At 69.2% G+C, this 57,671-nt stretch carries 48 protein-coding genes and 5 pseudogenes; 21 read left to right on the forward strand and 32 right to left on the reverse strand.

The window, feature by feature from the left end:
- Positions 1-1,324 (reverse strand): MFS transporter (locus tag JHN63_RS21615; protein ID WP_200682763.1); only part of this gene is annotated, 1,324 nt, incomplete at its 3' end.
- Positions 1,325-1,440: 116 nt separating this feature from the next.
- Between JHN63_RS21615 and JHN63_RS21620 the strand changes: the two genes are divergently transcribed.
- Entirely contained in the window at positions 1,441-2,127 is a 687-nt protein-coding gene (locus JHN63_RS21620) for a DUF2848 domain-containing protein (RefSeq protein ID WP_200682764.1), read from the forward strand.
- Here JHN63_RS21620 and JHN63_RS21625 read toward each other — a convergent pair.
- The 9 genes and pseudogenes from JHN63_RS21625 to JHN63_RS21665 all read right to left on the reverse strand — a co-directional run.
- A pseudogene (locus JHN63_RS21625) lies at positions 2,127-2,510 on the reverse strand (carbohydrate binding domain-containing protein); the annotation flags it as partial. The gene JHN63_RS21620 and the pseudogene JHN63_RS21625 overlap by 1 nt on opposite strands.
- Positions 2,511-3,265: 755 nt before the next feature.
- Positions 3,266-4,153: an ROK family protein gene (locus tag JHN63_RS21630; protein WP_200682765.1), complete on the reverse strand. Its 888-nt coding sequence runs from the start codon at positions 4,151-4,153 to the stop codon at positions 3,266-3,268.
- Entirely contained in the window at positions 4,150-5,844 is a 1,695-nt protein-coding gene (locus tag JHN63_RS21635) for a class I mannose-6-phosphate isomerase (protein ID WP_200682766.1), read from the reverse strand. Before JHN63_RS21635 ends, JHN63_RS21630 begins: the two co-directional genes overlap by 4 nt.
- 29 nt (positions 5,845-5,873) lie before the next feature.
- Positions 5,874-6,788 carry a carbohydrate ABC transporter permease gene (locus JHN63_RS21640; RefSeq protein ID WP_200682767.1) on the reverse strand — a complete coding sequence of 305 codons (915 nt, stop codon included), beginning with the start codon at positions 6,786-6,788 and terminating at the stop codon, positions 5,874-5,876.
- On the reverse strand, positions 6,785-7,717 hold the full coding sequence (locus tag JHN63_RS21645) for a carbohydrate ABC transporter permease (protein WP_200682768.1): 933 nt from the start codon (positions 7,715-7,717) through the stop codon (positions 6,785-6,787). The genes JHN63_RS21640 and JHN63_RS21645 overlap by 4 nt, the downstream gene beginning before the upstream one ends.
- The gene (locus JHN63_RS21650) at positions 7,714-9,099 is read right to left on the reverse strand and encodes an ABC transporter substrate-binding protein (protein ID WP_200682769.1); all 1,386 of its coding nucleotides are present in this window, start codon (positions 9,097-9,099) and stop codon (positions 7,714-7,716) included. The genes JHN63_RS21645 and JHN63_RS21650 overlap by 4 nt, the downstream gene beginning before the upstream one ends.
- 32 nt (positions 9,100-9,131) lie before the next feature.
- On the reverse strand, positions 9,132-10,229 hold the full coding sequence (locus JHN63_RS21655; RefSeq protein ID WP_200682770.1) for an enolase C-terminal domain-like protein: 1,098 nt from the start codon (positions 10,227-10,229) through the stop codon (positions 9,132-9,134).
- A gap of 52 nt (positions 10,230-10,281) precedes the next feature.
- Complete coding sequence (locus tag JHN63_RS21660; protein WP_200682805.1) at positions 10,282-13,491, reverse strand: discoidin domain-containing protein; 3,210 nt, start codon at positions 13,489-13,491, stop codon at positions 10,282-10,284.
- 205 nt (positions 13,492-13,696) lie between these two features.
- The gene (locus JHN63_RS21665) at positions 13,697-14,458 is read right to left on the reverse strand and encodes a FadR/GntR family transcriptional regulator (RefSeq protein ID WP_200682771.1); all 762 of its coding nucleotides are present in this window, start codon (positions 14,456-14,458) and stop codon (positions 13,697-13,699) included.
- A gap of 248 nt (positions 14,459-14,706) precedes the next feature.
- Here JHN63_RS21665 and JHN63_RS21670 point away from each other — a divergent pair, with 248 nt between their 5' ends.
- The gene (locus tag JHN63_RS21670; protein ID WP_200682772.1) at positions 14,707-15,678 is read left to right on the forward strand and encodes an aldo/keto reductase; all 972 of its coding nucleotides are present in this window, start codon (positions 14,707-14,709) and stop codon (positions 15,676-15,678) included.
- A gap of 81 nt (positions 15,679-15,759) precedes the next feature.
- Here JHN63_RS21670 and JHN63_RS21675 read toward each other — a convergent pair whose 3' ends face one another.
- Positions 15,760-16,437: a TetR/AcrR family transcriptional regulator gene (locus JHN63_RS21675; RefSeq protein ID WP_200682773.1), complete on the reverse strand. Its 678-nt coding sequence runs from the start codon at positions 16,435-16,437 to the stop codon at positions 15,760-15,762.
- A gap of 134 nt (positions 16,438-16,571) precedes the next feature.
- Here JHN63_RS21675 and JHN63_RS21680 point away from each other — a divergent pair, with 134 nt between their 5' ends.
- Complete coding sequence (locus JHN63_RS21680) at positions 16,572-17,408, forward strand: oxidoreductase (protein ID WP_200682774.1); 837 nt, start codon at positions 16,572-16,574, stop codon at positions 17,406-17,408.
- Here the strand turns inward: JHN63_RS21680 and JHN63_RS21685 are convergent.
- Both JHN63_RS21685 and JHN63_RS21690 read right to left on the reverse strand, forming a co-directional pair.
- Positions 17,380-19,227: a histidine kinase dimerization/phospho-acceptor domain-containing protein gene (locus JHN63_RS21685; protein WP_307781945.1), complete on the reverse strand. Its 1,848-nt coding sequence runs from the start codon at positions 19,225-19,227 to the stop codon at positions 17,380-17,382. The genes JHN63_RS21680 and JHN63_RS21685 overlap by 29 nt on opposite strands.
- Positions 19,221-19,931: a response regulator transcription factor gene (locus JHN63_RS21690; RefSeq protein WP_200682775.1), complete on the reverse strand. Its 711-nt coding sequence runs from the start codon at positions 19,929-19,931 to the stop codon at positions 19,221-19,223. Before JHN63_RS21690 ends, JHN63_RS21685 begins: the two co-directional genes overlap by 7 nt.
- A gap of 216 nt (positions 19,932-20,147) precedes the next feature.
- Between JHN63_RS21690 and JHN63_RS21695 the strand changes: the two genes are divergently transcribed.
- Complete coding sequence (locus JHN63_RS21695) at positions 20,148-22,370, forward strand: MMPL family transporter (RefSeq protein ID WP_200682776.1); 2,223 nt, start codon at positions 20,148-20,150, stop codon at positions 22,368-22,370.
- Positions 22,371-22,717: 347 nt separating this feature from the next.
- Positions 22,718-23,005, forward strand: a complete 288-nt coding sequence (locus JHN63_RS54320; RefSeq protein ID WP_307781946.1) for a family 1 glycosylhydrolase — start codon at positions 22,718-22,720, stop codon at positions 23,003-23,005.
- Positions 23,006-23,059: 54 nt separating this feature from the next.
- On the opposite strand, the gene JHN63_RS21705 is transcribed toward JHN63_RS54320, so the two are convergent.
- A complete protein-coding gene (locus JHN63_RS21705) occupies positions 23,060-25,975 on the reverse strand; it encodes an ABC transporter substrate-binding protein (protein ID WP_200682777.1) in 2,916 nt (971 codons plus the stop codon).
- Positions 25,976-26,351: 376 nt separating this feature from the next.
- On the opposite strand from JHN63_RS21705, the gene JHN63_RS21710 reads away from it, so the two are divergent.
- The gene (locus JHN63_RS21710; RefSeq protein ID WP_374222935.1) at positions 26,352-26,543 is read left to right on the forward strand and encodes a hypothetical protein; all 192 of its coding nucleotides are present in this window, start codon (positions 26,352-26,354) and stop codon (positions 26,541-26,543) included.
- A 134-nt stretch (positions 26,544-26,677) separates the two neighbouring features.
- Here the strand turns inward: JHN63_RS21710 and JHN63_RS21715 are convergent, their stop codons facing one another.
- The gene (locus JHN63_RS21715) at positions 26,678-27,505 is read right to left on the reverse strand and encodes an FkbM family methyltransferase (protein ID WP_200682779.1); all 828 of its coding nucleotides are present in this window, start codon (positions 27,503-27,505) and stop codon (positions 26,678-26,680) included.
- Between the two features lie 330 nt (positions 27,506-27,835).
- Between JHN63_RS21715 and JHN63_RS21720 the strand changes: the two are divergent.
- Positions 27,836-27,979, forward strand: a pseudogene (locus tag JHN63_RS21720) (SAM-dependent methyltransferase); the annotation flags it as partial.
- A gap of 82 nt (positions 27,980-28,061) precedes the next feature.
- Here the strand turns inward: JHN63_RS21720 and JHN63_RS21725 are convergent.
- Positions 28,062-28,310 carry a hypothetical protein gene (locus JHN63_RS21725; protein WP_200682780.1) on the reverse strand — a complete coding sequence of 83 codons (249 nt, stop codon included), beginning with the start codon at positions 28,308-28,310 and terminating at the stop codon, positions 28,062-28,064.
- Here JHN63_RS21725 and JHN63_RS52875 point away from each other — a divergent pair.
- Positions 28,291-28,389 (forward strand): annotated as a pseudogene (locus JHN63_RS52875) (anti-sigma factor); the annotation flags it as partial. The gene JHN63_RS21725 and the pseudogene JHN63_RS52875 sit on opposite strands and share 20 nt — an antisense overlap.
- 41 nt (positions 28,390-28,430) lie before the next feature.
- Here the strand turns inward: JHN63_RS52875 and JHN63_RS21730 are convergent.
- Positions 28,431-28,829 carry an ATP-binding protein gene (locus JHN63_RS21730; protein WP_307781947.1) on the reverse strand — a complete coding sequence of 133 codons (399 nt, stop codon included), beginning with the start codon at positions 28,827-28,829 and terminating at the stop codon, positions 28,431-28,433.
- Positions 28,830-29,047: 218 nt separating this feature from the next.
- Here JHN63_RS21730 and JHN63_RS21735 point away from each other — a divergent pair, with 218 nt between their 5' ends.
- The 5 genes and pseudogenes from JHN63_RS21735 to JHN63_RS21755 all read left to right on the forward strand — a co-directional run.
- Positions 29,048-30,664 carry a sulfite oxidase gene (locus tag JHN63_RS21735; RefSeq protein WP_200682782.1) on the forward strand — a complete coding sequence of 539 codons (1,617 nt, stop codon included), beginning with the start codon at positions 29,048-29,050 and terminating at the stop codon, positions 30,662-30,664.
- A gap of 71 nt (positions 30,665-30,735) precedes the next feature.
- A complete protein-coding gene (locus JHN63_RS21740) occupies positions 30,736-31,386 on the forward strand; it encodes a fasciclin domain-containing protein (protein WP_200682783.1) in 651 nt (216 codons plus the stop codon).
- Between the two features lie 93 nt (positions 31,387-31,479).
- Positions 31,480-31,812, forward strand: a complete 333-nt coding sequence (locus JHN63_RS21745; RefSeq protein WP_200682784.1) for a hypothetical protein — start codon at positions 31,480-31,482, stop codon at positions 31,810-31,812.
- A 93-nt stretch (positions 31,813-31,905) separates the two neighbouring features.
- Positions 31,906-32,421, forward strand: a complete 516-nt coding sequence (locus tag JHN63_RS21750) for an SRPBCC family protein (RefSeq protein WP_200682785.1) — start codon at positions 31,906-31,908, stop codon at positions 32,419-32,421.
- Positions 32,422-32,914: 493 nt separating this feature from the next.
- Positions 32,915-33,337: pseudogene (locus JHN63_RS21755) on the forward strand (RNA polymerase subunit sigma-70); the annotation flags it as partial.
- Between the two features lie 191 nt (positions 33,338-33,528).
- Here the strand turns inward: JHN63_RS21755 and JHN63_RS21760 are convergent.
- Together JHN63_RS21760 and JHN63_RS21765 are read right to left on the reverse strand one after the other, a co-directional pair.
- Positions 33,529-33,687 carry a hypothetical protein gene (locus tag JHN63_RS21760; RefSeq protein WP_200682811.1) on the reverse strand — a complete coding sequence of 53 codons (159 nt, stop codon included), beginning with the start codon at positions 33,685-33,687 and terminating at the stop codon, positions 33,529-33,531.
- A 325-nt stretch (positions 33,688-34,012) separates the two neighbouring features.
- A complete protein-coding gene (locus JHN63_RS21765) occupies positions 34,013-34,921 on the reverse strand; it encodes an alpha/beta fold hydrolase (RefSeq protein WP_200682786.1) in 909 nt (302 codons plus the stop codon).
- A 287-nt stretch (positions 34,922-35,208) separates the two neighbouring features.
- Here JHN63_RS21765 and JHN63_RS21770 point away from each other — a divergent pair, with 287 nt between their 5' ends.
- Positions 35,209-35,670, forward strand: a complete 462-nt coding sequence (locus JHN63_RS21770; protein WP_019075758.1) for a CBS domain-containing protein — start codon at positions 35,209-35,211, stop codon at positions 35,668-35,670.
- Positions 35,671-35,679: 9 nt separating this feature from the next.
- Here the strand turns inward: JHN63_RS21770 and JHN63_RS21775 are convergent, their stop codons facing one another.
- Positions 35,680-35,862, reverse strand: a complete 183-nt coding sequence (locus tag JHN63_RS21775; protein WP_234477499.1) for a hypothetical protein — start codon at positions 35,860-35,862, stop codon at positions 35,680-35,682.
- 258 nt (positions 35,863-36,120) lie between these two features.
- On the opposite strand from JHN63_RS21775, the gene JHN63_RS21780 reads away from it, so the two are divergent.
- Genes JHN63_RS21780 through JHN63_RS21795 form a run of 4 tightly spaced genes read left to right on the forward strand, consistent with a single transcriptional unit; the run spans position 36,121 to position 39,487 of the window.
- Positions 36,121-36,417 (forward strand): hypothetical protein, encoded by a 297-nt coding sequence (locus tag JHN63_RS21780; RefSeq protein ID WP_200682787.1) that lies wholly within the window; start codon positions 36,121-36,123, stop codon positions 36,415-36,417.
- Positions 36,414-37,712 (forward strand): SLC13 family permease, encoded by a 1,299-nt coding sequence (locus JHN63_RS21785; RefSeq protein ID WP_200682788.1) that lies wholly within the window; start codon positions 36,414-36,416, stop codon positions 37,710-37,712. Before JHN63_RS21780 ends, JHN63_RS21785 begins: the two co-directional genes overlap by 4 nt.
- Positions 37,713-37,760: 48 nt before the next feature.
- Positions 37,761-38,246: a cation:proton antiporter regulatory subunit gene (locus JHN63_RS21790; protein WP_200682789.1), complete on the forward strand. Its 486-nt coding sequence runs from the start codon at positions 37,761-37,763 to the stop codon at positions 38,244-38,246.
- 5 nt (positions 38,247-38,251) lie between these two features.
- Positions 38,252-39,487: a cation:proton antiporter gene (locus JHN63_RS21795; RefSeq protein ID WP_200682790.1), complete on the forward strand. Its 1,236-nt coding sequence runs from the start codon at positions 38,252-38,254 to the stop codon at positions 39,485-39,487.
- Between the two features lie 40 nt (positions 39,488-39,527).
- Here JHN63_RS21795 and JHN63_RS21800 read toward each other — a convergent pair.
- Together JHN63_RS21800 and JHN63_RS21805 are read right to left on the reverse strand one after the other, a co-directional pair.
- Positions 39,528-40,325 (reverse strand): annotated as a pseudogene (locus tag JHN63_RS21800) (hypothetical protein); the annotation flags it as partial.
- Between the two features lie 88 nt (positions 40,326-40,413).
- Positions 40,414-41,124: a FadR/GntR family transcriptional regulator gene (locus JHN63_RS21805; RefSeq protein WP_200682791.1), complete on the reverse strand. Its 711-nt coding sequence runs from the start codon at positions 41,122-41,124 to the stop codon at positions 40,414-40,416.
- A gap of 419 nt (positions 41,125-41,543) precedes the next feature.
- Between JHN63_RS21805 and JHN63_RS21810 the strand changes: the two genes are divergently transcribed.
- Positions 41,544-43,481, forward strand: coding sequence for an alpha-L-fucosidase (locus tag JHN63_RS21810; RefSeq protein WP_234477500.1), 1,938 nt, complete (start codon positions 41,544-41,546; stop codon positions 43,479-43,481).
- Between the two features lie 100 nt (positions 43,482-43,581).
- On the opposite strand, the gene JHN63_RS21815 is transcribed toward JHN63_RS21810, so the two are convergent.
- The 6 genes from JHN63_RS21815 to JHN63_RS21840 all read right to left on the reverse strand — a co-directional run bounded on the left by JHN63_RS21815 (position 43,582) and on the right by JHN63_RS21840 (position 51,987).
- A complete protein-coding gene (locus JHN63_RS21815; protein ID WP_200682792.1) occupies positions 43,582-46,266 on the reverse strand; it encodes an RICIN domain-containing protein in 2,685 nt (894 codons plus the stop codon).
- A gap of 63 nt (positions 46,267-46,329) precedes the next feature.
- Complete coding sequence (locus JHN63_RS21820; RefSeq protein ID WP_200682793.1) at positions 46,330-46,677, reverse strand: L-rhamnose mutarotase; 348 nt, start codon at positions 46,675-46,677, stop codon at positions 46,330-46,332.
- Positions 46,674-48,698, reverse strand: coding sequence for a hypothetical protein (locus tag JHN63_RS21825; protein ID WP_200682794.1), 2,025 nt, complete (start codon positions 48,696-48,698; stop codon positions 46,674-46,676). The genes JHN63_RS21820 and JHN63_RS21825 overlap by 4 nt, the downstream gene beginning before the upstream one ends.
- Positions 48,699-48,759: 61 nt before the next feature.
- Positions 48,760-49,596, reverse strand: coding sequence for a carbohydrate ABC transporter permease (locus JHN63_RS21830; protein WP_200682809.1), 837 nt, complete (start codon positions 49,594-49,596; stop codon positions 48,760-48,762).
- Between the two features lie 118 nt (positions 49,597-49,714).
- Entirely contained in the window at positions 49,715-50,629 is a 915-nt protein-coding gene (locus JHN63_RS21835; protein ID WP_200682795.1) for a carbohydrate ABC transporter permease, read from the reverse strand.
- Complete coding sequence (locus tag JHN63_RS21840) at positions 50,626-51,987, reverse strand: ABC transporter substrate-binding protein (RefSeq protein ID WP_200682796.1); 1,362 nt, start codon at positions 51,985-51,987, stop codon at positions 50,626-50,628. The genes JHN63_RS21835 and JHN63_RS21840 overlap by 4 nt, the downstream gene beginning before the upstream one ends.
- A 303-nt stretch (positions 51,988-52,290) precedes the next feature.
- Here JHN63_RS21840 and JHN63_RS21845 point away from each other — a divergent pair, with 303 nt between their 5' ends.
- Positions 52,291-53,025 (forward strand): FCD domain-containing protein, encoded by a 735-nt coding sequence (locus tag JHN63_RS21845; protein WP_200682797.1) that lies wholly within the window; start codon positions 52,291-52,293, stop codon positions 53,023-53,025.
- A 12-nt stretch (positions 53,026-53,037) separates the two neighbouring features.
- Here JHN63_RS21845 and JHN63_RS21850 read toward each other — a convergent pair whose 3' ends face one another.
- The 3 genes from JHN63_RS21850 to JHN63_RS21860 all read right to left on the reverse strand — a co-directional run bounded on the left by JHN63_RS21850 (position 53,038) and on the right by JHN63_RS21860 (position 55,728).
- Positions 53,038-54,471 (reverse strand): HAMP domain-containing sensor histidine kinase, encoded by a 1,434-nt coding sequence (locus JHN63_RS21850; RefSeq protein WP_200682798.1) that lies wholly within the window; start codon positions 54,469-54,471, stop codon positions 53,038-53,040.
- 26 nt (positions 54,472-54,497) lie between these two features.
- Positions 54,498-55,166, reverse strand: a complete 669-nt coding sequence (gene cseB / locus JHN63_RS21855) for a two-component system response regulator CseB (RefSeq protein WP_307781949.1) — start codon at positions 55,164-55,166, stop codon at positions 54,498-54,500.
- 97 nt (positions 55,167-55,263) lie between these two features.
- Positions 55,264-55,728 carry a hypothetical protein gene (locus JHN63_RS21860; RefSeq protein ID WP_200682800.1) on the reverse strand — a complete coding sequence of 155 codons (465 nt, stop codon included), beginning with the start codon at positions 55,726-55,728 and terminating at the stop codon, positions 55,264-55,266.
- 260 nt (positions 55,729-55,988) lie between these two features.
- Between JHN63_RS21860 and JHN63_RS21865 the strand changes: the two genes are divergently transcribed.
- Positions 55,989-56,627: a hypothetical protein gene (locus tag JHN63_RS21865; protein WP_200682801.1), complete on the forward strand. Its 639-nt coding sequence runs from the start codon at positions 55,989-55,991 to the stop codon at positions 56,625-56,627.
- A gap of 9 nt (positions 56,628-56,636) precedes the next feature.
- Here JHN63_RS21865 and JHN63_RS21870 read toward each other — a convergent pair.
- Positions 56,637-57,496 (reverse strand): IS5 family transposase gene (locus tag JHN63_RS21870; RefSeq protein ID WP_374222936.1). Its coding sequence is split into 2 segments (ribosomal slippage): positions 56,637-57,151 and positions 57,151-57,496, totalling 861 coding nucleotides; the frame shifts between segments, so codons are not numbered across the junction.
- Between the last annotated feature and the right edge of the window lie 175 nt (positions 57,497-57,671).

Raw genomic sequence — 57,671 nt, forward strand, 5'->3', positions numbered from 1 at the left:
GATCTCCCTGGTCGGCGTCCTCCTGGGCCGCGATCCCGAGGCCGCCGTCGAGGAGGACGCCGACCAGGGAGATCGCGGAGGCGAGGGCGATGTAGAGGGCCAGTGGTACCCAGCTGTCGTAGGCGCTCAGGAGGGTGGTGAACAGGAGCGGGGCGATGGCGCCGCCGATGATCCCGGCCAGGGTGTAGGCCAGCGAGGAGCCGGTGTAGCGCAGCCGGGGTGAGAACTGCTCGGCGATGAACGCGGCCTGCGGGCCGTAGAGACAGCAGTGGATGACGAGGGCCACCAGGACGCCTGCGGCGAGCGGCAGCCAGGAACCGCCGGCCGCCATCGGGAAGAACACGAACGGCCACACGGCGGCGGCCACCGCTGAAATGCCGTACAGCAGGCGCCTGTTGACGCGGTCGGAGAGTGCGCCGGCCAGGGGCATCAGGAAGATCTGGACCGAGGAGCCGATGAGGACGGCCGCGAGGGCGGAGCCGCGCGACATGTCGAGTTCCTGGGTGGCGTAGGTCAGCACGAAGACAGTGAACATCGCGTACAGCACGTCCGGGCCGACCCGGCACAGGATCGCGGCGGTCAGGGCGCGGGGCTGGGTGGTGAAGACCTCGCGGACGGGCGTTCGGGGCCTGGACTGCTCGGCCTCCATCGCCTTGAAGACCGGGGTCTCCTCCAGCTTGGCCCGGATCCACAGGCCGAAGCCGACCAGGACGCCGGACAGCAGGAACGCCACCCGCCAGCCCCATGACTCGAACTGCGCCTCGGTCAGCAGGGCGCCGAGGGCGGCGAGCACACCGTTGGCGAGCAGGTTGCCCGCGGGCGGGCCCACCTGTGCGGCGGAGGCGTAGAAGCCCCGGCGGCGCGGGTCGCCGAACTCGCTGGACAGCAGGACGGCGCCGCCCCACTCGCCGCCCACGCCGACGCCCTGGGCGAAGCGCAGCACGACGAGGGCGATGGGTGCGGCGACGCCGATCGTGCCGTAGGCGGGCAGCAGGCCGATCAGGAACGTGGCGACGCCGATGAGGACGAGGGTGGCGATCAGCACCTTCTTGCGGCCGATCACATCGCCGAGGCGGCCGAAGACGAAGCCGCCGAGGGGGCGGGAGAGGTAGCCGACCGCGTAGGTGGAGAACGCCAGGAGCGTGCCGGTGAGCGGGTCCTCGGAGGGGAAGAACAGATCGCCGAAGACCAGGGCGGCCGCCGCGGAGTAGACGGCGAAGTCGTACCACTCCAGGGCCGTGCCGGTGAGGCTCGCGACGAAGGCGCGGCGGACGCCGGAGTGCCTCGCCGCTGTCCCGGCGTCGCTCTTCGGGGTGTCGTGCATGGTGCCCATCCTTGCTCGGGGACATCGACCTTCCGGCATACTTCTTGTATACAGGTCGTATGCGCAAGCCCTGCGCCCGAAGTTAACGAGCCCGTTTCCTGACTGGGAGTGCCCTCATGGCCGTGCTGACCTTCGAACTGCCCGACGGAACGACACGTGAGGTCGATGTCGTCCAGGTCCTCAACGCCGGGTACGCCGGGCGCAGTCAGGACGATGTCGCCGCACATGTCGCGGAACTCGCCGAGCTGGGGGTGCCGGGCCCGTCCGTGACGCCCGCGCTCTACCCCGTGTCCCCGTATCTCGCCCAGCAGACCGAGCGGGTCGCGGCCCAGCACGGCCGCACGTCCGGCGAGGCCGAGTGGGCGCTGGTCGTCGCGGCGGACGGGGAGCTGCTGCTGACCGCGGCCTGCGACCACACCGACCGCGACCTGGAGGTGCACGGGGTGGCGTGGAGCAAGAACGCCGGCCCCGACGTCCTCGCCCGCCGCGCCTGGCGGCTGGCCGACGTCGAGTCCCGCATCGACGAACTCACCCTGCGCGCCTGGGTCGACCACGCCGGCACCGAGACCGAGATCCAGACCGGCACCCTCGCCGAACTCCTCACCCCGGCCTACTGGGTCGACGTCCTGCGCGCCCGCGGCGAACTGACCCCCGGCACCGTCCTGATCTCCGGCACCATCCCGATGGCCCCGGGCGTCGACCAGTTCGCCGACAGGTGGCGTGTGGAACTGGCCGATCCGGCGGGCGGGGACGTCATCAGCCTTGCCTACGACATCCGGCCGATGCCGGAGCCGATCGGCTAACCGGTCTGCTTCAGGGCGAGGTCGTCGGCGTAGTAGGTGCCCTGTGCGTACCAGCCGTGCACGTAAATGGTCGCGCTGGTCTGGGAGTTGCCGGTGGTGAAGGAGACGGTCAGGGGGCTGTAGTGGGTGGGGGAGGTCGCCCAGGTGGAGGTGCTGCCGCTCACGCCCAGGTAGACGTACGAACCGCGGACCCAGCCGCTGAGCGAGTACGTGGTGTTCGGTTCGACCTCTACGGTCTGGTCGCACTGCGCGGTGTCGCTCGAACTCACCTTGCCCTGAAGGGCTTTGGCGCCCGCGTGGACGGGGGAGGCGACGATGGAGCCCGGGTTGCCGGCGCAGTTCCACGGCGAGACGGTGCCCGACTCGAAGCCGGGGTTGGCCAGGGCGTCGGAGGTCCCAACTGGGTTCGGGGCGGCCTTCGTCGGGGCGGCTGACGTCGGGGCGGCGGACGCGCCCGCCGAGGGTGCGGCCGGGGTGGCTTCGGTGGGGCTGGGGATCATGAGGGAGCCGCCGAGACCGGCGACCGCCGCCGCGGCGATCGCGATCGTCACGGCCGCCCGGCGCTGTCCGGGCCCCAGGCGCGGGCGGTCTTCGGCGCGCGGTGGGCGGGAGTTGGCGTCGTGTGCGGGGAGCCTCTCCGTCTTGTGGCCCGGGGCGGGCGGGAGTTGCTCCGTCTCGCCGTCGGTCGGCGTGTGCGAGGTGTCGGTCGCGGAGGCGCGGTAGTGCTTGTCCTGGCGTATGTCGTCGAGGAGTTGGGCCAGCGCGTCCGTGTTGCGCGGGCGCAGCACGCGGATGGGTTCCAGCGCGGTGCGGTCGTCCGGTGAGTCGGACGCGGTCGGTATGGGCACGGCGCTCTCCTTACGTCCCGTGGCACAGACCGGAGCTGTCCCTCTGGGATGGATACGCAGCGCCCGCCGTGGCGGTTCAGTCGGCGCCGTGCGCGACCACTGTGAGGCCCGGGAGAGCCGTACGTCGTGCGGTAGCTGGTGTGGGCCGGTGCGAGGGTGAGGTTCTGGACTGCCGTATGGCGTGCGGGAGTCGGCGTGGGCCGGCCCGGAGGTGAGGTCCTCGACTGCCGTACGGCGTCCGGGAGTCGGCGCGCGCCGGGCTGGCGTTCTCGGCTGTGCCGTCTGCGGTCCTACGCCGCCGCCGCGTGTGCCGCGCCCACCAGCGCCGCGTCCCCGGCGGGACCGGCTGGCTTCAGCGCACGAATGCGCCGCGCGTCGGCACACGGGTCCTCCGGGGCCCAGCCCCCGGTCGCGAGACCGGTGGACAGCGCGGGGGCGACGAGGTCCCAGGAGCGGGCCATGGAGCCGCCGACGACCAGGGCGGTCGCGCCGAAGTCCACCATGCGCGGGCCGAGTACGACGCCCAGCGCGGTGAAGACCTCGTCCAGTACCCGCCGGGCTCGCCCCTCTCCCGCTCTGGCCCGTCCGGCGATGTCGTGCACGTCGGCGGCGGGGTCGCCGTAGCGGGCGAGGATCGCGCGGCGGGAGACGGTGTCCTCCAGTGGGCGGCCGTCGATCTCGGTGAGGTCCATCCGTCCCTCGGGCGGTATGCCGGGACCGTGGTCGCGGATACGGCCGTCGGCGAGGAACGCAGAACCGACACCTGTGCCGAGCGTGATGCCCACGGCACGGCGATGCCCCCGGACGGTGCCCGCGGACCACTCGCCGGTCAGGAAGGCGTGGGCGTCGTTGAGGAACACGAGGTCGCCGGGGCGCTGCCGCAGTCCGTGCAGCAGTGCTGCCCGGACGTCCGTCCCGTACAGGGCGTCGAACTTGCCCACGTCCTTGAACAGGGCGACCCCGCGCGCGTAGTCGAACGGCCCGGGCACCGCCACGCCCCACCGCGCACCGGGCGGCGCCGACAGCCCGTCGGCGCAGCACCGTACGACGTCGAGGATGTCCTCGGCGGTGCCGTCCGCGTCGAGCGGTTCGCGCGTGCGGCTGGTGACGCGACCGTCGCGCAGGTCGACGAGCGCGGCGGTGACATGGGTGCCGCCGATCTCCAGGACAGGGATCAACGGACCAGCGCCTTCACGACACGCACCGGGCCGCCACCGGTCGCCCGCAGGGTGTACGGCCCGACCGCGGCCGGCACGGTCAGGGTCTCCGCGTAGGCCAGTTCGTGCCGGTCTCCGGCCGCCGTGCGCACGGTGACGCCGTCCCCCTCGACCACGTTCAGGATGTGGAAGCGGCCCTGCGTGTCGTCGTCCGCCTCGGCTTCGGCGTCCAGCACGAAGCGCCTGACCTCGTAGAACATCTCGGCCAGCTCGCCGATGACCTCCTCCCGCCAGCCGGTGCCCTCGCGCAGGGTGCGCGGTTCCTGCACCAGGTCACGGGCGACGGCCGCACCGCGCCGTCCGGTCTCCAGGTTGGCGAAGCCGTGTTCGTAGGGGAGGGGACGCGGGTTGCCGTCGGCACCGGGGCGCAGCCAGTCGTAGAACCTCAGGCTGTACAGGTAGGGGGTGGCGCTGATCTCCAGGACGAGGTTGCCCGCGCCGCTCGCGTGGGGGGTGCCCGCCGGGATCATGAACAACTGGCCCTGCTCGGCGGGGAAGGACAGGACGTGGTCCTCGGGGTCCATGGGGACTCCGTCGGAGATCGCCCGCTCGACCTCCTTGCGGAAGACGTCGACGTCGGCGTCCTCGCGCAGGCCGAGATACACCTTGGTGTCGGTGCTGCCGAGGGTCAGGTAGTACGTCTCGTGCTGGGTGTAGTCCCAGCCGAAACGCTCGCGCATGTACGACTCCTTGGGGTGGCAGTGCACGGAGAGGCTGCCGCCGCCGACGGTGTCCAGGTAGTCGAAGCGGATGGGGAACGACGTGCCGAAGCGGGCGTGTGCCTCTGCCCCGAGCACGCTCAACGGCTCCAGCACGCACAGGAGTTGGAACGGCACCTCGGCCCGGGCCTCCGGTCCGGTGCCGATGAGGATGCCCGCCTCGGGCGCGATCAGTTCGTAACCGAGCGCGGTGTTGTGGGAGTCGGGGTCGAAGCCGAGCTCGCGCTGGGCCCAATGGCCGCCCCAGGGAGTGGAGTTGAAGTACGGGAGGGTGCGGACGGGCTTGTGGGCCAGGGTGGCGTAGGTGGCGCGCAGGCCCACTCCGTCGAGCCACGCCGGGTGGTCGGGGTGTTGCAGGTCGAGCCAGGCGTCGAGTTGGGGGGCGAGCGCGTCGCGATGCCGGTCGAGCATCGGCCAGTCGACGTAGAAGAGGCGTCTGAAGTCGGGCTCCACGTCCGGGAGTCCGAGGTTGGCGCCCATCTCGCCCGCGCCGACGGCGGCCTCCGCGTAGCGCTTGGGGACGTCGGCGTACCAGAGCAGGTCGTGGTCGACGAGGGCGGCGCCGGGGCCGTGGACGAGGAGAAGTCCTTCGGGGGGTGGTGTGGATGCGGGGAGAGTCTCGAAGAGGTCGTCGAGGGGGTTCTCGGCGAGCTTGCGGAAGTAGGGGTCGTCGGCGTCCGCCGGTCGTTCGGTACGGCTTCTGATGTGGGCCGGTGGTGCGTAGTGGCTGCGGATGTCGAGCAGGGTGACGGGCGTGCCGCGCTCGGTCAGTTCGTGTGCGAGGCGATCGGCGAGGAGGGACCAGTCGACGGACGGGGGGCCGTCGATCGCCAACACCGCCGGACCGTCGGGGAGTTGGGCGGCCACTGCCTGCCATCCCGTGCGGAGGACGGCCTCGGGGGCGGGGGCGTAGCGCGGATCGAGCCGGTACACACGATCTCCTTCGGAGGGCAGAGCGCCGGTCATTCCTTGCTCGATCCGGCGAGCATCCCGGACACCAGCGTGCGCTGCGAGAAGAGGAACAGGACCAGCACGGGCAGGATGGCGATGACGATGGCCAGGGCGAGTTCGGGGATGGTGATGTTCAGGCCCGCACCGGCGACGGGGTTGAACGACGGGGTGGAGGTGAGCAGTTGGTTCAGGCCCACCTGGACGGGGAACTGCTCGCTGTTCGGCAACACGAGGTAGGGCAGGAAGAAGTTGTTCCAGTTGCCGACGAAGCTGAAGAACGCGACCAGTCCGACCACCGGCTTGGCGAGCGGGAGCGCGATGCGGGAGAAGAGCTGCCACTCCGTGCAGCCGTCGATGCGCGCGGCGGACAGCAGGTCCCTGGGGAGGCTGCTCCCGAAGTAGATGTAGACCAGGTACACGCCGAACGGATAGAAGGAGAAGGGGAGGATCAACGACCAGACGGTGCCGATGAGATGGAAGCGGTTGAGCTCCAGGAAGATCGGCAGCACCAGGGTGGCCTGCGGCATGATCATGGTGACCAGGGTGATCACCAGGAGCGTCTTGCGGCCCCGGAACTTCGTCAGCGCCAGCGCGTAGCCCGCCGGAACACTGACGAGCAGCGTCAGGACCAGCGAACCGCCCGAGTAGATGGCCGAGTTGAGCAGCCACCTCGACATGGCGCCGTCCTGGAAGGCGAACAAGTGCCGCCAGGCCGCGCCTATGTGATGGAACGAACCGAAGGACAGCGGGTTGTCCCGCACCACTTCGCCCGCGGTCTTCGACGGGGCCAGCAGCAGCCAGATCACCGGCAGTACGAAGAAGACGAGGAGGAAGGCCAGGAGGAGGCCGACCACCAGGAAGGGAAGGCTCCTTGACGGGTGGGCGCGTCGCCGCACGGCCGTCAGGAAGGGAGTCGTCTGTGTCATTTCTCGTCCAACGTGAACAGGTTCGAGCGGGCGACCAGGAGACCGGCGGCGAGGAGGCCCACGGCCAGGAGGACGACGGAGATGGCGGCGGCGCCGTTGAAGTCGCCCTGCTGGAAGGCGTAGACGTAGGCCAGTTGGTTCGGTGACCAGGTGGGGCTCACTCTGCCGAGGCTTGCGGTCTGGAGGAGTTGGGGCTCCACGAACAGCTGGGTGCCCGTCGCGAAGGCCATGATCGTCATGTAGACGATCCACTGCCGGATCATCGGGATCTGAATGTGCCAGGCGGTGCGCCACGGGCCCGCGCCGTCCATGCGGGCCGCTTCCAGCACTTCGTCGGGGATGTTGTTCAACGCCCCGTACATCACGACCATCCAGCCGCCGGCGCCGGTCCAGAAGGCGATCAGCATGAGGACCAGCGGCAGGTTGCCGGGTGCCAGGACGGCGGCGAACGTCTTGAACCCCAGGGCCGTCAACAGCCGTGACACCGGGCTGACATCGGGGTCCAGCATGAACAGCCAGACCAGCACGCTCGCCACTCCGGCGAGGGCGCCGGGGATGTAGTAGAGGAAGCGGAAGAGCGCCGAGGTGCCCGGCCGTACGCGGCTGCGCAGGATCACGGCGGTCAGCACGACCACGACGACCAGGGTCACCAGCCACATGACCAGATAGACCAGCATGTGGGTGAAGGCCGGGGCGAAGCGGTAGTCCTGGACGACCTTCACGAACTGGTTGACCCCGGTGAACTGGCCCCGGTCGTTGGTGAGCGACAGATAGAACGCGTACCCGGTGGGGAAGACGCCGAACGCGAGCAGCAGCACCGCGTACCCGGCGACGAAGAAGTAGCCCGCGCGACCGCGGCCCGTGCGCCGCGGCGTGGTGCCGCGGCGCACGGGGGAGACGGTGACGCGCTCGGTCTCCAGCAAGGTCACTGATCGACCACCTTGTAGCCCTGGGTCTTTGCCTCGCCGGCGATCTCCTGCTGCCAGGCGGGCAGCGTCTCGGTCAGGCTCTTCCCGGCGGTCAGCGCCGGCAGGACGACGCTGGACCAGGCGGTGGAGTCCGAGAACCTGGTGTTCGACCAGCCGGTCCACACCTCGTTCGCGGCCTGCTCGAACGGCCCGCTCACGTCATTGGCGAAGTAGTCCTTGTTGGCCGGGTTCGCCAGCCAGGCCTTCGCCGCCTGCGTGTACGCCGGGTAGGTGGGCGCGGTGGCCTGGTTCGCGTCGGAGGTGGTCAGCCAAGTGACCAGATCCGAGGACGCCTTGAGGTTGGCGCTGTGCGAGGACACCATCCACACACCGCCGCCTACGTTGCCCGTGGCGGCCGTGCTCTCGCCCTGCCAGGTCAGTGGGGGCGCGGCGGCGATCTGCTTGGCCGGGGTCTTGAAACCGGCCTTGAACAGATACTGGCCGTACCACGAAGGGCCGTACGCCATAAGGACCTTGGAGCCGCTGTCCTTCGCGAAGCCCTGGCTGAAGAAGCCCTGGGTGGCGATGGCCTTCGCGCTGATCAGGTTGTCCAGCAGCGTCGCCATCCGCGTGCACTTCGGGTCTGCCAGGTCGGTGCGCAGGGTGTCCGGCTTCACCAGGTCGAACGCGGGGCACTGGCCCGACCAGAAGTACGACTCATGGGAGTTGGTGTCGCCGGCCGAGCCGACCAGATAGCCCGGGTGCTCCTTGGCGACCTTCTTGCCGAGGGCCTCGTACTCCTGCCATGTCGCGGGGACTTGGTAACCCCACTTGTCCATGAGGGACTTGTTGTACCAGAGGAGGACCTGCGCGATGTCATTGCGCATGCAGTAGGTGTGGCCGTTGAACTGACAGGGCGTCAGGGAGCCCTTGGCGAAGCCGTCGAGGGTGGCTTGCGGTACGAGCTTCTCGTCCAGGGGCGCGGCGAAGGGCTGCGCGCCGGGCTTGGTGGCCTCCGACGCCCAGGTCACGTCGGTCGGGGTGCCGAACACCACGTCCGGCCAGCCGCTGCCGGTCCGGTCGAAGAGCTGCACCTTCGACTGGAGATAGGTCGAACCGTCGGCGCCGCCGTCGTACGTGACGATCTTCATCTTCACGTCGGGGTGCGACTTCTGGTAGGCCTGCACCGACGGCAGCCGGGTCGAGTCGGCCCACACCGTTATCTGCGAACCCGCCTTCTGCGCGGCCGGCTTGAACGCCGACGTGCCGGAGGAGGACGGGGTGGTGGTGTCGGCGCTGGCGCAACCGGCCAGGGCGGCCGCGGTGGCCAGGGACAGCGTGACTGCCGCCGCGCGGAGCAGCGAGTGCCGCCGGCCGGTTCTAGGAGATCGGGAAGACTCCATCGTCTTGCCTTGCCTTTCTGTTCTTGCGCCGCTCAGCGCGGTTGCTCGACGAACGGCAGGAGGTGGCCGCCGTAGCCGAAACCGAGGGGGAGGGCGATGCCGGGCCCCGTGGGGGCGTGCACCAGGCCCTGGTCGTCCACGTGGCGCTCTCGGACGACGTTCACCGAGGTCACCAGGGACTCGTAGTAGGTGGTGTTGGAGATGGCCATGCACAGGTGGTGGTTGGGGATGTCCGAACCGTGCACCTCGGCCCGCAGCCGGTAGGCGTCGGCGAGATGCGCGGTGCGCATGGCGCCGGTGATGCCGCCCCGGAGGGTGGTGCCGGCCCGGACACCGAAGGTGGCGGCACCGGACCGGATGAAGTCCGCCGCGTTCATGTGCGCGCCGTCGGAGGTCTCCGCCACCAGCAGCGGTACGTCGACGGTCTCGGCGAGCCGTTGGTAGGCCGAGATGCTGAACTCGCGGATCGGCTCCTCGTACCAGAGGTAGTCGGCCTCGGAGAGCGCCCGCCCCAGCCGGATCGCGTCCGGCAGGTCGAAGCCGGCCGAACCGTCGTACATGAGCGGGACCTCGGGACCGACGTGCTCGCGCAGGGCCAGGCACAGTTCCGCGTCACGGCGGGCGTCGCCCCAGGCGTGCAGTTTGATGCCGCGATACCCCAGGGCCAGGCACTGGTCCGCCACGTCGAGGAACTCCGCGATGCTGGAGAACGTCGAGGTCGAGGCGTAGGCGGGGATGGTGTCACGGAAACCGCCGAGCAGGCGCCAGACCGGTTCGCCGTGGTAGCGGCCGGCCAGGTCCCACAGGGCGATGTCGATCAACCCCAGGGTGGGGAGCGGGAGTTCGTGGATACGGTCCAGCTCCCACACCCGGTGCCACAGCCACTCCCGCTGGAACGGGTCGGCGCCGACCAGTTCCTCGCGGAAGACCCGGTCCACCAGGTCCCGCAGGACGACGTGGGCGCCGGGGCGGGCGAACAGTGCGACGCCCTCGGCCCCCTCGTCCGTCCCGATGTGCAGGACCGCGCCGTCGCCCACCGGAGCGCTGCCGCTCAGCCCGTCACGCCAGTGGAAGGGCGGACTGGCTGCCGGAACATCGATCCGGTGTACTTCGACATGGGTGATCTTCATCCTGGCTTTCGTCTTCTGTAGGGAAACGTTTTGGCTGGGAAGCGGGCGGGGCTCAGAAGCCGCCGTACGCCTGGAGCGCGTAGATGCTTCCGCCGTTGCCGCTGGAACCGTTGACGGTCAGGCGCAGATAGCGCGCGGTGACCGGGGTGTCGGCGAAGGCATAGTTGGTCCGCGCCGTGGTGTTCGTGGCGGTGTGGTCCTCGAACGTCGACCAGTTCTGGCCGTCGGTGGAGTACTCCAGGCGGTACTTGTAGCCGCTCGGCAACTCGAAGGTGGTGACCACGGTGGAGACGGCGGTGTCCTTGCCGAGGTCGACCTGGAGCCAGGACGGGTCGGGCAGTCCCAGGCCCTGCGCCCAGCGGGTCGACAGATCGCCGTCGACCGCCTTCGCCGGGGCGTAGCCGTCCGACGCGGAGGACGCGGTCGCCGTCTTGTTCAGGGCCAGGTCGTTGTCGGCCGGCGTGGTGACGACGGCCGCCTTGCTCGGGTCGGACGTGTTCAGCGCCTCGTCGCGTGCCACCACGGTGAAGGAGTACTGCGTATTGGCGGTCAGACCGGAGACCCGCAGCGTGGTGGCGTCCGTGACACCGATCCGCTTGCCGTCCTGGTAGACGACGTAACTGGTCACGCCGGTGTTGTCAGTGGCCGCGGGCCAGTTGACGTCCACCAGGCTGGGCAGCAGCGACTTGACCGTGGGCTGTCCCGGAGCCGTCGGGGCCGTGTGGTCCGTGACGGTCCTCGGGGTGCCGTAGACCTGGAAGTCGTAGATGCTGCCGCCGTTCCAGTTGGAGCCGGTGACGGTCAGTCGGACGAAGCGGCCCGCGACCGGGGTGTCCGTGTGGACGTAGTCGGTCGCCGTCGTGGTGTTCGCGGCGGTGCGGTCCGCGAGGGTCTTCCAGTGGACCTCGTCGGGGGAGACCTCGATGCGGTACTTGTATCCGCTCGCCTTCTCGAAGGTCGTGATCGCGCCGTTCACGTCGTACGACGCACCCAGATCGACCTGGATCCAGGACGGGTCGGGCAGGCCGAGGCCCTGCGCCCAGCGGGTGGAGAGGTCGCCGTCGACCGCCTTTTCCGGGGTGTTGGCCTCGGAGTACGACGAGGCGGTGATCGGCTTCTTCAGCGCGAGGTCGGAGCCGGACGGCATGGTGACCTTGAGCGGCTGGCTGGGCTGGGACTCGTTGCCGGCGGCGTCACGGGCGGTGATCGTGAAGGTGTACGACTTTCCGGCGGTCAGGCCCGGGAGGCGCACCGAGTTGGTGCCCGTGGCGCTGACCAGCTTGCCGTCGCGGTGGACGGAGTAACCGGTGACGGCGGTGTCGTCGGTGGACGCGGCCCAGGTGAGGTCCGCGATCGTCGGGAAGTCGGTGACCGCGCTCGGAGTGCCGGGCCTGCTGGGCGACTTGTGGTCGGTGACGGCCGGGCCCGGGTCGAGGTGGCGGTAACTCGCTTGCAGACCCGCGTTGTTGACGATGGAGGCCGGCAGTTGGGCGCAGGAACCCACGGTGGTGTTGCCGCTGATGGTGCTGCCCGTGCTGTTGGCCTGGGTGGAGAAGGCGGGCTGGGTGGTGTAGTTGCCGGTGGCGTCGATGTCCATGCCGTGGTTGAGGAACAGCCACTGGTAGGCGACGTCGCACAGGGCGTTGCCGGTGTTCGTCCAGTACCGGCTGCCCTCGTCGTGGTAGATCGCGCCGTAGGCGGGTGGCGGGGTGCCGTGGATGTAGTTGCCGGACACCACACCGCCGGGGTTGGAGCTCAGCGTGTAGATGGCGCCGCCGTCGGCCTGCGACTTCATGATGTCGTAGATCTCGTTGTCCGTGACCTTGGTGTCGCGGCTGGTCGTGGGGGTGTCCCAGATCGGAACGCCCAGATTCCCGGGGTAGTTGGTGTCGCCGCCCTGGTCGGTGAGGCCCCAGCCCCAGCCGACGGAGATGCCGGTGTAGGGCAGGTCGTAGACCTTGTTGTGGGTGATCGTGGTGTGGTCGGTGTAGCCGGCCAGGATGCCGATGGAGCCGTTGTACTGGTCGGCGACCTTGGTGACCACGTTGTTGGCGACCTGGGTGTCCTTGGTGATGTCCCGGGGGTCGTCGGGGTGGGCGTCGATCACGTCGACCCCGCCGATCTGGATGCCGGTGGCGGCGATCTGGCGGAAGACGTTGCCCGTGATGTCGGTGCCCTGCGTGCCGGTGTTCAAGTTCAGCCCGACCGCGCCGAGATGGGTGAAGGTGTTGCCCTCGAAGCCGATCCCGTGGCCGTAGTTGACGTTGACGGCACCTGGCGTCTTCTGCCACTTCAGACGGGTCGCGTCGAAGGTGGGGTCGTTGCCGACCATCCGGAAACCGGCCTGGCCCTCGATGAGGCCCTCGGACGAACTGGGCGCGAGCCAGGTGGAGTAGGAGAAGGTGATGCCCTGGAAGGACACATGGTTGACCGGGGCGGTCCGGGTGCCGTTGAGGTCCACCAGGTCCTGCACCTGCGGCACGGTCACGGTCGAAGTGGACAGGTTCTGGCCGGACTTGGGCATGTAGTAGATCTCGCCCGCGCCCTTGTCCAGATACCACTCACCGGGTGTGTCCAGCAGCTCGCGGGCGTTCTCCAGCCAGGTCGGGTTCTGGATCTCCTGGCCCTGCTGGAGATGCGCGTTGTGCCAACAGGGCTGCTGCATCGTCATCTTGAAGTCGGCGATCGACTGCACGGGGCAGCGCATCAGCTTCCAGCCCCAGGAGCTGACGACCTCCAGGTCCGAGGGACGCTTGTAGGAGTTGAGCGAGGAGTCGGTGAAGGCGTAGCCGGTCGACGTCTGGCTGAAGCCGGCGAGGTTCTTGCCGCTGCGCGCCCGGGTCTCCAACTCGCCGTCCACATACAGCTGGCGGGTGTCGATGTCACCCACCTTGGCCTTGTAGACCTGTCCCGTGCTGTCGGCCGGAACCCAGCCGGTTATCTGCTTGCCCCCGCTGATCACCGGGTGCGCGCCGGGGGCGGCCTCGTAGAAGATCCGGTGTCCGTTGGTGCCGGAGTCCCGGGCGGTCAGGGCGAACGTACGGCTGAGCTGGTAGGTGCCGGACAGCAGCCGGACATGGATGTCGCCCTTGGCCTTCTGCTTGACGTCGCGTACGTGGTCCCGCGCGTGGTCGAGGGTCTTGAAGGGGTGTGCGGCGGTGCCCGAGCCCGCGTCCCGGCCGGTCGGGGAGACATAGACATTGAGGTCCGGCGGCGGGGAAGCGGCCTGGGCCGGCACGGCGTTCAGCAGGGCGGCTGCCATCGCGGTCACCGAGAGGGCGGCCGTGAAGGCGGAGCTGGATCTTCTGCGCAGCGGCACGAAGGCGCCCCTGCGCGCAGACGGATGAGACACACGTATCCAATCGCCTGAGGGAGGTTGATACCTGCAAGTCCCGGTCGTCCACCGGGACTTGAGGGCGTCGGGCGACCCGATCGCCGTGCCGTGGCACCTGCGGGGTCGGCCGGTGCTACGAGGCCGGGGTCTCCGGGGAGGGCGCTTGGGCCCCGGGACTGAACAGCCGGTCGCGAATCTTGTTCTCGAACTGGCTCTGGGTGGTGGCGATGTGCTCCACCATCAGCTGCTCGGCGAGATCGGCCGCCCCCGCGGCGACCGCCTCCGCTATGGCCACATGCTGATGTGCGGCGACTTCCAGCGATCCCGGCACATCACCGTGGAAGAGCAGTACGTCGGACTGGGCGGCCAGGCGCCGCACACCGGCGACGCTCGCCCTCAGGAACACGTTGTGCGAGGCGGCGCCCACCGCGTCGTGGAACGCGGCGTCCGCCTTGGCGAAGGTGTCGACGTCGTTCATCGTGGCCGCGGTCAGTGAACTCTCCGCGCTCTCCCGTATGGCCCGGACCTCGATCGGGGTGGCATGGGAGGCCGCACGGCGTGCCGTCTCCGACTCGATCACCTTGCGGTAGTCCAGCAGCATCCGGACGTCTTCCATGCCGGTCGGCCGGAAGTGCGAGAGCTCGTCGTCCAGCAGCCCGCCGACCGAGGCGGCGACGAAGATGCCCGCGCCGCGCCGCACTTGGAGCCGGCCGATGGCGGCCAGCACCTTCACGGCCTCGCGGGTGACGTTGCGGGACGCTCCCAGGATCTCGGCCAGGCCCTGTTCGGTGGGGAGGCGGTCGCCGGGCCGCAGGTTCTGCTGGGCGATGTACTCCAGCAGTTGCTCCGCGACCAGCTCATATCCCGGACGGTAGGCCGGTGTTGAGTCGCCCAAGGCGAGTCCCCTCTTGCTTCACGGATGAATCAGGTTCATTTTCCGTGGCCAATATGGCACTGCGGCTGTGAGTTGGGAAGAGATCGGACGGATCTCGACGGGAAGCCGTGTTGAGATCCTGATAAAAAGCCATGAACTACGCATTACCCTCCGGGTGTTGCGTGAAATGGATCCCATCCTTAAGGTCCTGCCTGCCAGATGAAGCAGATCCTTCCCTATGCGGCGCGGGCCGTGGAAGCGGGAACGTCGTGAGGGCACGCCCACTCGGTCGGACGAGCGTCCAGGTCAGCACGCTGGGATTCGGTGCCGCTCCCATCGGCAACCTCCACAGTGCGATCGACGACGAGCAGGCACGGGCCACCCTCGATGCCGCGTGGGACGTGGGGGTGCGCTACTTCGACACCGCCCCGCACTACGGCCTCGGACTGTCCGAACGGCGGCTCGGCGCTGCCCTCGCCCACCGGCGACGCGCGGAGTTCACCGTCTCCACCAAGGTCGGCCGACTGCTGGAACCCCACCCGGCACCCACCGGATCCGACCTCACGGCAGGTGGCTTCGCCGTACCGGACACGCTGGTCCGCCGCCCCGACTACTCACGCGACGGCGTACTGCGCAGCCTGGAAGGCAGCCTGGACCGCCTGCGGTTGGGCCATGTGGACATCGTGTACGTCCATGATCCCGACGATCACCTGGACGCCGCCCTCGACCACGCCCTGCCGGCGTTGACGGCCCTGCGCGACCAAGGTGTCATCGGTGCCGTCGGCGTCGGGATGAACACGGTCGCCCCGCTGCTGCGCGTCGTCGCGGAGGCGGACGTCGACGCCGTGATGGTGGCCGGGCGGTGGACCCTGCTCGACCGCACCGCCCGCCCTCTGCTGGACGCGTGCGCCGGACGCGGGGTCGCGGTGGTGGCCGCCGCCCCGTTCAACTCCGGCCTGCTGAGCCGCACTTACCCCGAGAGCGACGCCACCTTCGACTACGGCCCCGTACCGGATTCGGCACTGCGTCGCGCCCGGCTCCTCGCCGAGGTGTCCGCCCGGCACGGCACCGTACTCCCGCACGCCGCCCTGCGGTTTCCGCTGCGGGATCCCGGTGTGGCCTGTGTGGTCGCGGGTTTCCGCACCCCTGATGAGGTCGGGTCCGCTGCGCGCTGGGCCGACGTCGACCTGACCGGGGAGGCGTGGGCGGACCTCGACGCGGCGGCTACGAAACCGAACTGAACGTCTGTGAACTGAACGTATCTGAACTGAACGTCTATGAACTGACCGTCTCGTTCAACGCGTTTCCCAAGATGGTGAGGGTCACCGGTCGGAGTCGGACAACAGGCCGATCAGATAGACCGTGATCGCGCGCTCCAGCGTCGCCGCGAACGGCGTGCGGAGGAACACGAGGCTCGGGTCGGTGGCGTAGGCGGTGCGGACGGCATCCGCCGGGTGGCTGTGGGTCCACAGGGCTCCGACGAGGACGATCGTCATGCTGGCCGCTTCGGCCGCCTCGCGGTCGCCCAGCTCGGGGAGGATCTCCCGCAGCATGCCCGCCAGACCGGCGAGACCGTCGTGGGCCCCCCGTTTGTACTTCGCGGCCAGCTCGGCGGAGACATTGTGCTCAAGGATGCCGGCCTGGGCGCTGAGCAGTTCGCACAGCATCCGGCGGGACGCGAACGACGCGGCCAGACTCGATGCCACCGACCGGGCTCGCGCGGTCGCGGAGCCCGTGCGGTCGACGCAGGCGGGAAGTTGATCGACCACCTCCGCCAGGAAGTCGCGGGTCAGGCTCTCCAGGAGGTCCAGGAGGACGGCCTCGCGCGACTCGAAATAGCGCATGACGTTGGACTTCGCCAGTCCCACGCGGCGGCTGAGTTCGTTGAGGCTCATGGCCGAGACCGGCATCTCGCTGAGCATCGTCGCCGCGGTCTCCAGGATGCTCCGGCGGCGTACTTCGCGCTGCTCCTCGTTTCTGGCGCGTTGGAACGTGTTCATGCCGACATGTTACAGACCTCCGGTCCCTTGCGTAGAGACCGAAGGTCTCTTATGGTGGGGGAGTCCGAAGAGCCCGCCGGTCTGTTAGGTGGGACCGGCTCGCCATGTGATCCATGACCTGCGAGGAATCCGCAATGACGAAGAAAGTAGCCCTGGTCACCGGCGCCTCCTCAGGCATCGGCGAGGCCGCCGCCCGACAGCTTCAGCAGGCCGGCTTCATCGTCTACGGCACGGCCCGGCGCACCGACCGGATGAGCGACCTGGCGGCATCGGGCGTGCGCACGCTCACGCTCGACGTCACCAGCGAGACCTCGGCCGCCGACGCGGTCGCCGAGATCATCGCGGCCGAGGGCCGCATCGACGTGCTCGTCAACAACGCCGGCTACGGCTCCTACGGCGCGCTGGAGGACGTACCCATGGAGGAGGCCCGCGCCCAGATCGAGGTGAACGTGTTCGGCCTGGCGCGGTTGACCCAGCTGGTTCTTCCGCACATGCGCGCCCGGCGCAGCGGCACCATCGTGAACATCAGCTCCATGGGCGGCCGGTTCGCCACGCCCATGGGCGCCTGGTACCACGCCAGCAAGTACGCCGTCGAAGGCCTCAGTGACGCCCTGCGCCTGGAACTCAAGCGGTTCGGAATCGACGTCGTGGTCATCGAACCCGGTTCCATCCGGACCGCGTGGGGCGCGATCGCCGCCGACAAGCTGCGGACCACCTCCGCCCACGGACCGTACGCCGAGCAGGCCGACGCGATGGCCGCGTCCCTGGAGCGCAGTTCACGGCCGGGATCCCGTATGACCTCACCCGCCACCGTCATCGGCAAGGCCGTGACCACGGCGGCGACCGCCCGGCGTCCGCGCACCCGCTACCGCGTCGGTTTCGGAGCCCGCCCGCTCATCCTCCTCAGCAGGCTGCTGCCGGACCGCGCCTTCGACGCGCTCGTCAAACGCTCGTCCGGCGTGCCGGCGTGAGCGCCCGCTCTGACACCGGCACCTCGTAAGAAGACAACTCCCAAGAATCCGGCACCTGTTCAGTAGTGAAGGAAAGACCATGCCCGAAAGCGCGGGTAAGACCATGCCCGAATCCGCCGGCCCCCGGTCCAAGACCCTGATCGTCCTCTCCTCGGCGCGCGTGCTTCCGCTGAGCGAGCCCGCCGGTCACCCCGGGATACCGACCGGGTTCTTCCTCGTCGAACTCGCCGCGGTGATGGCGGAGTTCGAGCGCGACTACGACTTCGTCCTGGCCACGCCGGACGGCGAACTGCCCCAACTCGACGTCAACGGGCTCGCCCTGAACTTCCACGCGGGCGCCGGCCTCGGTCTCGCCACCGCCCGCACCACCATGCAGACCGGAGTCGAGCGATTCGGCCCCGAGAGGCTGCGCGAGAAGAACCCGGAGCTCCTCAAGCGCCGGGAGTCCGAACTCGCCCTCGCTCACCGGCTTCTCGGCCGCATCCCGGTCTCCGAGCCGCTTCCCACGACCGACGCGGAGGCCGTCTCCGTCCGGGGCGATGTCGTCGCCGGCTTCGAGGCGTCGCCGCGGCGCGAGTACCTCTCCGTCCGCCAACTGATCGAACGGCACCGCGATCCCGCCTCCGACTTCTCGCTGGCGGACCTGGCCTTCGTCCACATGCCCGGCGGACACGCCCCGATGGTCGACTTCAACGACAACCCGTGTGTGCATCCGCACGTTGACCAGCAAGTTGGCGACGACTCCGCGCAGTTGGGCCTCGTCCCCGCGTACCGTCACGTCCGGGGCCACGGTGACCGTCCAGGGGCGGTCCGGCTCCACGGCCGCCGCGTCCCGGCAGGACTCGGTGACCACGCGGCCGAGGTCCACGGGTTCGAGGTCGTCCGGGTCGTCCTCGTCGAAGCGGGCCAGCATCAGCAGCGATTCCACGAGCCGTGTCATCCGGTGCACCTCGGCCAGCATCCGGTCCATGGCCTCGTCGACGGACCCGGTGTCGGGCAGGGCTCCGCGCTGGTACAACTCGCCGTAGCCGCGCAGGGATTGGAGCGGGGTGCGCAGTTCGTGCGAGGCGTCCGCGACGAACTGGCGCAGCCGTTCCTCCGAGGCGTCGCGCGCGGCGAGGGCGGCATGGATCTGGTCCAGCATCCGGTTGAGGGCGCCGGAGAGCCGGCCCACCTCGGTCTTCGGGGCGACGCGGGCCTCGACCAGACGCGGGGCGAAGTCACCGGTGGCGATGCGGTCGGCGGTCCGCGCCGCGTGTTCCAGCGGGCGCAGGGAGCGCCGTACGACGAGGACGCCCAGTACGGCCAGGACGACATCGGCGAGCAACTGCACGCCGACGACCACCAGGACGGCCCGGCGCACCGCGGCCTCCGTCGCGGCGGTGTCGACGGCGGCCACGGCGGTCCGGCCGTCGGCGAGCCGGGCCGTGGCGAGCCGGTACTGCGCGGAGCCCGCCGAGCCGTCCGCCGGCACGGTCACCGGTGTGCCGGGAGCGGGCGGCGGGTCCGGGAAGCGCGGGCCGGGGCCCTGCGGGCGCTCGTCGCCGTCGAGGAAGGCGAGGTACAGGTCACCGCCGAATCTGATCCACCCGGGGCCGGTGGAGTCCTTGCCCGCGATCTCGATGCCGACGGAACTCGCGGTCGCCATACCGGCGGTCGTCGTGGTCAGCCGGTGATCGAGTTCCTTGTACAGCGAGGACCTCAGGACCGAGAACGTGACGATGCTCGTGACCGTCAGCACGCCGTTGAACAGCACGATGAGCAGGATGCTGATCCGGGTGCGCAGGGGCCGGTTCCGCCACCAGCGCCGGGTCAGCACTCGGTCGTCCTGAGGCTGTAACCGACACCGCGATGCGTGTGGATCAGCCGCTCGCCGTCGCTGTCGACCTTGCGGCGCAGATAGCTGATGTACGTGGCCACCACGGTGTCGTCGCCGTTGAAGTCGTAGGACCACACGTGCTCCAGGAGCCGGGCGCGGGTGATCACCCGGCCCTGGTGCAGCATCAGGTACCGCAGCAGCCGGAACTCGGTGGGGGACAGGTCGATGAGGGCGCCGGCCCGGCGCACCTCGTGGGTCAGGGTGTTCAGGGTCAGGTCGGCGATCCCGATCGTGGGGTCGCTCGGGCGGTGCGCGCGGGTGCGGCGCAGGACGGCGCCCACGCGGGCGGCGACCTCGTCCAGACCGAACGGCTTGGTGATGTAGTCGTCGCCGCCCGCCGCGAGCCCCCGGACGAGGTCCTTGCGGGTGTCGCGGGCGGTGAGGAAGACGACGGCGACCGGGAGGGCGTCGGCGCGCAGCCGGTGCAGGACCTCGAAGCCGTCGCTGTCCGGCAGCATGATGTCGAGCAGGACCAGGTCGGGCAGGAACTCCCGGGCCAGGGTGAGCGCTTCGCGGCCGGTGGCGGCGGTGCGGACCTCGTACCCGACGAACCGCAGGAACCGGGTGACGGTGTCCACGATCGCCGGTTCGTCGTCGACCACCAGCAGCCGCCCCCGCGCCCGCGGCTCCTTGTCGTCGTCCATCGGTGAAGCCCCTCCGCGCCTGCCGTGATCTCGTGATCAAGGGTGCCCGACGGCCAGGACGGCTTCCATGGGAGTTCCGTGTGAGAAGCGTCCCTGGCGGGACCGAACCGGGCTCAGCGCCTTGATCGGCCCATAGCGTCGCAGGCCTCGGGCCCCGCGGTCTCTCGCCGTGTGCCGGGCCCTTCCCTCCGCGCGTCCACTTCCAGGGAGTTCTACTTGTCCACGTTCCTGTACCGCCTCGGGAGGTTCTCCTACCGGCGCAAATGGACGGTGATCATCGGCTGGCTCCTCGTGCTGTGCGCCCTCGGCGCGGCGGCCGCGACCCTGATGAAGCCGTTCACCTCCTCCACGAGCATCCCGGGGACCGAGGCGCAGAAGGCCTCCGATGTCCTGGACAAGGAGTTCCCGTCGGGCAGTGACGGCATCAGCGGGCAGATCGTCTTCCGCGCGCCGAAGGGCGAGACGGTGACGGCCGGTCCGGCGGCCGAAGCCGTTCGTACGGCCACCGACCGGATCGCGAGGACGCCGGGCGTGGAGTCCGTCACCGCGCCCTCGACCGCGGCGGGCAACGTCTCCCGTGACGGCCGTACCGGAATAGGCAGGATCACCTTCACCGCGGAACAGGCCGACAAGATCGGCGCCGCCTCGGTCGAGACGATCGAGGCGGCGGCCGGGCAGGCGCGCTCCGCGGGGCTGACCGTGGCTCTGGGCGGCCAGGCGTTCGACCCCGTGCCGGAGGCCGGCGGCGGTGCCGGAGAAGGGGTCGGCGTGCTGATCACGCTGATCGTCCTGGTCGTGGTGTTCCGCTCGCTGCGCGCCGCCGTCGTCCCGCTGGCCATGGCCGTGGTGGGGGTGGCGATGGGCGTCCTGGCGCTGCTCACGCTCACCAGCGTCGTCGCCATGGACAGCACAGCGTTGGTGCTCGCCCTCATGCTGGGCCTCGCCGTCGGCGTGGACTACGCGCTGTTCATCGTCTCCCGGCACCAGACACAGGTCAGGGACGGCATGGACCCGGAGGAGTCCGCGGGTCTCGCGGTGGGCACGGCGGGCTCGGCCGTGCTGTTCGCCGGTGCGACGGTGGTGATCGCACTCGCCGCGCTGACCGTCGTACGGATCCCCTTCCTCGCTGTGATGGGACTCGGCGCGGCCCTCACCGTCGTCATCGCGGTGGTCCTGGCGCTCACCCTGCTGCCCGCCGTGCTCGGCCTGTTGGGCCCGCGCATCGCCACCAGTCGCGTTCCGGCGCTACGGCGCTCCGCGCGCCGCTCGCTGGACAAGCAGCGGTCGGGCGCGGTGAGCACCGGTGTGCGCTGGGCGCGGCTGATGGACCGGCGGCGCTGGGCCGTCCTGGTGCTGGGGGTGATCGGGCTCGGCGTGCTGGCGGTGCCGGCCGCGGATCTGCGGCTCGGGCTGTCGCTGCCCAGCACCAACGCGGAGGCCGTCCGCGCGCAGAAGCTGACCGACGACGCGTTCGGCGCCGGATACAGCGGCACATTGGTCGTGTTGGTCGAGGGCGACAGGGCCGAGGCCGCCGCCCAGCAGATCGCCGGGGCGGCTGCCGAGCTGCCGGATGTCGCTTCCGTCGCTCCCGCCCGGCTCAGCGGCAGCGGAAACGCGGCCATGGTCGGCGTCGTACCGAAGAGCGGGCCGCAGTCCGAGCGCACGGAGCAGCTGCTGCACGACATCCGTGCCGCGCGCGACGGCATCGAGAAAACCACGGACACCGACATCAACGTCACCGGCTCCACCGCCGTGAGCATCGACGTCGCCGCGAAGCTGACGGCCGCGCTCCCGGTCTACTGTCTGGTGGTCATGGGACTCGCGGTCCTGCTGCTGACCTTGGTGTTCCGCTCGATCGCCGTGCCGTTGAAGGCCGCGCTGGGCTTCCTGCTGTCGCTCGGCGGCTCGCTGGGTGTGCTGGTCGCCGTCCTCCAATGGGGCTGGCTCTCCTCGGTACTCGGCACCCAGGGCAGCCCGACGATCATCAGCTTCCTGCCGATCCTGCTCATCGGCATCCTCTTCGGACTCGCCATGGACTACGAGGTGTTCCTCGTCTCCCGGATGCGCGAGGAGTACGCCCGCGGCAAGAGCCCGGTGGCGGCGATGGTGGACGGCTTCGGGCACGGCTCGAAGGTCGTCACCGCCGCCGCGGTCATCATGGTGAGCGTCTTCGGGTCCTTCGTCTTCTCCGACATGCAGATCACCAAGGGCATGGGTCTGGCCCTTGCGGTCGGGGTCCTGCTCGACGCGTTCGTGGTCCGGATGTGTCTGGTGCCGGCCGCGATGTCCGTGTTGCAGCATGTGGCCTGGTGGCTGCCGCGCTTCCTGCACCGGGTGCTGCCCCATGTCGACGTCGAGGGCGAGAAGTTGACGCGTCGTCAGGAGCCTCCGGCGGAGGCGGGCCGGGACGACAAGGACCTGCTTGCCTCACGGCACTAGGACCTGATGACGGTGGGAAAGGGGGACCCTGGGACCCCCCGTTCCCGCCGTCACCGGTGCTACGGGATCTCCGACTCCCGCGCCTCGCGCCGCAGATGCTCGGCGTCCACGCACACCGCACCGCCGTACGCACGCGCGACAGCACGGTCGAGGGCCGAGGGGACCGATCCCTGTCCGCGACCACCTCTCGGAGGACACCCGCGACAGCGCCGTGCCACTGGTGTGGATCCACGGCGGCGGACGGATGCCCGGCCGCCTCGACCGGAAGGAGTCGCACGCCGTCGCGAAGGCGATCGCCGGTACCGGCGGACCGGTGCGCACCATCGACTACCGCCTCGGGTGTTGCCGTGCCCGGATGGCGTGCCCTCGCGTCCCTCGTGCTCGACCTCTCGGCGAACCGCTACCCGGCCACGCCGGACGGCGTGGTCTCCGTCACGGCGACCGTCGCCCTCCAACAGGCAGGAGACGTACGGCCGTTGGGCCTCACGCACTACCGCCGCATGATCGACACGGCGATCGGGCTTGGGCCCACCCCCGTCGTGACGCTCCAGCACTTCTCCGTCCCGAAGTGGTTCGCCGACGAGGGGTCCTGGATGATCGAGCGCGCGGTCAAGGCCGCCGGTGGAGGCTGTTGACCAGGAGCGTCGGAGAGGCCAAGTCGGCGGCGCCGCCCGGCAGTCCCTCGTGCCTCACTTGGGGTTCTTGATGTCGCACTCCGTCTTCGTGAGGGCGGTCGTGTCACCCGCGACGCGGCTGCACAGCACGTCGGTCTCGGCGATGCCGTCGCCGCTGCGGCGGACCTTCTTGAGGACGATGCTGTGGCCCGTGCGGTCGCCGTACGGCGGGGCCGTGGTGAAGTCGATCGTGCCGGTGGCCATGTCCGGGATCCGGACGGTGCGCAGGTTCACCCAGGTCAGGGCGCGACTCTGGGGCTTGTCGTCCCGGCTGGCCGCATCGTAGAGAGCCTGTGTCGCGTCGTGCGCCAGCGCGGTCTGGCCGCTGGCCAGGGCGGGGCTGTCGGGGGCCAGGTGCTGTCCGGTGACGCCCGGCAGGTGCCGGGCGGCGTCCGCGTAGAAGTCCGTCTGGACGGACGCCTTGTCCAGTTCGGCCAGTGCCGCGTGGTACAGGGTGACCTCGGGCGCGACCCTGTTCCGGCCGTGGAGGAAGTCGGCCTTGGAGAGGTCGTCGCCGGTGAGGATGGCGATGGGCTTTCCGGAGCAGCCGGGTTCGCGGCTCAGTTGGCTCATGAGGGGATCGAGGTCCTCGACCCGGCCGGCGAAGTAGATCACGGACGGGACGGTGCCGTTCTGGCAGATCTGACGAGCGTGTCGGCGGAGTTCGGGCCTGCCGCCGTCGCGTTTGTACAGGCGCGGCTTCGGCGGCACGGTGAAGCCGTGTGCCTTGAGCATGCCCTGGCCGTAGCGTGCCTGCTCCTGGGTGTACATGTCCGGGGTCTCCGCCGTGTCCCGTGCCAGCACCAGCGCGTGCTGCTTCTTGCCCGGCGTGCGCAACTGGGCTGCGATCAGGCCGAGTTGCCGTACCTGCCACTGGTCCGGGGCGGCCAGGCTGAACCAGTTGGCGTACTCGTGGGGCAGATAGGTGGCGGAGTTGGTGCCGGAGACGATCGGCAGGCCGGCCTTCATGAGGATGCGGGTGGTCTCCCGGCTCGACTTCAGGTCACGGCCGGCACCCACGACACCCACCACGGTCGGGTCGTGCGCGGCGTACGAGGCGATGGCGTGCGCCATGTCGACCTGTCGGCCCAGGTCGAGCCCGCCGTTGGCGACCAGGACGCGGAGCCTGACGCTGGAGCCCTTGTTGATGACGGCCTGCGCCAGGTACACACCCGCGAGTTCCTGGGCGCCCTTCACGAGCGAGGAGCCGTCGGGGTCGTGGCTGAGCGGTCCGGCGTAGACCACGGTGACGTGGTTGTCGGCGTGGTGGGCGAGGACGTCCGCGTTCTGCTGAGCGATGAGGTCTTCCAACTGCCGTACGGTCCACGGCGTTTCGCTCCGGCCGACGAGCGGCTTGGGATCGTCGCTCCGGTCGGCCTTGGGCAGCCAGTCGGCGAAGCGGACGTCGCCCGTCGCGACGCCGATGCACTCCGTGCCGCCGTCCGACGACGCGTGGCGCCGGGTGTCCTGGTTGGCGGTCAGTACCGCCGCCGAGCAGTACTGCTTGTGCAGCGTGTGGGCCCGCATGGCGATACCGGCGGTCACGACGGCGAGAACCAGGACCAGGGTGTGCAGGGACCACACCAGACGGGCGAGGGGCGGCCGGTGGGACGCCCGGAGGTGCCGGTGCCGGTCCTCGACGGGGCCGAGCTGGTCGTGCGGCAGCGGGACCTTCATGACCCAGGGCAGCACGGACCGTTCGCCGCTGGGAGACTGCCGGGTGCGCAGATTGCGAGCCCACTCCCGGTACAAGGTGCGCAACTGGTCGCTGAACCTGTGCTGAGAGGGCGCGGCGGCAGGTGGCGTACGGACCGCGCCGCGCTCGATGCGCGGCACGTCCTGAGCTTGTACCGCGGCGACGACGACCAGGGGGTCCAGCTCGCTGCGCCTGCTGCGTACGTCGTTGACCGCCCGGATCAGCTCGATGCCGCCGTTGTACTCGTCGGCGTGAGGCAGGAAGAGCATGGGCGGGCGGGGCCTCTTGAAGCCACGCAGGTCCCAGCTCCAGCGGCGGTGGTTGTCGCGCAGATCCTCCCGCAGGGCCAGCACGCAAAGCTGGAGATGGAAGTCGCCGCCCGCCTTGAGCGCCTCGGCCACGTCGTACGCCCGGGCCGCGATCGCCCGCCAGGACCGCACCGGGCGCAGCAGCGAAACCTCCGTCGAGTCCTCCTGGTCCGCCGCCCGCAGGAAGGTCGTGGTCAGGAACCAGCGGCTTTCCCGGCGCAGCCACAGGAAGATCGGTGCCCGCCCCGGCAGGACGGAGCCGAAGACCGTCAGCAGGACGAGCAGGGCGAGGCCCGCACCCACCGCCATGTACCAGTCGGTGCGGGCGAGGAGCGCGGCCAGCCCGGCCACGATGCTCGCCGGCAGGATGTGCGCCATGTCGGACAACTGCAGGCCCGGGCTCCAGCGCCCGCGGCCCTTCGGGCGCCAGCGCTGCCGGGCCAACTGGTCGAGCAGTCGCTGCCGTTGGTCCTGTCCGGCCTCGGGGCTGCCGGGGGCGGCCGCGGGCCAGCCGTCGCCGAGTTCCGCGACCGCGTCGTCGATGGCGTGCACCAGCCGCAGCCGCGGGAACGTGTACCGCCGGTAGACCGCCTTCGGGTCACCCCACTTCCTCGGGTCGCTCAGCGCGCGCACCATGGCCGCGGCCCGGCGGACCTCCGTGTCGCCGTCGTAGACGTTCTGCGCCACCGCGCATCGCGTGCTGTGCGCTTCCTGGCCCTCGTACAACTGCTGGACCAGCTCGGCCACCGCGCCGTCGTCAGCGCTGTCCCGTGCGTGCAGGACGAATGCCGGCATCGGCGGATCGGCGCTCGTGCGGAAATCCTCGATGAGGATCTCGAGCCGATCCTGAAGATGGACCCCGGCGTCGGTCACCGGCAGGCCGCGATGGCCACCGGAACAGTCCGGCACACGGCCGAAATTCACCATGAGTAATCCCCCGTTCACTACAAGTGACTGGAGAGATTAGCGGCTGTGGGCGCGGCCGGGTGGCTGAATCGGTGATCCGGCGATCTGCTGACGTCCGGTCGGAGAGCTGATCGCTGAGCTCGGAACCTGAAGTGGCAGCCTTCGGCCTCTTGGGTCGTGTCCTGCGTGGTGCGGACCGCTTCGTGCAGGGGCCTCGGACGCCGGTCCGGGACCGAATCCTGAACTCCGTGCAGGCGCTCACGGCGGATGACTACGACTGGGCGTCACGGTCTGCGAGCCGTCCACCACCGCCGGTCGGTACACCTGACCGCCGACCCCCGCAGCCGCTTATTACACTCCCTCGATGAACAACATACGGTGCACCCAATGCGGTGCGGTGGGACTCGAACCGGGCTTCGTCGAGGACTCCGGCCAAGGCGCCCGCGGGTTCGCGCGGTGGATCGCGGGCCCCCTTCAGCGAGGCCCGCTCGGCAATGCCAAGAGGATGGGCCGGCCGCGCTGGCAGATCGATGCCTTCCGTTGCCCCACCTGCGCACATCTGGAACTGTTCGCGGCCCAGCCGGACTAGCGGCACGGTAGGCAAGTGACAGGGACGCCGGGAATTGTCCGCTTACCGGCGCCCCGGCCCCGCTGACCGACATCGGACCGAACCCCCAACTCCCGCCCGGGGCACGGCCATCAGGACCGATCCGCCTCTCTGTGTCAGCCGTTGATACCGCCTCGAGTGCCGGGTGCCGCGCGTGGTGAGGTCCTGACCGCGAACACCATGCCGATGTCGCCGGCCCGCTGCACCGAGTCCTGTTCGGTGCTGACTGTCAAGCCGTGGGTGAGGAGGACCTCGCAGACCGTGTCGCGGTTGTGCTGCCAGCGCTCCACCTCGACGACGGCCTGGCGGACCAGCGGCCAGTGCCGTTCCTCGATGCCTCTGAGTACCTCGAGTTCGGCGCCCTCCACATCGACCTTGAGCAGGTCTATGTGGTCGATGCCCTGCTCGTCGAGCACCGACGACAGGGGCCTGACCTTCACCCGGTGCGTCTCGAGCCGCCGCAGCACCCGCAGCTTGCGGCTGATGAGAAGAGTGAGGACGGAGGCGGGCACGCGGCGCAGAACCGGTCCCAGGCCGCCCTGGCGGATCATTTCGACAACGCTCGCGGTGACCCGGCGTCGCTCGTCCTCGATGTTCCCCTGATCCCGCGAGGAGGACGAGAAGATCGTGGCGGCCGGAACGTAGCTGAAGTCGAGCTCGGCCTCATGCGACGCCAGGCCGTAAGGGAGCGCGGTCAGACGCCCGTTGAAGAACTCGCGGGCGTTGCGTTCGAGTGTCGCGTGGAGCGGCGGCAGCGGCTCGAAGGCGTAGATCCGTACGTCTCCGTCGAGTCGTTCATAGACGGCGGCCGAGAACACGCCGATGTTGGCGCCCACGTCGAGTACCGTCGCGCCCGGTGTGCACTCGATGCCGTGGGTGAAGTAGCCGTCGACCTCTTCGCGGAGGAAGGACGCCTCCCAGCGATTTATGCTGTGCAGTTCCATCGCGCTCATGGCCATGACAAAGTGATGTATCAGGGTCGGAGCCAACAATCCAGGGTGCGTACCCGGCCATGGATCGTGGTCCTCACCGGTCGACCGCCGGTGCGCGGGGCGACGGTGGGCAGGGCGGCCCGACATCACTCCAGCAAGTTCGAACTGCTCGCCAGGACCAGGGTGGTCACGCTGACGGGCCAGGCGGGGATCGGCAAGACCAGGCTGGCGCTGGAGTACACGAAGGGTGCGGGGGCGCGGTTCGCCGAGCCGGCCCGCGTCACCGGATCGGCCGTGCTCCTCCGTGTACCCGGACCGCGCCTGCCCGCACCCGCCTCGCAGGCGCGACTGGGCGAGCTGTATCTGATCGGCGGGGCCCTGGCGTTCGAGGAGCGCCGGATGGGGGTCGACCAATTCCTGAGCGTACGGCCGACATCCGTCGGGAACGCGGGAATGGCTACGACCCCGCACGCCTGGTACGCGTGACGGGAGCCGCCGCGGGCGTCGGTCACGGTGAATGCCGTGGCGCCTGTCCGGGTCCGGCGGCCACCGGACCCGGCGGAGGAACTCACACGGACCCGGTGACCGCCCGTGCGGTGAGACCGACACCAACAGCGATGACCAGTAGGGCCGTTGCGGTGGGGCCGATACGGGAGAGCAGGCGTACGGCGCGGTGGTGACGCGGGGACGCCTTGGTGGCGCGTGCCTCAAGGTGTCCCCGCAGGCGCACGAGGAGCAGGTCGACGAGGGTGAGGGTGCCCGCCATGCCGAGGCCGTAGGCGAAGACCGGGAGGACGGTGGACGGAGCCTCGGGCATGCGCATCACGGTCGAACCGACGAGCGGCTCGAAACAACCAACGTCCGCGCCACTGACCTTGACCCGACTCCCCGCCTGAGCGGACACGGCCCCGCGGTTCGGCGGGGCCCGTGTCCGCCGTCAGGCGATGCCTCGCGGCAGGTCGGCCCAGACCGTGTGGCCCCGGCGGTGGTGCCGGTCACCCCACGTGCGGGAGAGCGCCTCGACCAGCAGAAGCCCCCGGCCACCGGTGCTCAGGGCGGCGGACGGACGCGTCCACCTCGCCCGGATCGCCTTCGTGTCGAAACCCGGGCTCGTGTCGCTGACCTGGATCGTCAGCGACTGACGACCCGGGCGCCCGTGCAGTGCGAGCGACAGGCGGACCGGCACCGTTCCGTGCCCGAAGGCGTTGCCCAGCAACTCGCTGACGACGAGCACCGCGTCCTCGGCCAGCTCGCTCCGTCCCCACCGTGCCAGTTGCCCGCGCACGTCACCGCGCACGGAACACAGACCGTCCTCCGGTGCGAGAGCGAAGCTCACGTATGAGCGTTCCATGGCACATCAGCCCCTTTCACTCGCACAGGTAATCCGTCACGGACACCGCAGTGGACGGGTGTGGAAACGGGAATTACCGGCGGAGCCGCATCACGGCGACCAATGTATCCGTAGCCGGTCAGGCCGCGGATTGGTCCGGGAAAAAGATTCATCCGATCAGGCAAATGGCCAATCCGCCGGGCTTTCGGAACCGGATTCCCCACGTGACCGACGACGAGAAGCAAACACGACAGCGCCTCACCTGGACGCGCCTGACCCTGGGTGCGTGCAGCGGTCTGCTGGCCGGCCTTGCCTCGCTCGGCGTCGCTGAGCTGGTGTCGGCCGCGGTGCGTCCGCAGGCCAGTCCGGTCGTGGCGGTCGGCGGCGCGGCGATCGACCGCACCCCGGCCGCTGTGAAGGACTGGGCGATCCGGCACTTCGGAACCAATGACAAGTTGATTCTTCAGCTCGGAATTCTCGCGATACTGGCGCTCTTCGCACTCGTACTGGGAATTACTGCCGTGCGTTTTCGGCGCAGCGGTGCCGCCGGTGTTCTGCTCTTCGGAATTGTCGGGGCGGTATCGGCCACCAGTAGGCCGGATTCGACAAGCCTCTCCGACGCGCTGCCCTCCGTGGTGGGCGCGATCGCCGGAGCCGCGGTGCTCTACGTTCTGGTGGGCTTTCTCACGCGGCGGGTCCCGTCCGCGGAGTCCGTTCAGGGCGAGCAGGAAGGCCCGTCCTCCGGGGCCGGCTGGGATCGCCGCGGCTTCGTGATCGCCGCGACGGCTGCTGCCGCCGCGTCCGCCGGGGCCGGCGTGATCGGCCGGACACTGAACGGGGCGAGTGGCCAGAACGCGGTCGCCTCGCGCAACAAGCTCGTCCTGCCCCGTCCCGCCTCCGAAGCCCCAGCCGTTCCCAAGGGCGCCCAGCTGCGGATTCCCGGGATCAGCGCCTTCACCACGCCGAACGGTGACTTCTACCGCGTGGACACCGCGCTCGTGGTGCCCAAGGTCAACGCCACGACCTGGGCACTCCGCATCCACGGCAAGGGCGTCACCCGGCCTGTCTCCCTCACCTTCGACGACCTGCTGCGGCGCGAGCTGATCGAACGCGACATCACCCTCACCTGTGTGTCGAACGAAGTCGGCGGCCAGTACGTCGGCAACGCCCGCTGGATCGGCGTACGACTGGCCGATCTGCTGGCCGAGTGCGGGGTGAGGCCGCCCTCGAAGGGCGGGAGCGCCGATCAGTTGGTGGCCCGCTCGGTGGACGGCATGACGATCGGCAGCCCGGTCGAGGACGTGATGGACGGCCGCGACGCCCTCCTCGCCCTCGGCATGAACGGCGAACCGCTGCCCTTCGCCCACGGCTTCCCGGTGCGCATGGTGGTGCCCGGCCTGTACGGCTTCGTCTCCGCCTGCAAGTGGATCAAGGACATCGAACTCACCACCTTCGACTCCTACGACCCCTACTGGGTCAGACGAGGCTGGGCCCGCAAGGCTCCCATCAAGACCGAGTCGCGCATCGACACCCCCAAGCCGTTCGCCCGGCCGAAGACGGGGACGGTGATGGTCGCCGGAGTCGCCTGGGCCCAGCACCGCGGCATCGACAAGGTCGAGGTCCGTGTCGACGACGGCCCCTGGCAGGAGACCCGGCTCGCCACCGAGGACACCCGCGACACCTGGCGCCAGTGGTCCTTCCCCTGGCAGGCCACCAAGGGCGGCCACACCCTCACCGTCCGCGCCACCGACCGCACCGGCCAGGTGCAGACCGACAGACGCACCCGCACCATCCCCGACGGCGCGAGCGGGTGGCACTCCGTGGTCGTGACCGTCGACTGACCCCACAAGCCGCTTTCCCTCTTCCCCGAATCACCGCAGCTCAGGCTGCGTCGACCCTCAGGAGTAACGCCATGAACACCCGTATCCGTCGTTCCGCGGTCGTCCTCGCCGCCGCGGCCGTACTCCCGTTCGCCCTCAGTGCCTGCGGCGACAGCGGAAGCGACTCCGCGAAGTCCGACGCCTCCACCAAGGCGTCCGCGTCCGCGTCCGACGACAGCATGACCGGCGCCGGTGCCACGGCCGCCGACCAGCCCTTCGGTACGGCCTGTTCCGGCGTCCCGAAGAGCGGGGCCGGCTCCTTCGACGGCATGGCCAAGGACCCGGTCGCCACCGCCGCCTCCAACAACCCGGCCCTGTCCACCCTGGTCGCCGCGGTGAAGAAGGCGGGCCTGGTCGACACCCTCAACAACGCCCAGGGCATCACGGTGTTCGCGCCGACCAACGACGCCTTCGCGAAGATCCCGAAGGCCACCCTGGACAAGGTCCTGGCCGACAAGGCCCAGCTGACGAAGATCCTCACCTACCACGTGGTGGGTCAGCAGCTCACCCCGAAGGACCTGGAGAAGGGCTCCTTCGACACCCTGGAGAAGTCCAAGCTCACCACCGCCGGGTCGGGCGAGAACTACATGGTCAACGACTCCGCGAAGGTGGTCTGCGGCAACGTGAAGACCGCCAACGCCAACGTCTACATCATCGACACCGTCCTGATGCCCACCAGCTGACGGGCCATCAGCAGGGCCGGGCACCGACGTCGAGGTGCCCGGCCGTACGACTCCTGTGACCGGGAGACGGTGAGAGATGACGGAGCTCAGCACATGTCGGCACTGTTCCGCGTTCGCGTCCTCGCCGTCTCGGGCACCCGCCTGTGGTGCGCGGTGGCAGGCACACTGACCGCGAGCACCGGTCGCCCCCTGCGCACCGAGCTGACCGCCCGATGCGCCGACGCGACGGTGGTCGGGCTGGATCTACGTCAACTCAGGTGTCCCGCGGCCGAGTTCCTACCGGATCCACCGTGGCCGGACGGACCCCACACCGTGCATCTCCTGGCGCCGGAACAACTGCGCTCCCGTACGGCCGGCGACGGACGTCTGCACTGGCACACCGATCTCCAGAGCGCCTGGCAGGCATGGTCCGCGCTCTCCCCCTGAGCCCCGTCACGTCCCCGACCTCCGACCTGTTCCGGTCGCCTGCCATGATTCCTACCCGGCAGTAGCTTGTTGTGTCCCGTGAGAGGCGGCGCAGTGACCCGAGTGTTCACCGTCAGCGGCAGCATCGTCATCGATGTCCCACCCGAGGCCGCCTATCACGCCGTCAGCCGTCCCGGTGACATGGGCCGCTGGAGTCCGGAGAACCTGGGCACGACGGCCGGCTCGACGGACGAGAGCGCCACGCAGGGCAGCTCGTTCGTCGGGCGCAACAAGCGGGGAAGGTTCCGCTGGGTCACGCGTTGCACGGTCACGGCGGCCGATCCGGGCCGCCGTTTTGCGTTCCGGGTGCACGCCATCGGGCGCACCCGTCCGCGACTGCGCGGCCCGATCGCGAGCTGGGAGTACCGCTTCGAACCGGCCGGTGAAGGCACCCGGGTCACCGAGACCTGGACCGACGACCGGCGCGCGTGGCCGACGTTCGCCGCCGACGCCTTCGACCGGCTGGTCACCCCGGGCAGGACGTTCGCCGAGTTCCAGGTCCGCAACATCGACAGGACCCTGCGCAACCTCAAGCGCGAACTGGAGCTGGAGCACGGCCACTCCGGGTGATCGGCGCCGACCCCAGGCGTCGGAACGTCCGGGGGTGGGAGGGCAGTTGGGCCCGGTCCGGGCACCCGAAGGTGAAGGAGTACGCCTGGTACCCGGCGGTCCAAGTGCCGTCCAGGGAGAGGCTGTTGACCGGGCTGTCGCTCGCGAAGCGGTAGGTCTTGGGCCGGTGTCCTTCTGCCCTGTCTTCGGAGGGAGCTGGACGCTCGGGTCGGCCTGCTTGAGCAGCGTGCGGATGAGGTCGTCCGTCTGGGCGTACTGGCCCTCGCCGAACTTGAAGTAGCGCACGGTGCCTTGGGCGTCCTTCAGGTACTTCGCGGGCCAGAACCGGTTGCGGTAGTTGTCCCCACCTCGACGTACGGCAGGCTGCGCCGGCAGTTGATGCACGGGTAGGTCCAGAAATCGATCAGGACGACCTTGCCGCGCTCCTCCTTCAGATCGACCGGCTGCCGCCCGGAGTATTGAGCCGCTTCGAGATTCCGGTGATCGGCCGCGCCTGTCCGCACGAGCGCAGTGCGGCGAGGAATTCCTCGCCGCCGCGATGTCGGGGCGTACCGAGCGGCTGGTGGCGCTGCTCACCGACAACGTGACGGCGGTCTCGGACGGCTACGGACTCGCCAGGCGGCTGTTGCGGTACAGGACGCGCGAGCGGGTCGCCACCTGCGGGGCCGGGTTCAAGCCCACGCAGGCCAAACTGCGGCTGACCGGCGGCTCGCCCGCGATGCATATCGCCCTGGTCAACGGTTCCCCGGCCGTCCTCGCCGTGGTCGACGACCGGGTCGTGGGTGCCGTGGCGTTCGAAGTCACCGACGGCAAGGTCGCGTCCCTGCTCGGCATTGCCGCCGTGGACCGGCTCGTGCGCCTCAACGAGGGCTGGCGGCAGCACGAACCCGACGCACCGGTCATCAACGGATGGTGACCAGAGCCACCGGAATCCAGGGACCTGAGTCGGAGCGCAGACAGCACATCTTCGGCCCCCCCGAATCAGAGTCGGCCATGCGGTCGGACCCTCCATGGCCGACTACCGGTCGACACAGTGACCAAGTACGCATCGTCACGGAGAACTGGCCAGAGCGAATTCGAGCACCCTTGGCCACCTGTCGCTGGAAGTCACACGTGCCAGATGATGGTGGCCTCGTCGGTGAGACAGCGGGCCATCAGGCCGGTCATAGGAGTCCGTGGCCGCCGTCGACGGCCGGTGGCGGCGACGTCCGCCAGCAGTTGGGCATCGCCGTCCAGGTACTGCTCAGGTATTTCGTGCCCCTTCACGTCACCCCTTCGTTCCTTGACGCGCCGGTGACGGTTTCTTAGCGGGGACCGGCATTCGGACCTTGGTGAACTCTGCCGGGAACCGGCAATGCGCGGGTCCACCCCTGGCATGCACGATGACTCAAGGGGAGCACCACGGACGGCCCCGCTGCCGGGCACCGGCAGCGGGGCCGGCGGGTGCCCGTACCAGGATCCGAGGCGAGCTTTCCGATTGGGCGAACTGCGCGGAACGGTCGTCGACGAACAGGCGTCGCGCCGAGTGGAGTTGAGGCGGCGTGCGTCCTCGCCGGCCTTCTGCCGCCCGGACAGAGATCGTCGTGCAACGCTAAGAGGTCCTCGACGAACCCTCCGCGAGAAAGGCGTGGATCCGTTCGGAGATCAGGGGCCAGTCCCGGCCGAACCAGACGAGGTGGCTGTCGGCCCGGCTTTCGAGCAACTCGGCGTGCGGGAGGGCGGCGGCGAGTGCCCGGGCGTGGGCGAAGCACACTGCCGCGTCCTGGCGGGTGGCGATCACCAGGGCGGGCTGGTAGACCCGGCCCGCATGACGCAACAGGTCTCCGGGTGCCGCAACTTCCTTGAGATCACGCGTGAATCCTCGCCCCGACCGCATCCGCGAGAACAGTGCGACCAGCGTCGTCCGGTCCTCCGGCCGAAGCTCCGCCACCACATCCCGCACGGGCAGGAGGGTGAGGTCGCGCAGCAGTATCCGCAGGCCGGCGTCGGGTGCGTACCGCATGAGGGAGTGAACGAGCGCCCAGGAAACGCGCTCGGTGTGCGGTGCGAAAACGATCCGGGCGCCGAGGCGGGTGCGTCGGCCGGGCCAGGGCAGCGGTCCTACGGCGCTCTTCAGGAGCAGCCTTTGGACCAGGGCGGGATGGCGTGCCGCCATCGCCACCGCGGTGGGTCCGCCGCCCGATACGCCGACCACGGCGGCGACTTCGGTGATCCCCAGGTGGGCGCAGAGCGTGGCGGTGACATCGGCGAACCCGGTGGCCGATACCCCGGTCGAGACCGGTGTGCGGCCGTATCCCGGGCGGGACGGCACCAGCACCGAGCATCCGGCTTCGGCGAACACCTCCTCGCCCAGCGAGAGCCCCGCGCGCATGTGCCCGCCGTAGAAGACCACGACGGTGTCCGGGCCGCGCCGGTCGAAGCGGTACTCGACGCGTCCGGCGGCCAACTCGGCCAGCACCGTGGGGTGTTCGTCCAGCCCGTGGCTGTGGGTACGGCTCACGGCAGCATCTCCTTGCCCCGCCCGGGGGCGCATGCGGCCGGGCACGAGCAGGCGCTGCGGGATCCGGGCCGTGTGCCGGCGTCGGGGTAGCCGCTTCCTGCCCGGGACGGAGTCACCTTCGCATCGTGCCACCGGTCGCGGCCGGTGCCGCCCGACCGGCCTGCTCTCCGCGTCGTAGGCCGCCGGGCAGGCCGGTTGTATCGTGCGGAAAGCCGTCCCGGCAGTGCGTCCGCATCATCCGTGTGACGGTGGCCGTCGGGACCTCGACAGCGAGACGGGAGCCGGGCGTGCGGGCGCGTGACTTGGCGGTGGAGTACGAGACGGTCGGCCTCGACAGTGATGCGATGGACGCCGCGCGGCTGATGGCCGAACACCGGCTGCCGGCGCTGCTGGTGGTGGACGAACGGGGTGCGCCGAAGGCGATCCTGCCCGCCTCGCAGATGGTCAAGATCCTGGTGCCGGTGTACGTGGTCGAGGACCCGACGCTCGCCGCAGTGGTCGACGAACATCACGCCGACCGGTTGTGCCAGGCGCTCAAGGGCCGCAAGGTCCGCGACTGCCTGTCGAAGACCGTGCCCGCGCCGCCGGTCGCCGCCCCGGACGACACCGCGCTGGAAGTGGCCGCGCAGATGGCGCGGGTACGCAGCCCCCTGGTGGCGGTCGTGGAGAAGGACGCGGCCGGTGGCCGGCTCCTCGGTGTGATCACGGCCTCGCATCTGCTGGAACGGTTGCTCGCCGCTACGGCCTGACCGGCGGCGTCAGGCATTGTCCGGACCGTCGCCCTCATGGATGTCCAGGGCGGCGCAGGGCAGACCCAGTTGGTCGAGGGTGCCCCGTGCCTGGGTACCGGAGTGGGTGACGATCACCTGGGTGCCGTGTGGCCGTGCCGCGAGCAGCGCCATGAAGAAGGCCGCGCCACTATCAGGACTGAGATAAGTCACCTGGGCCAGGTCGACCTCCAGGACACGGGGCGGTGTCCGGGCGTCCTCGGCCGCCGTTCGAGAGGTCGGCGGCAGGGCTCTCCGATCAGGGAGCGTGCCGGTCCCTTGTTGCCGGAACCCGGCAGAATCCCGGCCCCGACCTCGCTCACCAAGAGCTGTTAAAGAAGCGTCAAGGACCTGTAAGGTTCCCAGCGGTGTGCCGGGAAGCCTGGTCGGCGAGTAGGGGATCACTCTCTCTTCCGATCGGGGGCGTAGGCCATGGTGCTCGTGATGGTGTTCGGGGCCGCGCTGCTCGCCGCCTTCCTCCTCTTCGTCGTCGGCGGACTTCTGGTCAGCGATGGCATGCAGGTCTTCCTGCCCAAGCCGCCCACCGACTTGAAGCACCCCGCGCCCGCGCCAGGTCTGACGGACGTCCCGGCTGCCCGTGCCCCCGCCCACACCCTCGCGCCCCGCAGCGACTCCCGCCCGGACGGTGCGTACACCCGGCCCGCCGCCCCGCATCACCTCACCGGCTCGACCGCCGAATCCGTCTCGCAACCCCGCGGAGGATCGTGAACGACTGGCACAGCTGGGCGGCGATCGTCGTGTTCGTCGGTGCGTACGCCCTGATCATCAGCGAGAAGATCCACCGCGTCGCCGTGGCCCTGGGCGGCGCGGGCCTCATGCTCGCGATCGGGGCGACCGACGACGTCTCGGCGTTCTACTCCGAGGACTCCGGCATCGACTGGAACGTCATCTTCCTGCTGATGGGCATGATGATGATCGTCGGAGTGCTGAAGAAGACCGGCATGTTCGAGTACCTGGCGATCTGGTCCGTGAAGAAGGCCCGGGCGCAGCCCTTCCGGGTGATGGCCATGCTCGTCGTCATCACGGCGGTCGCCTCCGCCCTGCTCGACAACGTGACCACCGTGCTGCTGATCGCCCCGGTCACCCTGCTGGTCTGCGAACGCCTCGCGCTGCCCGCGGCCCCGTTCCTGATCGCGGAGGTGTTCGCCTCGAACATCGGCGGGACCGCGACCCTGGTCGGCGACCCGCCCAACATCATCATCGCCAGCCGGGCCGGGATCACCTTCAACGACTTCCTGGTCCACCTCGCCCCGCTGTCCGCACTGCTCGTCGTCGTCCTGGTCGTCCTGTGCCGGGTGATGTTCCGCAAGACGTTCGTGTACGACGAGGACCGCGCCGCCGAGATCATGGCCCTGGAGGAGCGCGAGGCCATCAAGGACCCGCGGCTGATGGTCCAGGGCTTGGTCGTCCTGGCCCTGGTGGTCGCGGGCTTCGTCCTGCACCCGGTACTGCACTACGAACCGAGCATCGTCGCGCTGCTGGGCGCCGGGCTGCTGGTCGCCGTGTCCTCGGCCGAGACGAGCGAGGTCCTCGCCGAGGTGGAGTGGCCCACGCTCGCCTTCTTCGCGGGCCTGTTCATCATGATCGGCGGCCTGATCGACACCGGGGTGATCGACGAGGTCTCCAAGGCGCTCGCGGACACGATCGGCACGAACGAACTCGGCGGCTCCTTGACGATGTTGGGTGCATCCGCGGTCCTGTCCGGAGTCGTGGACAACATCCCGTACGTCGCCACGATGGCGCCCGTCACCAGCGACCTGGTCCATGCGATGGGCGGCGCCGGCGACCACGTCATGTGGTGGGCCCTCGCTCTCGGCGCCGACCTCGGCGGCAACGCCACCGCCATCGGCGCCTCCGCGAACGTCGTCGTCCTCGGCATCGCCGAACGCAACCGACAGCCCATCACCTTCTGGCAGTTCACCAAGTACGGCCTGATCGTCACCGCCGTCACCGTGGCGATCTCGCTCGGCTACGTGTGGCTGCGCTACTTCGCGCCGGCCTGATCCGGGCCATCGCATCGACATCCGACAGAGAGGAACAAGGAGACAGCCATGGGTACTCCACGCGTGAGCAGTACGCCGTTGCCAGGAATCGGCGTCCGCTACGACCTGACGACACGAGAGCAACGGCGCCTGTCGGTGGTCGCGCACCGGGACGGCGAGCGGACGTTGAACGCCTACCGCTCGGACGATCCGGACGCCTGCGCCCTGTCCGTACGGCTGACCACGGCGGAGTCGGCCGCGCTCGTCGACGCCCTGCTGCCTGAGCACCACAGCCCGAACCTCCTGTCCACGACCGAACTGGGCCTGGTCGCCGAACGCATTCAGCTGTCGGCGCTCTCCTACTGGAACGGCCGGGTGCTGGGCGAGACCCGGATGCGCACGGAGACCGGCGTCTCGATCGTGGCCGTACTGCGCCGGGCCGAGGCCATCCCCTCACCGACCCCGGACTTCCGGCTGGCCGGTGGAGACACCCTGATCGTGATCGGCACGCGCGAAGGCGTCGAGTCGGCCGCGGCGATACTCGGAAGGGAGTGACCCTGATGCATTCGTCCGCGAGGTTCCTGATCGAGTTCGGCGCGATCATCCTGGCCCTGGGGCTGCTGGGCCGGTTCGCCGCACGCTTCCACTTCTCCCCGATACCCCTCTATCTGCTGGCCGGACTCGCCTTCGGCGAGGGCGGGCTGCTGCCGCTGGGCACCAGCGAGGAGTTCGTCGCCATCGGCGCCGAGATCGGCGTCATCCTCCTGCTGTTGATGCTCGGCCTGGAGTACACGGCCAGCGATCTCGTCTCCAACCTCAAGACCCAGTACAGCGCGGGGCTCGTCGACGCCGCGCTCAACGCGCTGCCCGGCGCCGCGATGGCACTCCTCCTCGGCTGGGGACCGGTCGCCGCGGTGGTACTGGCCGGGGTCACCTGGATCTCCTCCTCCGGCGTCATCGCCAAGGTCCTCGGCGACCTCGGTCGCCTCGGCAACCGCGAGACCCCGGTCATCCTCAGCATCCTGGTCCTGGAAGATCTCTCCATGGCAGTCTACCTGCCGATCATCACCGCGCTGCTGGCCGGTGTCGGCCTCGCGTCCGGCAGCCTCACCCTGGTCGTCGCCCTCGGCGCCGCCGCCCTCGTACTCCTCGTCGCGGTCCGCTACGGCCGTCACATCTCCCGTTTCGTCTCCAGCGACGACCCCGAGAAGCTGCTGCTGGTCGTCCTGGGCCTGACCCTCCTGGTCGCAGGACTCGCCCAGCAGCTCCAGGTCTCCGCCGCCGTGGGCGCGTTCCTGGTCGGTATCGCCCTGTCCGGCGAGGCAGCGGAGGGCGCCCACAACCTGCTCTCCCCGCTGCGGGACCTGTTCGCCGCCGTGTTCTTCGTCTTCTTCGGCCTGCACACCGACCCCGCCAGCATCCCGCCCGTCCTGCTGCCCGCGCTCGCCCTGGCAGTCGTCACCGCCGGCACGAAGATCGCCACGGGGTACTGGGCGGCCCGGCGCGCGGGAATCTCCGTGAAGGGCCGCTGGCGGGCGGGCGGCACGCTGGTCGCTCGGGGCGAGTTCTCCATCGTCATCGCCGGACTCGCCGTCACCGCGGGCATCGAACCCGCCCTCGGCCCGCTGGCCACGGCATATGTGCTGATCCTGGTCATCGTCGGGCCGCTGACCGCCCGTTACACCGAGCCGCTGGCCACCCGCCTGACCGGGTGGCGGCGGGACAGGTCCGCCCCTGTGGTCGAAGCGGAGGAATCCTCCAGCACCACGGCTCAGGAGCCCCACGAGGTGGCGTAGGCCGGTTGCCGATGGTCACCAGCCCGTCGGCAGCAGGTCCCTTGCTCATGCCGGAGAGTTCGGCGACGAGCAGGGCGAGCAGCGTGGCGAACACCAGCAGGGCGAGCCGGTGTTGGGGCGCGGCGGTGCGCAAACCGCCGCGCAACTCCGGGAGTTGGGGAGGCACGGGAGAGGCGCCCGCCCGCCGCAGCCCCGCCGCCGTCGCCGGTCCCACGACCAGCGCGGTGCAGGCCGGATTCGCCCACACCCAGTAGCTGTACGGCCGCGTCCCGCCGACCCCTTCGTAGCAGCGGGTGACCAACAGGTGGTACGCCTCACACCAGTTGAAGCCGAGCAGCGTGAACACCACTGGTACGACGGCGAGTCCGGCGACGACGTGAGGGAGGGGGCGAAGCCGCCGGTGGCCGAGCAGCAGCGCGGCGCCCGCGATCACTGCGAACAGTGTCAGGCCGTACGAGAGACGGGCGGTGAGGCCGAAGAGGTGACCGGCGGCAAAGCCGGTCGCTCGCGGGCGGTGTCCGGTGACCGCGAGGGCGAGGAACGGGGCGGCGCGGCGGGCGAGTTGCTCACCGGCGAGGACGCGCACGGTGATGAGGACCGCGGCGGCGGCCGTCGCCCCGACGGTGATGCACCAGACGCCCGCCCAGGCTCCGCCGCCCAGACCGACCCGGTCCAGGAGGACGAAGGTGACGGTGGCCGCCGCGGGATGTCCGGCGATGTGCGCGGGCCAGGGTGCGGGGGAGTGGCTGAGGATGTGGTGGGTGAAGTCGCGCAGGGTGGCGGGGATGTCGTGGACGCGGCCGATGACCGTGAGGTACTCGTTCGTGGCCGTCAGCCGCAGTCAGCGGAGTACGACCGCCTCCGCGACCACCAGAGGCGCACTGAACGGAGACGACAACTGACCGGCTCACGAGGCCGTTGGGGTGCTACAGGTCGTCAGATCCGATGCTCCGGGACTTGAGGTGTTCCCGTAGCCACCGCTCGGTGCTGTTGACGTGCATGAGCGCTGCTGCCTGGCTGAGAGAGGCGTCGCCCGCGGCCAGCGCTTCGTAGATGGCCTCATGCTCGGCCAGGGTCCGTCCCGCGGTCCGGGAGTCGACAAGTCCGCGCCAGATGCGGGCACGCAGAGTACGGCCCGAGATCCCGTCGAGGATGGTCAGGAGCGATTCGTTCGAGGTGGCCGAGACAACGGCGCGGTGGAAAGCCGCGTCATGGGCGTTCAGCAACTCGACGTCCTCACGGGCCTCGCGCATCGCGTCCAGGTGCTGCTTCACCTCGGCCAGGGCTTCGTCGGACATGCGAGTGGCGGCCAGCGCGGCGGCGGGGGGCTCGAGCAACCGCCGTACCTCCATCAGGTCCAGCAGCGCACCCGCGTCGCTCTGGAGCAACTCCACTGCGCCGCCGAGTCCTTCGAGCAGGACGCTGGGCTGAAGACTGGTGACGTAGGTGCCGTCGCCGCGTCGTACGTCCAACACCCGCGCCACGGCCAGGGCCTTGACCGCCTCGCGCGCCAGGTTGCGGGACAGTCCCAGCTGAGCGGCCAGATCCGGTTCCGGCGGGAGCTTCGACCCGGGAGGCAGTGCGCCTGTCCGGATCAGCTCCCGTATCTGCTCGATGGCTCTGTCCGTCAGGGACAAAGGGAACTCCTTGCCTCGACGGCGTTCCGCATGGGCCGTTCCCGATACTGCATGTCAAGGGCGACGCTGATGATAGCCGGATGTTCGAACATGCCGACGGCCACGACTTCTTGGCCACCTCCGGGGGAGCGGGCGGCACCTCGTCCAGGACAGCAGCGTGCAGACATGGCATGTCTATCGGGGGATGAACGGCGTCATACCTGCTGATCCGGCCTAAAACGCCGCCACATCGAAGGGATTCATCCCTGCAAAGCCGTTGACACCAGTGGGTCACATGCTCGAACTTCATGCGTAACACCTGGCGCTTGGGACCCGCGAGCGCGGCGCCTCAACGCCCGTTCGGCCGTTGGGCTTTCCCTGCGCACTCTGCCCTGCCGCGCACGGTCTCTTCCCCGCCACATGGAACTGGGAGTGTGATCATGTCTTCTGGAAGACTGCCCCGGCGAACGCTGTTGGGCGCCGCAGGTGTCGCGGCGGCGGTGACCGCGCTGCCTGTGCTGCCGGCCTTATCCGGTCTGGTGACCGAGGCAGCGGCGGCCGGCTCGCAGACCAATCTGAGCAACCTGGCGAACATGCGGTTCGGCATGTTCAACCACTTCAACATGGGTACGTTCACCGACGAGGAGTGGGCCGCTCCGAACCAGAACCCGATGCTGTTCGCCCCAGCGGCGGTGGACTGTGAGCAGTGGGCGGCGGCGGCCGCGGCGGCCGGGATGAACTACGGGGTCCTGACGACCAAGCACCACGACGGGTTCTGCCTGTGGCCGACCGCGTACAACGACTACAACGTGGCGAACAGCTCGTACCCGCACGACATCGTCGCCCAGTACGTCACGGCGTTCCGGGCCAAGGGCCTGAAGGTGGGCCTGTACTTCTCGATCTGGGACCGCAGTTACACCGTGCAGGCCTACGACACCCGGCACGGCGTGGCCGCGGACCAGGTGATCCAGCCGGGCGATCTGACGTACATCCTGAACCAGATCACCGAGTTGCTGACCGGCTACGGCACCATCGACATGTTCGTCACCGACGGCTACGCATGGCAGATGGGTCAGTCGGCCGTCTCGTACCAGCGCATCCGGGAGCACGTGAAGTCGCTCCAGCCGGACATCGTCATGATCGACCACGGTGGGCTGTCGGTGCCCTTCCTCGGGGACGCGATCTACTTCGAGGAGCCGCTGGGCGTCACCTCTCCTGCCGGTAACACGTATGCGTCGCTGCAGGGGCAGACCATCAGCAACGGATGGTTCTGGCATCCCTCCACGCCGACCACCGACCCGTTGAGCAAGGCGTCGATCCTGTCTCATCTGGCGGATCTGGAACCGAAGTTCACCTCGTTCATCCTCAACTGCCCGCCCAGCCGCGCCGGTGTCCTGGACACGAACATCGTGACCCGGCTCTCCGAGGTCGGAGCGGCCTGGAGCCCCGACACCTCACGGCCGGCACTCCCGACGCAGATGCTGCGCGCGGAGCACCCGGTGACCCCGGTCAGCGCGTACGCGACCGGCTTCCACACCGGCGAAGGGCCGATGAACGCGATCGACGGGCTGAGCGACAAGGGCTTCGAGACCTGCTGGTCGACCTGGAGCCTGTCGCTCCCGCAGGCGATCACCATCGACCTCGGCGGAGTGTGGAGCGACGTCTCGACGCTGGAGTACCTGCCCAAGCAGTGGAGCCGGACCAACTCGACGGACGGGGACATCACTTCGTACACCGTCTGCACCAGCACCGATGGCGCGACGTTCACACAGGTCGCGACCGGTACGTGGACCGGGGACCACACCACCAAGGTGGCCGAGTGGCCGGCCGGGCGTGCGGGGTACGTACGTATCCAGGCCGACGCCGGCACCGGCGGCTACGCCAACGTCGGCGGGATCAGGATCGGTGGCAGGACCGCCAAGCCGGTCCTGCAGTCGAAGGTCCTGCCCGGCGACTCGACGGTCTACCGCCTGGTGAACCGCAAGAGCGGTCTGGTGGCCGACGTCTACGACTTCGGCACCGCGAACGGCAGCAACGTCCAGCAATGGCCCTGGCTGAACAACACCGCACAGAAGTGGACCTTCGTATCCACCGGTGACGGCTACTACAAGATCAAGAACGTCAACAGCGGAAAGCTGATGGAAGTTGCCGGCCTCTCCCGCGCCGACGGCGGCAACGTGGGTATCTGGTCGGACGACAGTGTGCCGCAGCAGCACTGGGCCGTGACTCCCACCGGCGACGGCTACCACTACCTGACCAACCGCTTGAGCGGACTTTCGCTCAACGTGGACGGTGGATCCACTGCGGACGGAGCCAACGTCGATCAGTGGACGTACAACCGAGCCTCACAGGAACAGTGGCAGATCCTCGCCCTTTGACGAGTCGACTTACTGGCAGCAGGCGTTGATGGAAAACCCCTGCGATCGGCGGCTGGTGTGTGCCGATCGCAGGGGTTCCGGCGTTGTCACGCGGAAGGCGTCACTGGACGGTCCAGAGCTGGTTGGTCTGGTTCAGCGGTGTCCACTGGCCGAGCGCGGTTCCTCCGGTGGTCGAGTCGCCGGGAACCTCCAGGGCCTGCCGGCTCTCGAAGTTGCGGATGACGTATCCGCTGCTGGTCGATGCGAAGTACCAGAGCTGGTTGTTGCCACCGCCGTAGGTCATCTGGACCAGCGCCGCCCCCTTGGCGTGAGAGGCGTTGGAGATGCTGAGGGCCTTGCCGCTGTTCCGGTTGACGATCTTGTAGAGGTTGCCGCTGACCCGCACGATGTTCCACTGCTGGTTGGCGCCCGAGTTGCCCTGCCACTGGATGACGCTCGCGTTGTCCGCGGTCGATGCTTGGTAGACATCCGCCAGCAGGCCGCTGTTGACGTTCTTGATCGTGTAGTACGTCGACGCGTTGAAGGACGGAGTGGTGGGCGAACTCTCCAGCGCGCCGCCGGCCTGTTGCACGCTGAAGTCGCCGATGTAGAAGTAGCCGCCGTCGGTCTTGGCGACGCGTACGTACCGGAACTTCTGGCGTGCGTCGATCTTGGCCGTCAGTGTCGCGTTGTACGGGAGGACCGTGGCGTCCTGCCGTCCCAGCACCGTGTAGTCGGCGAACGTGGGGTCGTTGGAGCCGCGTATCTCGAAGTTGCTGCGGGTCTCGGGCTGGTCGACGTCCTGGCGGGTGGTGAACGAGAACTGACCGAGCGCGTACGCACTGCCGAGGTCCACCTGCCACCAGGCGGAGGTGTCGCTCCCCGTGGGGGACCAACCGGTCGTCGCGTCGTTGTCATTGGCCTTGGCCGGTGCCCAGTTGGAGCTGTAGACGGAGGACGCGGTGGCTGTCCTGCCGTAGGCGAGATTGATCTTTGCCGGCAGTCCTTGATAGGCCGACTGAAGACCCGAGGCCTGCATCACGGCGGTTCCGGTGGTCGTGTTGTTGGAGAGGGTGACGTTGGAGCCGTTGACGTTGCGGATGACGAAGTCGTCGGTGTGCGACAGGACGTTGTTCGCCACGGTCATGTTGTTGGAGCCCTCGTCGAGGTAGATGCCGCCCGCGCCCGAGGAACACGCGGTGGGTGTGCGGACCACGTCGTGGATGTAGTTGTTGTCGATCACCGTCCCGGGGTCGTTGGAGAGGTGGTAAATGCCTGCCGTGTCGCACAGTTGGTTCACGACGTTGCCGATGCGGTTGTAACTGACGGAGTTGTCGCCCTCCGCGTTGGCAGCGGACTGCCAGCCCCAGCCGAGGGAGATCCCGGCCCAGGGCGAGTCGGAGATGTCGTTGTGGTCGATGGTGGTGCCGTGCACGAAGCCCGCGTTGATGCCCGCGGTGCCGAGATAGTCCTGACCGGTGTGGTTGATCAGGTTGTTGGTGACGCTGACACCGCTGACGACCTCGCGGGCGTCCTCACCCGCGGGCGAGGTGGGCGGGTTGTACACGGTGTGGTACTCGACGTCGGGATCCGAGAACTTGCCCACCATGATTCCGTTGCCCGCGATGTCCTGGACGACGTTTCCGGTCACTGCCGAGTTGTGGACGCCGTGGTGCAGGTCCAGGGCGGTCGAGCCCATCTTCGTGAAGGTGTTGCCGGTGAAGGACAGGTTGTCGGCGTTCGCGGCGTGGACACCGGCCGGCGGGCGGTTGACGTACTGCTTGTTGCTGGGGTCGGCGGAGATGTTGTAGTTGCCGCCCTGACCGTTGAGCAGGCCGTTGTCACTGGCCTCGGTCCAGTTGGTCTGGGTGAAGGTGATGCCCGAGAACTGCAGGTTGTGGACAGGGGAGTCGAGGCTGTCTCCCTTGATGTCGAAGAGCGTCTGCAGAGTGGGGACCTGCACGGTGGCCGACGACATGGTCTCGCCCGCCCGGGGGAGGTAGTAGAGCGTCTGCGCGTCCCTGTCGAGATAGAACTCGCCGGGCTCGGTGAGGAACTCGTGGGCGTTCTCGAAGTGCAGGGGAGAGCCGTTGGACAGCAGCGGATACGGCCGCTGGAAGAGGATGCCCGCCTCGTGGTCCTGGATCGAGACGCTCGCCAGGCCGCCGCTCGTGGTGTACGACTTCAGCCGCAGGTAGTTCTCGGCCCACTGCAGTTGCAGCACCATCTCGACGCGGCTGAACTGGTCCCAGTTCGCCATCTGGGAGCTGAGGACCTTCAGCACCTGGGCCGTCTTGTCGCTGCCCTGGAGTTGGAAGTTGGAGCCGACATCCGGGTAGCGGGCGCGCGTGGCCCGTACGCCGTCGACGTACAGCTGCCGGAAGTCGAGGTTGCCGACCGATGCCTTGTACTGGCCGTTGCCGGCCGATGTCCAGCCGGTGATGGACTTGGCGCTGGAGACGACCGGGGTCTCCGAGCCGTACGCCTTGTAGATGACGTTGTGGCCGTTGGTTCCCGAGTCGGCGGTGGTGAAGTCGACCGGGCTGGTGAGGGAGTACGTGCCCCCGCGCAGATTCACGACGATGTCCCCGGACATGGCCGAGTTCACCGTACGCACCGCGTCGCGTGCCTTGGTGATCGTCTTGAAGGCCGCCGATGTGCTGGTTCCCGAGTTGCTGTCACTGCCGTTGGTGGGGTCCACGTAGAAGCTGGTGTCCGCCGCGTGCGCCGCCTGTGCGGGCAGGGCGACGGCCGTTGCCACCAGCAGGGTCTGCAACAGTCCCACGATGAGCCGTGCGGGTCTCATGCTGTTGATCTCCTTACCTCGTTGCGCAGCGCGCCGCCGGAAGTCCCGTACGCCGTCTGCGTCCTAGGAGGGGCTGTCGGTGTCCGGGTCGCCGAGATGCCAGATCTCGGGGAGGTCCGTCCACTGGCCCCCGGTGCCTCGGTCGGGCCACGGTTCCTGGCACGGATCGGTGAGCTTCCACCACCGCCTGGTCACCGGGTCGGCCGCGATCGACGCCATGTCGGCCTCGAAGTCCTCGCCGTCGTACTCGAAGTAGGAGAAGAGGACGTCGTGATGGCGGAAGATGCTGTAGTTGCGCACGTGGGCGCGGTGCAGCGCGGCTTCGACGGCGGGCCAGACAGCGGCGTGCAGGGCGAGGTAGTCCTTGCGCCGTTCGGGTCGGAGCCTGATGGTCTGGGCGACTCGCTTCACTTCCCGGCCTCCCCGCCCAGAGAGCCGGCGCCGGTCCTCACGGGTGCCTCGGCCGAGAACGGCGTGCGGTAGCCGGGTGTCCGCGTACGCAGGGTCAGCCGGAGCGTGAGCCGTATGCACGTGGAGGCGGGCAGTACGACGGTCAGCAGGGAGTCGCCGACGGACGCTTCCGCCTCGGTGACGGCCGGTTCCCCGTGGCCGTAGTCGTACATGTCCCCGACCCACGAGTCGTCCTCGCATGTCGTGTAGCGCACCGAGGTGATCGTGTGTTCGGCGAAGGCACCGGCCTGGACGACGACCGTCCGAGCGCGGTCGGCGGAGAGGTTGACCAACTCGACGACGGTGGCCTCGGGGGCGATCGAGGTCACCAGGGCCGCAACCTCGGGCGGCAGTCCCGCGCGGCGCGCCTCGCCGTCGTGGTAGCGCACCCGCGCCTGCTGCAGACCACCGTTGTAGAGGACCTGCGGACCGCCCCATGTCAGCTGGACGAGCGCCTCGGTGACCACCGGGTTCGACTGCTGCCACACGTGGATGTCCTCCTCGGCCACGTCCAGGTCGCGGTAGCGGTCCATGCGGGCGAGACGGTGGCGGATCTGCGCCTGGGCTGCCGCGAGGATCCGCTCCGGGTAGCCGGGATCGTCGCCCGCGAGGAAGGCGAACCACGCCTCTTCGTGCCCGGACTCCTCCTTGGCCCGGAAGGCCCGCACGTCACGCCAGTCGAGTCCGCCGGCATCGCGCAGTCCCTCCAGGCGGGCCCGGTCGGCCGGAGCGGCGGTGTGATGCCACAGCGCCACCGGCACGGCGGGGGTGACGGGGTTGTGGTCGAACCATCCGGAGTCGTTGTGGCGGAAGGGGATGTGCAGGGTGGGTGTGTGGATGTCCGGACCGAGTTGGGCGAGCCACTTGGCGGGGAGGCTGGAATCGGAATCGGTGAAGGCCATCACCTTGCCGTGACCGATGAGGGTGTCGAGGCTGGTCGTGACCATGGAGAGGTAGTCGTCGTCACCGGTGACCGTGGCCGCCGCGAGTGCCGCCACACAGGCCGCGTGGCCGACGCTGTGCCAGCCGTGCGGCCAGGACCAGCCGTAGTGCCCGCCGTACCAACGGCCTTCGAGGAGGCCGCCGACCGTGCCGTCCGGTCCGACGTTGTCGGGTATCACGCCGCCGTTGGCCTTCGCGCGCTCACGCCATGCGCCGACGTACTCGACGATCCAGTCGCGGTACCGTTCCTCGCCGGACAGGATCCAGGCGTTGAGGACCAGCCCGGCCGCGGCGAGGTTGACCGCGGTGTCGCCGCTGCCCATGCGGTCGCGCATCTCGCTGCCGAGACGTGGGTCGGCGGACAGCGGGGGTTCGGGCGCGTCGGCCGGCTGGATCCAGTCGAGCGGAAAGCCGTACAGCTCGGCTTCCTTGGGGAGCCAGGGGTAGGAGTCGGTCTCGGACAGACCGCGCCGGCCGGGGTCGCTGCCGTTGTGCGGGCGCGTGATGATGCGGTGCTCGGGGTCGTAGTTGCCCTTCGCCGGATCGACGTACAACTCGGCGAACCGCAGGGCGCGTTGCGACCAGCGCTCGGGGGCGGCCATGCACAGGAAGTACAGCAGCAGCAGACTCTCGCCCTGGTGGAACCAGTCGTAGCCGCGCTCGAACTCGTCCTGGAGCATGGCCAGTTCGGTCAGCTGCCGGGTGACGCCCTCCCAGTGCTGCTCGGAGGCGGGCAGCAGGTCGTCCGCGCCGCCGAGCAGATACAGCTGGGGCCAGTTGAAGAACGCCTCGTAGAAGTCGTCGACGCCGTCACGGGTGGAGAGCCGCCCGTTGTAGTTCAGGCGCCCGTCCGGGCCGGTGAACTCCCGCTCGAAACGGCGCCAGGCGTGGTCGAGCAGGTCGAACAGCGCGCGCTGTGCCGGCGCCCAGCCGGGAGGTTCGAGCAAGGGCACACTGGCTCGCACTCCGGCGGAGGACACCGGGCCGTCGGAGGAGGCGGTGTCCTCGCCGGCAGAGCGATCGGCAGGACTGAAGGGCATGGGAACGTCTCCGTTCGGGAGGGGAAAGCGGTGGGGGCTGCCGGGACGACGGTCCGTGGCGCTATTCCTTGGTGGCGCCGGCGAGCATTCCGGTGACCAGGAAGCGCTGCGAGAAGAGGAAGACGACCAGGACCGGAGTGATCGCGACCAAGGTGGCCAGGGCGAGTTGAGGCCGCTCGACGGCGAGGGATCCGACCGTCGGGTTGAAGGAGGGCACGCTGCTGAGCAGGGTGCCGACACCCACCTGCACCGGCATCTGGTCGCTCTCGGGCAGCATCACGTAGGGCAGGAAGTAGTTGGTCCAGTTGGCCACGAAGCTGAAGAAGCCGACGAGCGCGACGACGGGCGACGCGAGGGGAAGGGCGATGTGCCGGAAGACCCCGAACTCGCCGCATCCGTCGATGCGGGCGGCCGCCAGCAGATCCCGGGGCACCGCGGTGGTGAAGTAGATGTAGGTCAGGTACACCCCGAACGGGTAGAACGAGTACGGCAGGATGATCGACCACATCGTCCCGATGAGATGCACCGCGTTGAGCTCCAGGAACAGAGGGACCACCAGCGTCGCGTTCGGCATCAGCATCACGATCAGCGTGGCGACGAGCAGAGCGCGACGTCCGCGGAACTCCGTCATCGCCAGTGCGTAGCCGGCCGGCACGGCGACGCACAGCGTGATGACCAGGGAAACTCCCGCATAGATCGCCGAGTTGCGCAGCCACAGCAGGATCGCGTTGTCCTGGAAGGCGGTCAGCGCCTGCCAGTTGGCCCTGAGCGCGTGCCAGGAGCCGAAGGAGAGCGGGTTGCCGTGCACGAGTTGGTGGTCCGTCTTCGTGGCGGCCAGGACGAGCCAGAGCACGGGCAGGACGAAGAACACCGTGAACGCGGCGAGTACGGCGGCCACCAGCGCCCGGGACGCGTAGCGCCGGGCGGGAGGGCGGCGGGCACGGGTGGGCCTGCGTGGCGCGGGGCTCGCGCTGACTTCTCCGTGACGTGGACGCACACCGGGGTGCGTGGGGGTCTCACTCGGCATCGAAGAATCCCGACCGTGCGACGAAGAGGGCGGCGGCCGACAGACTCACGACCAGGAGCTCGACGGAGACGGCCGCGGCGCCGTTGATGTTGTTCATCTGGAAGGCGAAGTCGTACGACAGCTGGTTGAGCGAGTAGTCGCGTCCCGCAACTCCCACACTGGCCAGGGACAACAGCTGTGGCTCGACGAAGAGTTGGGCGCCGCCGGCGAAGGCGAGGATCACCATGTAGACGATCCATTTGCGCAGCATGGGGATCTGCACCCGCCAGGCGGTCTGCCAGGCTCCCGCCCCGTCGATGCGGGCGGCCTCCATCACGTCCTTGGGGATGTTGTTGAGCGCGCCGTAGATGACGACGATCCAGCCGCCCGCGCCGGTCCAGAACGCGATGATCGTGAACAGCAGGGGCAGGTGGCCGGGGGCGATGACTTCGCCGAACGTGTCGTATCCGAGGGCGCCCAGGAGGGAACTGACGGGGCTGACCGTGGGGTCGAGAATGAACAGCCAGACCAGCACGCTCGCGGCGCCCGCGAGGGCACCGGGAATGTAGAAGAGGAACCTCAGGGCCTTTCCGGCGCCGCCGGAGGCGAGCCGGTGCAGCAGCAACGCGAGGCCGACCACGATCACCACGAGCGAGACGAGCCAGAACAGGAGGTAGAGCCCGACGTGCCCGAGGGCCGGCACGAACCGGAAGTCACGCATGGTGGTGGCGAAGTTGTCGAAGCCGGTGAACGCGCCCTGGGCGTTGCTGAAGGCGAAGTAGACGGCGTAGGCGGTCGGGACGACACCGAACGCGATCAGCAGCACGAGATAGGCGGCGACGAACGCGGCGCCCGCCCGCCCCTGCCGCAGGGCGCCCTGGGGACGCCGACGGACGGAGCCGACGGGGGACTGGATCGCGGTCACTGGGAGACCTTGTATCCGTTGGACTTGGCGTACTTGATGATGGAGTCCTGCCAGGCGGGCAGCAGCGAGACGATGCTCTTGCCCTGCGTCAGCCCGGGCTTGACCGTCGCGGCCCAGATCGCTTCCTGGCTGAACTGGCCCGATCCCCAGCCCGGCCAGACCTGGGTGGAGGCGTCCTTCAGTACGTGGATGTCCCCCGCGAAGTAGCCGGAGGCGTTCTGCTCCTTCAACCAGGTCTCCGCCGCCGGGGCGTAGGCGGGGAAGCCGGGTGCGACCTTGCCCTGGTAGGCGTCGTCCGTGGTGACCCAGGTGATGAAGTCGGTGGCTGCCTTGATGTGTTCGGAGTGCTGGGACAGCAGCCAGGTACCGCCGCCCACGTTGCCGGTCGACGGCGAGGTCTCACCGCTCCACTGAGGTATGGGCGCCGCCGCGATCTGTTTGGCCGGCGTCTTGAAGGTGCCCTTGAACAGCGCGCCGCCGTACCAGGAGGGGCCGGGCATCATCAGCACCTTGCCGGCCTTGTTCTTGCCGAAGTCGGTGCTGAAGACCCCGCTGATGGACATGGACTTCTTCTTGATCAGTACGTCCATGAGCGCGGCCATCTTCGTGCACGCGGCGCTGGTGGTGTTCACGGAGACCGACTTGGCGCCGGTGATGTGGTTGGCACCGCACTTGCCGGCCCACAGGTAGATCTCCGGAGTGAAGGAGTCGCCGGCGTCGCCCACCAGGTATCCGGGGTGCTCGGCGGCCACCTTCTCGCCGAGCTGCTGGTACTCCTCCCAGGTCGTCGGCACCGTGTAGCCGAACTGCTTCATCAGCGGCGCGTTGTACCAGAGCACGGCCTGCGAGAGGTCGTTGCGCAGGCAGTAGACCGTGCCGCCCACCGTGCAGACGTCGTTGGCGCCCTTGGCGAACTTCCCGAGGGTCTGCGCCGGGACGAGCCCCTTGTTCAAGGGGGCCGCGAAGTTGGCGTCGACCGCCCAGGTCACCTCGTTGTTCTGCGAGCTGAAGACGACGTCCGGCCAGCCCTTGCCGGTGCGGTTGAAGAGCTGGACCTTCGTCTGCAGGTAGTTCGAGCCGTTGGCGTCGCCGTCGTAGGTGACGATGTCGAGCTTCACGTCCGGGTGGAGCTTCTGGTAGAGCTTCGCGGCGGCCAGCCGGGTCGAGTCCACCCACACGGTCAGGGCCCCGCTCTTCTGCGGCACCTGGTTGAAGCCGTCCTTGCTGTTCGTGCCCGTGGTGCCGCCACCGCAGGCCGTGGCGGCCGCGACCACGACGGCCACGCACCCCGCGAGGAGAGCCGATCGCCGTTTGGCCGACGCTCTGCTTCGGACAACTGACTGCTTCATCGCGGTCATGAGTGACTCCATTACGTGGCTGGCGTCCAGAGGGAACGGCATGGGTCGTCGCTCCGAAATTAGGCGCCTTATCTGGGCTCCGGTCAAGAAGATGTGCAGTCCCAAAATTGGATTCTCTGGCCACTTAGGTCGTTGATATGTGCCGAATAATTAGGTAGATGGCGAAATATGTGCCAGATGGCACTGGAGGGTTGCCGTGGACTCTGCGAAATAAATACGATTCATTTGGCCGCGTGAGGTGTTCAGTAGAGTGACTGCGAAGGGACGGCTCGCTCAGTGAGACCAGCGACAGGGGTGACGGCTTTGGGTGGAGGGGCGGACGTGGGGCGCGACTACCGTCCGGGCTATGAGCTCGTCGCGGAGCGGATCCAGGAGTTCATCGCCGAGTCGGGCCTGGTCCCCGGCGACCGGCTGCCGACGGAGAACGACCTGGCCGAGCGGCTGGGCACCAGCAGGGCGGTGGTGCGCGAGGCGGTCAAGATCCTTTCCGCCCTCGGGCGGATCCGGGCGCACAAGGGCCGTGGTCTCTTCGTCGCGGACGACGAGGGCATGCTCAGTGCCAGTCGCTGGGGCGGGTTCTTCCGACCCACCGACCTGGACCACATCTTCATGCTGTTCCAGTTCCGCCGGATCCAGGAGATGGCCGCCGCCGGCATCGCGGCGACAAGCGCGACCCCTACCGAACTCCGGGCGATGCAAGTGGCCGTGGAGACGTGCCGTCACGGTTTCGTCCACGGCCAGGTCGAGGTGTTCAACCAGGCCGACGACGACTTCCATGCCGCGGTCGCGGCGGCCTCCCACAACAGCTTCCTGGTCGACGCCGTGCGCGACGCACGCCGGCTGCAGCGGCAGTCCAGTGCCCTCGGTATCCACGACACGCTCAGCGCTCAGTCCGAGGCCGCCGTCGAGGAGCACGCCGCCATCTACGAAGCCGTACGTGACGGGCGGCCGGAAGCCGCGGCGCAGGCCACCGCCGTACACCTCGACAGGACCCTCGAGAACTACCGTCAGGAAATCAAGCGGAGGGTCTTCGGGTGAGGGGAGGACGGGTCAAGTGCCGCGGGTCGGGACGCTGTTGACGGTGCCGCCCCCGGGGAGGCGCAGGGTCGCCTCCGCACCCCCGTCGGGATGGTTGCGGAAGGTCAGACGGGCGCCGAGCAGCCGGGCCTGACCGGAGGCAATGGCCAGGCCCAGGCCCGTTCCCGCGGACTCGGAGCCGGTGCGGAACCGCTGAGGGCCGGAGGCGGTGACGACGGCCAGCAGGTCGGGTGGGAAGCCTGGACCGTGGTCGCGGACCCGGACGACCGGTCCGGCGCCGTCCCCGTCCGTCTCAGCGTCCGTCTCGACGTCCACCTCGACCGTTACCGGCGGCGCGCCGTGCCGCAGGGCGTTGTGGACCAGGTTGGTGAGGATCCGCTCCACGCGCCGCGGATCGGTCTCCGCGACCGCGTCCGCGACGATCCGCAACTCCACGCGGCCGTCCGCTCCGTTGTGCGGTGGGTTGTTCGCGTGACCTGTCTTGGGGCTGTCCACCCGGCCGTCCGCCGGGCCGTGCGGCGGGTCGTTCACGTCGCCCGCTCCCGCGCCGTCCGCCTGCCCCTCCCTCCTCCGGCTCACCACCCGTCCCTCCGCCCCGTCGAGCCCGGCCACCGCGCGCCGGGCCATCGCGCTGACCTGCCGGGGCTCGGTCTCCACCGACACCGCGTGGGCGTCGAGGCGGGCGACCTCAAGGACGTCTTCGACCAGCCCGCGCAACTTGTGCACCCCGCCCGCGACCAGCGCGGACGCAGGGCCGGGCGGCAGCAGGCCGGTCGCGGTCACCATCGCCGCGACCGGAGTGCGCAGTTCGTGAGCGATGTCGGCCGTCACCCGCCGCTCGGCCTCCAGCCGGGCGGCGAGCGCGTCAGCCATGGCGTTCACGGAGGCCGCCAGCCGGGCGATCTCGTCTCCCCCTTGAGGGCCGATACGGGCGTCCAGGTCGCCGTGGGCGATGCGTTCTGCCGTACGGGCGGCGGCGGTGGCCCGGCGGCCCATCCGCACGCCGAGGGCCAGACCGGCCAGGGACACGACCACGGTGGCCGCCGCGCCCGTGGTGACCAGCGTCCGGTCCAGCCCCTCCAGCTCATCGATCTCACCGCCGTAAGGACGCGACAGCGCGAGCACGGTCCGGTCGGAGATACGGGTCGCCGCCCACAGCACCGGATCGGGCCCGTCCTGGAGATAGGTGACGCGGACGCCGCGGCGCACCTCCCTCGACACGGGCGCGGGCAGGTCCGGGGGGTCGAGCCGGGCCTCCGACTTGCGGCTGGCCGCCTGTTCGTAGACGGCGGTCATCAACCGCCGGTCCAGGTCGGAGCGGGCCGAGGCCAGTTGGTCGGTGGCGGTGATGCGCTGGACGAGCAGCCCGACCGCGCTCGCGACGCAGACGGCCGCCGCGGCGACGGCCAGAGCGACCTTCGTGCCGATGTCCAGCCGTATGTTCATGGGAGTCGTACCGATGCGCCGGCCCACTACGGGCGCAGCTTGTAGCCGAAGCCGCGCACCGTCTCGATGCGTTCACGGCCGATCTTGCAGCGCAGCCGCCGTATGTGGACGTCCACCACCCGGGTGTCGCCGGACCAGGCGTAGTCCCACACCCTCTCCAGCAGCAAGTCCCGGGTGAGCACCGTGCCGGGCGCGGCGGTGAACTCCTGCAGCAGCTTCAGCTCCGTGGTGGTGAGGGCGAGCGGCTTCCCCGCCCGGTACACGTCCAGGGTCTGCGGATCGAAGGCCAGATCGCCGAAGGTGAGCGGGGCGCGGCCCGGCCGCTGCCCGGCGGGCGCGGCCCGGCGCAGCAGGGCGCGGATCCGGGCGACCAGCACCATCCCGTCGAACGGCTTGGTGACGTAGTCGTCGGCGCCGGCCTCCAGCCCCATCACCACGTCCACGGGATCGTTGCGGGCCGAGATGAGCAGCACCGGCACTCCCGACTCCTCGCGGATACGGCCGGCCAGGCTCACCCCGTTCAGGCCGGGCAGCATGATGTCCAGGACGGCGACGTCCGGCGCCTGCTCCCGGAACAGGGCGAGCCCGGTCATCCCGTCGGCTGCGGTGCGCACGGCGTAGCCGCTGCTCACCAGGGTGAGACGAGTCGCCTCCCGGATCATCTCGTCGTCCTCGACCAGCAGGACCTCGTGCATGTGTGTCTCCTGAGACGTCGTGCTCCGGCCCCGGAGGACCAGTCGCATGTGTCGGTGACCCGGCGGTCCGTTCACGGGCGCGGGGGCGGAAACGTTGTCATGCCGCCGGCACCCCCAGGTGCAGGTCACCGACGTCCATCGCCCAGTCGGGCGCGGGCGGGGGCGCGGGGCTGAGTACGGCGTTGCTGTAGTAGGCGGCGTACTCGCGCTTGACCAGGCCGCTGAGAACGAGACGCACGGGGTAGTACGGCGGATCGTTCTTGCCGTGGGGACACAGTGACTGGCAGGAGAAGTCGACCACCAGCCCGGTCGCGACCGCCCGGGGCGTGCCCCAGCCGCGCCACTTCAGGCCGTACAGAGTGGTGACGTCGGTCAGATCCATCACGTCGGGGTGCTGCCGCGGGATGGAGCGTGCGTCGTCGAGGTAGACCGGCCCCGTCCAGCGGATCGCGGTCGGCGCCGGGCCCTCGGCCCGCGTGCCACCGGCCACCGTGCCGCATCCGGCCAGGCCCAGGAAGCTCATGGCGAGCAGCAGGCAGCACGCCGGTCCGCCGTATCGCATGCCGCTCTCCTTCCCGCCGGTGCCAGCAGGAGACCACCTTTGCGGCTCCCGATTAACGAGACATGTCCTGACATCGAGAAGTCGGTAAACCGCGGAAGCGCTCCCATACCTCTGTGACAGCCGTACGTCATTTCCGACCGGCGGCTGTGATCCGGCCGCCCGGCCACTGTCATGCGCGGCTGGTCCTCTTTGGCCAGCCGGGGCGCACAGCCCCGGAAAGGGTCCGGAACCAGGATCCGAGACAAGACCAAGGAGCCACCATGTCCTCATCCGAGATGTTGAAGACGTCGCCCGAGAAGCGGCGCGGCCTCGCACGGCGGCGTGCCCGGATGGTCGCCGTTCCCGCCATGCTGCTCAGCCTCACCGTCGGCGGGCTCGGCCTGTCCAGCGCCGCGCACGCCGCCGATTCCCCCCAGTGCCCCCCTGGGTCGGACCCGAGCTGCGGGACGTCCTCCAACAACGGCAAGGCGCCGATTTCGGGCGACGAACAGAACCCCGGAAGGCTGACTCCGGGAAAGATGCAGGCGTACACCCTGAACCTCTGGCGGAACTTCGGCTGGCCGAACTGGCGCGGCATCGGCGACCGTGACGCCTCCTGGGACGTCAACGACTACGTCGACCAGCGCGGCAACCGGCACCAGGAGTGGATCGAGACGGGCGGTCGATACTGGGACAACGGCAACTCTCTCCGGGACTTCATGAACGAGGGCCGTGCGGGCTCGTCGTCGCGGGGCTACCAGGGAACGTTCCAGGAGTACATCGCGCACTATTTCGACCACAACCCCAACGGGGAGGGCGAGCGGACGGGCCAGGACCGGTTCGTGCGTGCGATCAACACCGGTGACGTGTGGTTCACGCGGGACCACTACAACACCTTCACCTACCTCGGTAAGTTCTAGGGCCCGTCTTCAAACTGATCTTGCCCAGAGTAGGAATGACGCGAGACTGACCGCTGCCTCGTAGGAGGTGGCGGTCTTGTCGTATCTGGTGGCGATGCCGCGGAAGCCCTTGAGCTGGTTGAAGCAGCGCTCGACTACGTTGCGGCGGCGATAGATGTGACGGTCGAATGCCGGTGGCCGGCCGCCGCGGCTGCCGCGGTTGTGCCGGTGTCGCTGCTGGTCGGCTTTCTCGGGGATGGTGCAGGCGATACCGCGTTTACGCAGGTAGGCGCGGAATCCTCGGGAGCTGTAGGCCTTGTCGGCGATGACCTGGGCGGGTTTGGAGCGGGGACGTCCACGTCCGGTCCGCGGGACCCGGATCCGTTCCAGGAGGGGACGTGCGCAGATGCTGTCGTGGCGTTGGCCGGGTGTCAGCAGGATCGCGAGCGGGCGGCCCTTGCCGTCGCAGGCGAGATGGATTTTGGTGGTCAGGCCTCCTCGGGATCGGCCGAGGGCGTGATCGTCTGGTTCGTCCGGCCGGTGGGTCCCCCTTTTCGGCCGGTGGCGGCGGCGTGCTGGTGGGCGCGGACGATGGTGGAGTCGATCTGGACGAGCCAGTCGATGTCGCCGGCCGCGTCCGCGTGGGCCTGGATCTGCTGGAGGGCCCGGGTGAACATGCCGTCCAGCGCATAGCGGCGGAAGCGGGTGTAGACCGTCTGCCATGAGCCGTAGCGATCCGGCAGGTCCCGCCAGGAGATCCCGGTCCGGATCTTGTAGACCATCCCGTTGACGACCCGCCGATCCTCCACACGCGGCCGGCCCGTCGCGGCACGCGGTATGAGTGGAGCGAGTAACTCCCACTCCAGATCGGTGAGTTCATGGCGACGTATCACCACACCATGATCCACCATCCGGTGATCTTTGAAGACGGACCCTAGTACGTCACAGGGCCGGCAGGAACCCCGGGACCGGACTTCGGTTCAAGAGGTCGTTGCAGCACTCCGACGCAGGGGAACGCGATGGACTTCGAGATCCGGAAGGATCGGAGGCCGCAGGGCCCAGGAG

This window comes from Streptomyces sp. MBT65 (assembly GCF_016612545.1).
In the GTDB taxonomy this organism is placed as follows: domain Bacteria; phylum Actinomycetota; class Actinomycetes; order Streptomycetales; family Streptomycetaceae; genus Streptomyces.

What these genes read in the sequence shown, in the direction of transcription:
- JHN63_RS21620 (WP_200682764.1), top strand. Translation starts at nt 1,441, where the DNA reads ATGGCCGTGCTGACCTTCGAACTGCCCGACGGAACGACACGTGAGGTC.
- JHN63_RS21640 (WP_200682767.1), bottom strand. Translation starts at nt 6,788, where the DNA reads ATGACACAGACGACTCCCTTCCTGACGGCCGTGCGGCGACGCGCCCAC.
- JHN63_RS21650 (WP_200682769.1), bottom strand. Translation starts at nt 9,099, where the DNA reads ATGGAGTCTTCCCGATCTCCTAGAACCGGCCGGCGGCACTCGCTGCTC.
- JHN63_RS21655 (WP_200682770.1), bottom strand. Translation starts at nt 10,229, where the DNA reads ATGAAGATCACCCATGTCGAAGTACACCGGATCGATGTTCCGGCAGCC.
- JHN63_RS21660 (WP_200682805.1), bottom strand. Translation starts at nt 13,491, where the DNA reads ATGGCAGCCGCCCTGCTGAACGCCGTGCCGGCCCAGGCCGCTTCCCCG.
- JHN63_RS21675 (WP_200682773.1), bottom strand. Translation starts at nt 16,437, where the DNA reads ATGAACACGTTCCAACGCGCCAGAAACGAGGAGCAGCGCGAAGTACGC.
- JHN63_RS21680 (WP_200682774.1), top strand. Translation starts at nt 16,572, where the DNA reads ATGACGAAGAAAGTAGCCCTGGTCACCGGCGCCTCCTCAGGCATCGGC.
- JHN63_RS21690 (WP_200682775.1), bottom strand. Translation starts at nt 19,931, where the DNA reads ATGGACGACGACAAGGAGCCGCGGGCGCGGGGGCGGCTGCTGGTGGTC.
- JHN63_RS21705 (WP_200682777.1), bottom strand. Translation starts at nt 25,975, where the DNA reads ATGGTGAATTTCGGCCGTGTGCCGGACTGTTCCGGTGGCCATCGCGGC.
- JHN63_RS21715 (WP_200682779.1), bottom strand. Translation starts at nt 27,505, where the DNA reads ATGGAACTGCACAGCATAAATCGCTGGGAGGCGTCCTTCCTCCGCGAA.
- JHN63_RS21725 (WP_200682780.1), bottom strand. Translation starts at nt 28,310, where the DNA reads ATGCCCGAGGCTCCGTCCACCGTCCTCCCGGTCTTCGCCTACGGCCTC.
- JHN63_RS21740 (WP_200682783.1), top strand. Translation starts at nt 30,736, where the DNA reads ATGAACACCCGTATCCGTCGTTCCGCGGTCGTCCTCGCCGCCGCGGCC.
- JHN63_RS21745 (WP_200682784.1), top strand. Translation starts at nt 31,480, where the DNA reads ATGTCGGCACTGTTCCGCGTTCGCGTCCTCGCCGTCTCGGGCACCCGC.
- JHN63_RS21780 (WP_200682787.1), top strand. Translation starts at nt 36,121, where the DNA reads ATGGTGCTCGTGATGGTGTTCGGGGCCGCGCTGCTCGCCGCCTTCCTC.
- JHN63_RS21790 (WP_200682789.1), top strand. Translation starts at nt 37,761, where the DNA reads ATGGGTACTCCACGCGTGAGCAGTACGCCGTTGCCAGGAATCGGCGTC.
- JHN63_RS21795 (WP_200682790.1), top strand. Translation starts at nt 38,252, where the DNA reads ATGCATTCGTCCGCGAGGTTCCTGATCGAGTTCGGCGCGATCATCCTG.
- JHN63_RS21810 (WP_234477500.1), top strand. Translation starts at nt 41,544, where the DNA reads ATGTCTTCTGGAAGACTGCCCCGGCGAACGCTGTTGGGCGCCGCAGGT.
- JHN63_RS21815 (WP_200682792.1), bottom strand. Translation starts at nt 46,266, where the DNA reads ATGAGACCCGCACGGCTCATCGTGGGACTGTTGCAGACCCTGCTGGTG.
- JHN63_RS21825 (WP_200682794.1), bottom strand. Translation starts at nt 48,698, where the DNA reads ATGCCCTTCAGTCCTGCCGATCGCTCTGCCGGCGAGGACACCGCCTCC.
- JHN63_RS21840 (WP_200682796.1), bottom strand. Translation starts at nt 51,987, where the DNA reads ATGACCGCGATGAAGCAGTCAGTTGTCCGAAGCAGAGCGTCGGCCAAA.
- JHN63_RS21850 (WP_200682798.1), bottom strand. Translation starts at nt 54,471, where the DNA reads ATGAACATACGGCTGGACATCGGCACGAAGGTCGCTCTGGCCGTCGCC.
- cseB (WP_307781949.1), bottom strand. Translation starts at nt 55,166, where the DNA reads ATGCACGAGGTCCTGCTGGTCGAGGACGACGAGATGATCCGGGAGGCG.
- JHN63_RS21860 (WP_200682800.1), bottom strand. Translation starts at nt 55,728, where the DNA reads ATGCGATACGGCGGACCGGCGTGCTGCCTGCTGCTCGCCATGAGCTTC.
- JHN63_RS21865 (WP_200682801.1), top strand. Translation starts at nt 55,989, where the DNA reads ATGTCCTCATCCGAGATGTTGAAGACGTCGCCCGAGAAGCGGCGCGGC.